At 71.3% G+C, this 43,257-nt stretch carries 45 protein-coding genes and 1 pseudogene (1 of these 46 cut by a window edge); 28 read left to right on the top strand and 18 right to left on the bottom strand.

The features are described 5' to 3' along the window. A protein-coding gene (locus tag ACWV17_RS24230; protein WP_455361367.1) for a MarR family winged helix-turn-helix transcriptional regulator crosses the window boundary here: on the top strand, positions 1-410 show its 3' portion. 109 nt of this gene lie to the left of the window's left edge; the window shows 410 of its 519 coding nt (coding positions 110-519); the start codon falls outside the window, past its left edge; its stop codon occupies positions 408-410. Between the two features lie 19 nt (positions 411-429). On the opposite strand, the gene ACWV17_RS24235 is transcribed toward ACWV17_RS24230, so the two are convergent. Continuing rightward, positions 430-1,629, bottom strand: a complete 1,200-nt coding sequence (locus ACWV17_RS24235) for a PP2C family protein-serine/threonine phosphatase (RefSeq protein WP_455361368.1) — start codon at positions 1,627-1,629, stop codon at positions 430-432. Positions 1,630-1,763: 134 nt separating this feature from the next. Here ACWV17_RS24235 and ACWV17_RS24240 point away from each other — a divergent pair, with 134 nt between their 5' ends. The 4 genes from ACWV17_RS24240 (at position 1,764) to ACWV17_RS24255 (ending at position 5,861) form a co-directional block, all read left to right on the top strand. After that, positions 1,764-3,233, top strand: coding sequence for a diacylglycerol/lipid kinase family protein (locus ACWV17_RS24240; RefSeq protein ID WP_455361369.1), 1,470 nt, complete (start codon positions 1,764-1,766; stop codon positions 3,231-3,233). 151 nt (positions 3,234-3,384) lie between these two features. After that, complete coding sequence (locus ACWV17_RS24245; RefSeq protein ID WP_455361370.1) at positions 3,385-4,878, top strand: APC family permease; 1,494 nt, start codon at positions 3,385-3,387, stop codon at positions 4,876-4,878. A 1-nt stretch (position 4,879) separates the two neighbouring features. Then, positions 4,880-5,296 carry a universal stress protein gene (locus tag ACWV17_RS24250; protein WP_455355735.1) on the top strand — a complete coding sequence of 139 codons (417 nt, stop codon included), beginning with the start codon at positions 4,880-4,882 and terminating at the stop codon, positions 5,294-5,296. A gap of 115 nt (positions 5,297-5,411) precedes the next feature. After that, on the top strand, positions 5,412-5,861 hold the full coding sequence (locus ACWV17_RS24255) for an SRPBCC family protein (RefSeq protein WP_455355736.1): 450 nt from the start codon (positions 5,412-5,414) through the stop codon (positions 5,859-5,861). Between the two features lie 91 nt (positions 5,862-5,952). On the opposite strand, the gene ACWV17_RS24260 is transcribed toward ACWV17_RS24255, so the two are convergent. Next, on the bottom strand, positions 5,953-7,305 hold the full coding sequence (locus ACWV17_RS24260; RefSeq protein ID WP_455361371.1) for a preATP grasp domain-containing protein: 1,353 nt from the start codon (positions 7,303-7,305) through the stop codon (positions 5,953-5,955). Positions 7,306-7,350: 45 nt separating this feature from the next. Between ACWV17_RS24260 and ACWV17_RS24265 the strand changes: the two genes are divergently transcribed. From ACWV17_RS24265 to ACWV17_RS24295, 7 genes are all read left to right on the top strand, one after another. After that, positions 7,351-8,373, top strand: a complete 1,023-nt coding sequence (locus ACWV17_RS24265) for an iron-containing redox enzyme family protein (RefSeq protein ID WP_455361372.1) — start codon at positions 7,351-7,353, stop codon at positions 8,371-8,373. Next, the gene (locus ACWV17_RS24270; protein ID WP_455361373.1) at positions 8,370-9,023 is read left to right on the top strand and encodes a HemK2/MTQ2 family protein methyltransferase; all 654 of its coding nucleotides are present in this window, start codon (positions 8,370-8,372) and stop codon (positions 9,021-9,023) included. The genes ACWV17_RS24265 and ACWV17_RS24270 overlap by 4 nt, the downstream gene beginning before the upstream one ends. After that, positions 9,004-9,201: a CDGSH iron-sulfur domain-containing protein gene (locus ACWV17_RS24275; RefSeq protein ID WP_455361374.1), complete on the top strand. Its 198-nt coding sequence runs from the start codon at positions 9,004-9,006 to the stop codon at positions 9,199-9,201. Before ACWV17_RS24270 ends, ACWV17_RS24275 begins: the two co-directional genes overlap by 20 nt. 56 nt (positions 9,202-9,257) lie before the next feature. After that, the gene (locus tag ACWV17_RS24280; protein ID WP_455361375.1) at positions 9,258-9,614 is read left to right on the top strand and encodes a PRC-barrel domain-containing protein; all 357 of its coding nucleotides are present in this window, start codon (positions 9,258-9,260) and stop codon (positions 9,612-9,614) included. 133 nt (positions 9,615-9,747) lie between these two features. After that, a complete protein-coding gene (locus ACWV17_RS24285) occupies positions 9,748-10,101 on the top strand; it encodes a PRC-barrel domain-containing protein (protein WP_455355742.1) in 354 nt (117 codons plus the stop codon). Positions 10,102-10,191: 90 nt separating this feature from the next. Further along, a complete protein-coding gene (locus ACWV17_RS24290; RefSeq protein WP_455355743.1) occupies positions 10,192-10,656 on the top strand; it encodes a protein-tyrosine phosphatase family protein in 465 nt (154 codons plus the stop codon). Positions 10,657-10,731: 75 nt separating this feature from the next. Next, complete coding sequence (locus ACWV17_RS24295) at positions 10,732-11,787, top strand: LacI family DNA-binding transcriptional regulator (RefSeq protein ID WP_455361376.1); 1,056 nt, start codon at positions 10,732-10,734, stop codon at positions 11,785-11,787. A 22-nt stretch (positions 11,788-11,809) separates the two neighbouring features. On the opposite strand, the gene ACWV17_RS24300 is transcribed toward ACWV17_RS24295, so the two are convergent. The 4 genes from ACWV17_RS24300 to ACWV17_RS24315 all read right to left on the bottom strand — a co-directional run bounded on the left by ACWV17_RS24300 (position 11,810) and on the right by ACWV17_RS24315 (position 16,535). Next, the gene (locus ACWV17_RS24300) at positions 11,810-12,520 is read right to left on the bottom strand and encodes a sulfite exporter TauE/SafE family protein (RefSeq protein ID WP_455361377.1); all 711 of its coding nucleotides are present in this window, start codon (positions 12,518-12,520) and stop codon (positions 11,810-11,812) included. Further along, positions 12,517-13,926, bottom strand: coding sequence for an amidohydrolase family protein (locus ACWV17_RS24305; protein ID WP_455361378.1), 1,410 nt, complete (start codon positions 13,924-13,926; stop codon positions 12,517-12,519). The genes ACWV17_RS24300 and ACWV17_RS24305 overlap by 4 nt, the downstream gene beginning before the upstream one ends. Positions 13,927-14,022: 96 nt before the next feature. After that, positions 14,023-15,402: a uracil-xanthine permease family protein gene (locus ACWV17_RS24310; RefSeq protein ID WP_455361379.1), complete on the bottom strand. Its 1,380-nt coding sequence runs from the start codon at positions 15,400-15,402 to the stop codon at positions 14,023-14,025. Positions 15,403-15,590: 188 nt separating this feature from the next. After that, a complete protein-coding gene (locus ACWV17_RS24315) occupies positions 15,591-16,535 on the bottom strand; it encodes a nucleoside hydrolase (protein ID WP_455355748.1) in 945 nt (314 codons plus the stop codon). Between the two features lie 86 nt (positions 16,536-16,621). Here ACWV17_RS24315 and ACWV17_RS24320 point away from each other — a divergent pair. The 4 genes and pseudogenes from ACWV17_RS24320 to ACWV17_RS24335 all read left to right on the top strand — a co-directional run. Then, positions 16,622-16,804: pseudogene (locus ACWV17_RS24320) on the top strand (ABC transporter permease subunit); the annotation flags it as partial. 184 nt (positions 16,805-16,988) lie between these two features. Next, positions 16,989-17,747: an IclR family transcriptional regulator gene (locus tag ACWV17_RS24325; protein WP_455361380.1), complete on the top strand. Its 759-nt coding sequence runs from the start codon at positions 16,989-16,991 to the stop codon at positions 17,745-17,747. A 117-nt stretch (positions 17,748-17,864) separates the two neighbouring features. Then, complete coding sequence (locus ACWV17_RS24330; RefSeq protein WP_455361381.1) at positions 17,865-18,266, top strand: STAS domain-containing protein; 402 nt, start codon at positions 17,865-17,867, stop codon at positions 18,264-18,266. A 219-nt stretch (positions 18,267-18,485) separates the two neighbouring features. Beyond that, positions 18,486-18,836: a hypothetical protein gene (locus ACWV17_RS24335; protein WP_455361382.1), complete on the top strand. Its 351-nt coding sequence runs from the start codon at positions 18,486-18,488 to the stop codon at positions 18,834-18,836. Between the two features lie 82 nt (positions 18,837-18,918). Here the strand turns inward: ACWV17_RS24335 and ACWV17_RS24340 are convergent, their stop codons facing one another. The 4 genes from ACWV17_RS24340 to ACWV17_RS24355 all read right to left on the bottom strand — a co-directional run bounded on the left by ACWV17_RS24340 (position 18,919) and on the right by ACWV17_RS24355 (position 22,813). Further along, positions 18,919-20,025 carry a YihY/virulence factor BrkB family protein gene (locus ACWV17_RS24340; RefSeq protein ID WP_455361383.1) on the bottom strand — a complete coding sequence of 369 codons (1,107 nt, stop codon included), beginning with the start codon at positions 20,023-20,025 and terminating at the stop codon, positions 18,919-18,921. 81 nt (positions 20,026-20,106) lie between these two features. Next, positions 20,107-20,916: an ABC transporter permease gene (locus tag ACWV17_RS24345; RefSeq protein WP_455361384.1), complete on the bottom strand. Its 810-nt coding sequence runs from the start codon at positions 20,914-20,916 to the stop codon at positions 20,107-20,109. Continuing rightward, positions 20,913-21,914 carry an ATP-binding cassette domain-containing protein gene (locus tag ACWV17_RS24350; protein WP_455355754.1) on the bottom strand — a complete coding sequence of 334 codons (1,002 nt, stop codon included), beginning with the start codon at positions 21,912-21,914 and terminating at the stop codon, positions 20,913-20,915. Before ACWV17_RS24350 ends, ACWV17_RS24345 begins: the two co-directional genes overlap by 4 nt. A 107-nt stretch (positions 21,915-22,021) precedes the next feature. Next, complete coding sequence (locus tag ACWV17_RS24355) at positions 22,022-22,813, bottom strand: SDR family NAD(P)-dependent oxidoreductase (RefSeq protein ID WP_455361385.1); 792 nt, start codon at positions 22,811-22,813, stop codon at positions 22,022-22,024. Positions 22,814-22,916: 103 nt separating this feature from the next. On the opposite strand from ACWV17_RS24355, the gene ACWV17_RS24360 reads away from it, so the two are divergent. Beyond that, entirely contained in the window at positions 22,917-25,157 is a 2,241-nt protein-coding gene (locus ACWV17_RS24360; protein ID WP_455361386.1) for a catalase, read from the top strand. An 82-nt stretch (positions 25,158-25,239) separates the two neighbouring features. On the opposite strand, the gene ACWV17_RS24365 is transcribed toward ACWV17_RS24360, so the two are convergent. The 3 genes from ACWV17_RS24365 to ACWV17_RS24375 form a co-directional block, all read right to left on the bottom strand. Beyond that, positions 25,240-27,885: a SpoIIE family protein phosphatase gene (locus ACWV17_RS24365; protein ID WP_455361387.1), complete on the bottom strand. Its 2,646-nt coding sequence runs from the start codon at positions 27,883-27,885 to the stop codon at positions 25,240-25,242. A 92-nt stretch (positions 27,886-27,977) separates the two neighbouring features. Beyond that, positions 27,978-29,528, bottom strand: coding sequence for an FAD-dependent oxidoreductase (locus ACWV17_RS24370; protein WP_455361388.1), 1,551 nt, complete (start codon positions 29,526-29,528; stop codon positions 27,978-27,980). A gap of 52 nt (positions 29,529-29,580) precedes the next feature. Then, positions 29,581-29,736: a hypothetical protein gene (locus ACWV17_RS24375; protein WP_455355759.1), complete on the bottom strand. Its 156-nt coding sequence runs from the start codon at positions 29,734-29,736 to the stop codon at positions 29,581-29,583. A 190-nt stretch (positions 29,737-29,926) separates the two neighbouring features. Between ACWV17_RS24375 and ACWV17_RS24380 the strand changes: the two genes are divergently transcribed. After that, positions 29,927-30,109, top strand: coding sequence for a hypothetical protein (locus ACWV17_RS24380; protein WP_455361389.1), 183 nt, complete (start codon positions 29,927-29,929; stop codon positions 30,107-30,109). A gap of 27 nt (positions 30,110-30,136) precedes the next feature. On the opposite strand, the gene ACWV17_RS24385 is transcribed toward ACWV17_RS24380, so the two are convergent. Then, entirely contained in the window at positions 30,137-31,321 is a 1,185-nt protein-coding gene (locus ACWV17_RS24385) for a zinc-dependent alcohol dehydrogenase (RefSeq protein WP_455361390.1), read from the bottom strand. A 219-nt stretch (positions 31,322-31,540) separates the two neighbouring features. Between ACWV17_RS24385 and ACWV17_RS24390 the strand changes: the two genes are divergently transcribed. Then, positions 31,541-31,819, top strand: a complete 279-nt coding sequence (locus ACWV17_RS24390; protein WP_455361391.1) for a DUF5133 domain-containing protein — start codon at positions 31,541-31,543, stop codon at positions 31,817-31,819. Here ACWV17_RS24390 and ACWV17_RS24395 read toward each other — a convergent pair. From ACWV17_RS24395 to ACWV17_RS24405, 3 genes are all read right to left on the bottom strand, one after another. Further along, the gene (locus tag ACWV17_RS24395) at positions 31,801-33,603 is read right to left on the bottom strand and encodes a thiamine pyrophosphate-requiring protein (RefSeq protein WP_455361392.1); all 1,803 of its coding nucleotides are present in this window, start codon (positions 33,601-33,603) and stop codon (positions 31,801-31,803) included. The genes ACWV17_RS24390 and ACWV17_RS24395 overlap by 19 nt on opposite strands. A 432-nt stretch (positions 33,604-34,035) precedes the next feature. Beyond that, positions 34,036-34,311 carry an isoamylase early set domain-containing protein gene (locus tag ACWV17_RS24400; RefSeq protein WP_455355765.1) on the bottom strand — a complete coding sequence of 92 codons (276 nt, stop codon included), beginning with the start codon at positions 34,309-34,311 and terminating at the stop codon, positions 34,036-34,038. An 82-nt stretch (positions 34,312-34,393) separates the two neighbouring features. Then, positions 34,394-35,155, bottom strand: coding sequence for a uracil-DNA glycosylase (locus ACWV17_RS24405; RefSeq protein ID WP_455355766.1), 762 nt, complete (start codon positions 35,153-35,155; stop codon positions 34,394-34,396). A 233-nt stretch (positions 35,156-35,388) separates the two neighbouring features. On the opposite strand from ACWV17_RS24405, the gene ACWV17_RS24410 reads away from it, so the two are divergent. From ACWV17_RS24410 to ACWV17_RS24430, 5 genes are all read left to right on the top strand, one after another. Next, on the top strand, positions 35,389-36,237 hold the full coding sequence (locus ACWV17_RS24410; protein WP_455361393.1) for a putative protein N(5)-glutamine methyltransferase: 849 nt from the start codon (positions 35,389-35,391) through the stop codon (positions 36,235-36,237). A 48-nt stretch (positions 36,238-36,285) separates the two neighbouring features. After that, positions 36,286-36,597, top strand: coding sequence for a DUF1490 family protein (locus tag ACWV17_RS24415; RefSeq protein WP_455361394.1), 312 nt, complete (start codon positions 36,286-36,288; stop codon positions 36,595-36,597). 14 nt (positions 36,598-36,611) lie between these two features. After that, on the top strand, positions 36,612-37,526 hold the full coding sequence (locus ACWV17_RS24420) for an HAD-IC family P-type ATPase (protein ID WP_455361395.1): 915 nt from the start codon (positions 36,612-36,614) through the stop codon (positions 37,524-37,526). A 96-nt stretch (positions 37,527-37,622) separates the two neighbouring features. Next, positions 37,623-38,678: a permease gene (locus tag ACWV17_RS24425; RefSeq protein WP_455361396.1), complete on the top strand. Its 1,056-nt coding sequence runs from the start codon at positions 37,623-37,625 to the stop codon at positions 38,676-38,678. Continuing rightward, positions 38,675-39,466 carry a TIGR03943 family putative permease subunit gene (locus ACWV17_RS24430; RefSeq protein WP_455361397.1) on the top strand — a complete coding sequence of 264 codons (792 nt, stop codon included), beginning with the start codon at positions 38,675-38,677 and terminating at the stop codon, positions 39,464-39,466. The genes ACWV17_RS24425 and ACWV17_RS24430 overlap by 4 nt, the downstream gene beginning before the upstream one ends. Here the strand turns inward: ACWV17_RS24430 and ACWV17_RS24435 are convergent. Beyond that, complete coding sequence (locus tag ACWV17_RS24435; RefSeq protein ID WP_455361398.1) at positions 39,436-40,101, bottom strand: DUF6629 family protein; 666 nt, start codon at positions 40,099-40,101, stop codon at positions 39,436-39,438. The genes ACWV17_RS24430 and ACWV17_RS24435 overlap by 31 nt on opposite strands. Before the next feature lie 123 nt (positions 40,102-40,224). Between ACWV17_RS24435 and ACWV17_RS24440 the strand changes: the two genes are divergently transcribed. From ACWV17_RS24440 to ACWV17_RS24455, 4 genes are all read left to right on the top strand, one after another. Beyond that, the gene (locus ACWV17_RS24440) at positions 40,225-40,755 is read left to right on the top strand and encodes an AMIN-like domain-containing (lipo)protein (protein ID WP_455355777.1); all 531 of its coding nucleotides are present in this window, start codon (positions 40,225-40,227) and stop codon (positions 40,753-40,755) included. A gap of 89 nt (positions 40,756-40,844) precedes the next feature. Beyond that, positions 40,845-41,798 carry a non-homologous end joining protein Ku gene (gene ku, locus ACWV17_RS24445; protein ID WP_455355773.1) on the top strand — a complete coding sequence of 318 codons (954 nt, stop codon included), beginning with the start codon at positions 40,845-40,847 and terminating at the stop codon, positions 41,796-41,798. Between the two features lie 118 nt (positions 41,799-41,916). Continuing rightward, positions 41,917-42,474 (top strand): hypothetical protein, encoded by a 558-nt coding sequence (locus ACWV17_RS24450; RefSeq protein WP_455355774.1) that lies wholly within the window; start codon positions 41,917-41,919, stop codon positions 42,472-42,474. 35 nt (positions 42,475-42,509) lie between these two features. Then, on the top strand, positions 42,510-43,127 hold the full coding sequence (locus ACWV17_RS24455) for a hypothetical protein (RefSeq protein WP_455361399.1): 618 nt from the start codon (positions 42,510-42,512) through the stop codon (positions 43,125-43,127). Positions 43,128-43,257 lie beyond the last annotated feature (130 nt).

The raw sequence follows: 43,257 nt of genomic DNA on the forward strand, positions 1-43,257 counted from the left end.
GCCGGGACGCCGTTTCCTCCCATCCGGTGTCGCCTTCGCAACTGCGCGTGCTGTACAGCCTGGACCGCGAGGAGGGCATCAACCTCCGGACGCTGGGGGAGATGCTGGGCTCGGCACCCCCGTCGGTCAGCCGTCTCTGTGACCGGCTCGAAGCGCTGGGTTTCATCGAGCGCGGCCCCAGCCCGGTGAGCCGGCGAGAGCTGGAACTCCGCCTCACCGGTCAGGGGAAGGGCTATCTGCGGGAGTTGCGGGCCCGACGGGAAGAAGTCCTGCTCACATCGATCGCCGCCATGACGCCCACCGCACGCAAGGCGTTGGTGGAGGGGCTCACCGGTTTCCGGAACGCGGTGGACGAGGCGGAGGGCGCCCGTCGGCCCAGACCCGGCAACAGCACGGCGCGGTCCGCCTGACTCCCCCGCCCTGACGCGGCTACTGCCGCGCGGCGCCGTTGCCCTCGCCGTTCCCCTGCCGCCCGTGCCAGTCGAGGCAGAGCACCAGAGCGTCGTCCTCGAGGGGAGCCTCCCCGCGGTACGTGGCGAGTTCCCGCAGCACCGCTCCGGGTACCTGGGTGGGCGGCAGCAACCGGGTGCCGGTCAGGGAGCGGGCCAGGGCACGCTGCCCGTAGCTCTCGCCGCCCGGCGAGAGGGTGCCGTAGACACCGTCGCTGCCGAACAGCAGCCGGTCCCCCGGGAGCACCTCGCGCCGCTCGGTGACATAAGCGGTGTCCCCGAACATCCCGAGCGGCAGCTGGGCATCGAAGGTGACTGCCTCGACCACGCCCTCCCGCAGGCGCCACAGGCGCGGTGACCCGGCGTCGACCGCCTCCACCTCGCCGGTCGTGAGATCGAAGCGCAGCAGCAGCACCGCGACATGCGCGTCACCGCGGTAGTGGGCGTGCACCGCCTGGTCCGCCAGAGAGGCCTGGTCGGCGAGCCCGAGACCCGCCCGCCGCGCGTTGCGCAGGGCGTTGACCGCCAGGTTGGTCAGCAGCGCGGCCTCGACGCCCTCCCCCATACCGTTGCTGACGGTCAGGGTGAGGTGATCGGCGGAGACGGACCAGTCGAAGTTGTCGCCGAAGATCGCGTACGCGGGTTCGAGATGGGCACCGAGGGAGAACTCCGGGCGCGAGCACGAACGGCCGGGCAGCAGCTGCCACTGCATCTCGGCGGCGAGGGTGAGGCGCGCGGCACGGCGCGCCAGCAGGTACAGGTCGGTGTCGCGCTCGGCGACCAGGATCTCGTGCCCGAGGGCCTCGCAGATGTGCTGGATCTCCGGCAGCAGGGCCTGCGCGTAGCGCTCCTCGGGGAGCGTCACGGTGAGCACTCCCATGCGGTCACCACGGATGGTGACCGGCAGGTGGACCTGTACCGCCCCGGCTTCCCCGTCCGGCACCACGTACGGTTCCTGGGACCCGAAAGCGCGGCCCTGCGCGCTGTCGTGGATCGGGACCGGCTCCGTGGAGTACGGGATCTGCTCGACCGCCTGCAGCGACCTCAACCCGTAGTCGGCGAGCCTGAGGTCGACGCGCGTCGCCTCGTACTGCTCGCGCAGGGCCACCGTGACGACGTCGAGCAGCATGTGGGGTGCGGCGGCCCGCAGCGCACGCTCGACGGCAGCGATTCTGTCCACGTGATCCTGACTTCTCCGGCCCGGACGGGTCCCTGGGCACGTGCTCATTTTACGCGGCCCGATCAATAGTTGTCATCCGGCAATGCTGCGGCCGCGGGGGGCTGCGCGGCCCCTGGCGGGGTAGTCGCTGCACCATGAGACGACGGCTTCACCCGCTCGGGCTGCGGGACCGCTTCGAACCGCTCCTCGCCCGGACCGCCGACGGCGGGCTGCTCTGGTACGGCGCGGCCGCGCTGCTCGGTCTGGCCGGCGGACGCACTGCCCGCAGAGCCGCCCTGCGCGGAGCGGGGTCCTTCGCCCTCGCCTCCACGATCACCAGGACGCTCGCCAAGCCGTACACCCCGCCCGAGCGCCCGGTCGTGCACGCGCTGCCAGTCCTTCGGCGCTTCGCCGGGCGGCCGCGGGCGACACCGCACGCCGCCGGGTCGGCGGCCGCGGCCGCGGCCTTCACCGTCGGCGTCGCCCTGGAGTCACCGCGCCACGGAGTCGTCGTCGCGCCGCTCGCCGCGGCCGTCGCCGCCTCCCGCCTCCGGCCCGGCCTGCGCCCTGCGGGCGAGGTGCTGGCGGGGATCGCGGTCGGAGCCTGCGCCGCGGCGCTGACGTCGCGCTGGTGGCCGGTGATCCCGGACGCTCCGGCGGTGGCGGTACGTCCCCGGCTGCCGGCTCCCCCGCTGCCCGGCGGGGCCGGACTCACCCTGGTCGTCAATCCCGGGTCGGGTGCCGCGGTAGGCGCCGGACGCTCCGACGCCACGGCGGAACGGCTGCAGGAGCTGCTGCCCGAAGCGCGGATCACCGAACTCGGCCCGAAGGACGACCTGCCCGCGCTGCTGGAGCGGGCGGCACGCGAGACGGCCGAGCAGGGCGGCGCGCTCGGCGTGTGCGGCGGCGACGGAACCGTCAACGCCGCGGCGGAAGCGGCCGTCCGGCATCGTGTGCCGCTCGCCGTCTTCCCCGGCGGGACGTTCAACCACTTCGCCGCGGACCTCGGGATCGAGACCATGCAGGACGTCGTCCGCGCGGTGACCGGCGGCGACGCGGTCACCGTCGACCTCGGCCGGGCGTCGTCCCCGGACGGCAGCGAGGAGAAGGTCTTCCTGAACACCTTCAGCCTCGGCGTCTACCCCGAACTGGTCCACGCGCGGGAGAAGATGGAGGCGAGGATCGGCAAGTGGCCGGCCCTGGCCGTGGGCCTCGCCCGCGTCCTGTCCAGCAGCCGGCCGATCACCATCGCCGTCAACGGCCGCCCCCGGCGCCTGTGGCTGCTGTTCGCGGGCAACGGGGTCTACCAGCCGGCCGGCTTCGCGCCGACCTACCGGACGCGGCTCGACGACGGGCTGCTCGACATCCGCGCCGTGGACGGCAACACGCCCTGGGCCCGCACCCGGCTGCTGCTGGCCGTACTCACCGGGACGCTGCACAACTCCCGGGTGCTCGTGAGCGCGCAGCTGCGCACGCTGCGCATCGACGCGGTGAAGGGAGACCCCCACTTCGCGTACGACGGTGAGGTCGCCCGGGTCGCCGAAGGGAGCCTGGTACTGGGGAAGACCACTCGCGCGCTGACCGTCTACCGCCCGGCGGGCGGCGAGGACCCGTGGCTCGGCTGACTCCCCCGGCCGGCCTCGTCGACGTACGCCGTGGTCGCGGCCGTCACCCTGGGTAGCTGAAGCACCCGCGGTGTGCTGGACTGGATCCGTTGGGCTGTTCCTGCTGTTCCTATGGATCCACTGGATCCACGCACCACCGAAGCGAGGACACATGGCCGACGATGTCAGGGCTGCCGAATCGCCCCGTGGTCTGAAGCCCGACGCGATCGGTTTCGTCGACGCGCTCGTCATCGGCCTGAACTCCACCTCGCCGGCGTACTCGCTGGCGGCGGTCATCGGCCCGATCGTGGCGCTGGTGGGCATCTACGCCCCGGGGGTGGTGCTGGCGTCGTTCGTGCCGATGCTGCTCATCGCGTCGGCGTTCTTCTACCTCAACCGGGTGGACCAGGACTGCGGGACGACGTTCTCGTGGGTCACCCGGGCCATGGGGCCGTGGACCGGGTGGCTCGGCGGCTGGGCCATCATGATGACCGGCGTGCTGGTGGTCGGGTCGCTGGCCGATGTCGCGGTGACGTTCGGTCTGCTCGGTCTCGGCCTCGACAGCTGGGCCGCGAGCGACTTCGTACGCCAGTCGCTCACCGTGGTGGTCATTCTGCTGATGACGGCCGTGTGCGTCATCGGCACCGAGGCGTCGGCCCGGGTGCAGAACGTCCTCATCCTGGCCCAGGTCGCCTTCCTGCTCGTGTTCGCGGTGGTGGCGATCTACCGGGTCTACGCCGGCACCGGCTCGCTCGACTCCATCAAGCCGTCGATGGACTGGCTCAACCCCTTCGGGGCCGGAGGCGCGGCGCTGACCGGCGGCCTGCTGCTGGGTGTGTTCATGTACTGGGGCTGGGAGTCGGCGGTCAACCTCACCGAAGAGGTCGAGCACTCCGCCACCGCCCCCGGCAAGGCCGGTGTCTGGTCGACGGTCGTGCTGGTGGTGACCTATCTGTCGGTGGGCATCGCGGTGGTGGCCTACGCGGGTACGACCTTCCTGGCCGACAACGCCGACGAGGAGGAGGCGATCTTCGCCCTGCTCGCCGGCGAGGTGATGGGCGGCTGGGCCTGGGTCGTTCTGCTGTCCGTCTCGACGTCCGCGCTGGCCTCCACCCAGACGACCATCATCCCGGCGTCGCGCACGGCGCTGTCCATGGGACGCCGGCGGGCGCTGCCGTCGGTGTTCGCGCGCATCCACCCCCGGTTCCGTACTCCCCACGTGAGTACCTGGGGGGTCGCCGTGGTCGCCATCGCCTGGTACCTCGTCGTCAACCAGATCAGTGCCAACGCCCTCTTCGACTCACTGACGGCGCTGTCGCTGCTCATCGCGTTCTACTACGCGCTCACCGGCGTGGCCTGCGCGGTCTACTACCGCCGCCATCTGACCGAGAGCGTCCGCAACTTCGTCCTCATCGGCGTCGGTCCGCTGGTCGGCGCTGCGCTGCTGACCTGGCTGCTGGTGGAGTCGGTCATCGACATGTCCGATCCCGCGAACTCCTACAGCGGGGACTCCTGGTTCGGGCTCGGCCCGCCGCTCGTCATCGGCATCGGCATCGCCGCCACCGGACTGGTCATCATGTTCGCGCGGCGCCTGACGTCGGCCGCCTTCTGGTCGGAACGCCGCGGTGTCGCCGACCCCGAACTCGTCCACCGCAAGGAGCCCTGAGATGTCGGTCGTCCTGGGATACGACGAGTCCCCGGGCGCGGAGCGCGCCCTGCACGTCGCGGTCGAGGTGTCGGCGGCCTTCGGCGAGCCGCTGGTGCTCGTGTACGGCGCCGCGGCCCCCGGCGGTGCGGGCGAGGAGTACCAGAGCCACCTCGAGGCGATCCGCCAGGCGGGCCGCACCGCGCTCCGCCACGCCGTCGCAGCGGCGGACGAGGCCGGCGTGCCGACGACGGTGGAAATCATCGACGCGAAACCGGCGCAGGCGCTGATCGACGCCGCGTCACGTCACAACGCGCGGGTGATCGTGGTCGGCAGCTGGGGCGAGAGTCCTATGCGGGGTGCGCTGCTGGGCTCGACGCCGCACAAGCTGCTGCACCTGTCCCGTGTTCCGGTGCTCTGCGTTCCGACCGACGACTGAGCCGTCGGCAGACGCTGTACGAAGCAGACGCTGTCCGAAACCGCGCGATGAACGCGCGCAGCGGGGGTACGCGGGCTGAAGTGAAGACGGCTGAACCGACGGAAGGACGCAACTGATGTCGAAGGTGGAAGAGTCCATCGAGGTCCATGTGCCGGTCCGCATCGCCTACAACCAGTGGACTCAGTTCGAGACGTTCCCGGAGTTCATGGACGGCGTGGAGCGCATCGAGCAGCGCACCGACCGGCTCACCCACTGGGTGATCAGCGTGGACGGAGTGAGCCGGGAGTTCGACGCCGAGATCACCGAGCAGATCCCGGACGAGCGGGTCGCCTGGACCACTGTCGACGGGCAGAGCCACCAGGCCGGTGTGGTCACCTTCCACCGCCTGGCCGACGACCGGACCAAGGTGATGCTGCAGATGGACTTCGCCCCCGAGGGGATGCTGGAGACCGCCGGCGACAAGCTCGGCTTCGTCAAGCGCCAGGTCAAGGGCGATCTCGAACGCTTCAAGAAGTTCATCGAGTCCCGTGGCGGCGAGACCGGCGCCTGGCGCGGCCAGGTCTGAGCCGCGTACCCGCATCACACCCGAAGGCCCCGCCGGACATGCCGGCGGGGCCTTCGGGTGTGATGGCCCTCGGGTGTACAGGCCCCCGGGTCTACCGGGTCAGCCGCATCGCTTGCGCGAGCTGTGCTTCCAGCTCCGCCGTCCGCGCCGGCTCGGCCGCGATCACGGCGTACCGCCACGACCGTCCGTCCGCCGGTGCGTCCGCGTACAGCACCACGCCCTCGCCCCGCCCCGGATCCCAGCCCAGGCCGGTCGACCGCAGCAGCTTCTCGACGTCGGCGAAGCCGACTGCGGCACTCGACCGGCGCTTTCCGATCAGCCAGGCGGGGGAGGTCAGCCCCGCTGCCCGGCCGAGGCGGCCGACCATGGCCTCGGGTGTGGTGGTGGCGGTCCGCCGGACGTTGCTCTCCGTCGCGAACAGCGTCCCGTCCGAGGTGAGGACCGCGTCGACGCCGTACGGCCCCGCGTAGCCGCGGCCGTACAGGTGGCGACCGAGCGCCAGGCCCCACCGCTCCAGTTCGGCCACGGTCTCCCCGGCCACGCCGCGCAGCGGCGACACGTAACCGGTGAAGGAACCGTCGGTCGTACGCATCTCGCCGCTGAAGAGCGAGCGGGGCCCCTCCGGCCCCGTCTCCAGCTGGATGCTGACCGAGCGGTCCACATCGAGACACTCCTCCACGACCCAGGCCTCGTCCGCCGCGGCGAACTCGTCGAGTCCGTCCCGCTCCCAGGGGGCGTCCGCCGACCGGGTGCGGGAGCCGAACCACAGCCCGTGGCCGCCCGCGGAACGGTCCGGTTTGACGACCACGCGCGGGTAAACCTCCAGCAGTTCACCGACCGTCCGCGCGAGCCGGTCGCGACGGCACACGCGCCCGGGCGGCAGCCGCATACCGAGTTCGCCGGCCACGGCGCGGAAACCGGCCTTCGTGTTGAGCCGGGACGTCACGTCCAGGGCGCTCTCGTCCGGTCCGCCCGGCCCGTACGGCGCCACCGGCGCGCCCAGCTCCGCGGCGAGGGCCACCGCGGACCGGTCCAGGGCGGTGGGCAGCAGCCGCGCCCCCTCCCGCCGGGCGACGAGGTCGCGCAGCTCGCCGACCAGCCCGGCCCGGCGTACGGCGTCCGCCATGGACGCACCGGGCAGCGAGGGCACGGTCACCACCGTCACCGCGGCGGGCGGTACGTCGAGCAGCTCACCCGCGTACGCCCGGAACTCGGCGCCGAGCGGCACGGGAGTGACCAGCACATCACCGGCCCGCGCCAGCCAGACCTTCCGTGGTGCCTGCGCCGCCCACTGCCCCAGTACGCCCTGGGCACTGAGGTCCACAGCCACCTCGGACATGAAGTTCGCGTACACGATCAGAGGCGCCTCTTGCTCCACGATGCGGCTTCCCTCCCGTTCGCTGGTTCGATTCCGGTCCTCCACCCTGCCTCCCAGGGGGCTCATGTGCACCTCCTGTTGTGAACGCCCCGCGCGGGGTACAGGACGAATATGGCTATTGACCAGCAGGGACCCGCATTGCCACACGAGCGCGGAGAGCTTTCGGCAGCGGTGATCGGCTGTCTCCGGGGAGAGACGGCACTGCCCGACAGCGAGGCGGTGCGCCGGGCCGGGCCCTACGGGGACGATCTCCAGCTCGCTCTGTACGTGTGTTACGAACTGCACTACCGCGGCTTCGCGGGCGTGGACCCCGCACTCGAATGGGACCCGGCGCTGCTGAGCGTGCGGTCCTGGCTCGAAGACCGGTTCCTCACGGCCCTGCGCACCGACGCCACCCGCCACCACACCGTGGACGAGGCGCTGGGCGAACTGCTGCTGGAGCCCGTGCACGGCACCGGCGTCTCGTACTTCCTCCAGGACGAGGGAGAGCTGTGGCAGGTGCGCGAGTACGCGGCGCACCGATCCCTGTACCACCTGAAGGAGGCCGATCCGCACGCGTGGGTGCTCCCCCGGCTGTGGGGGCGCGCCAAGGCCGGGATGGCGGCCGTGGAGTTCGACGAGTTCGGCGGAGGACGGGCGGAGCGGGTACACGCTCAGCTCTTCGCCGACCTCATGACCGACCTGGATCTGGCCACCACCTACGGGGAGTATCTCGACGCGGCGTGCGCCGAAGTGCTGGCCACGGTGAACCTCATGTCCCTGCTGGGGTTGCACCGCCGGCTGCGCGGAGCGCTGGTGGGACACTTCGCCGCCGTCGAGGTGACCTCCTCCCCCGGATCCCGGCGGCTCGCGCTGGCCATGAAGCGCACCGGCGCCGGTCCGGCGGCGGAGTTCTTCTACTCCGAGCACGTCGAAGCCGACGCCGTGCACGAGCAGGTGGTCCGCCACGAGGTGGTCGACGGGCTCCTGGAGGAAGAACCGCACCTCGCGGCCGACATCGCGTTCGGCATCGATGCCACCGGGTACCTCGAGGACCGGCTCGCCGGGCATCTGTTGTCGGCATGGCGCGCCGGCGCATCGTCCCTGCGGGAGCCGCTGATCATCGCGCGGGATCCGGGTACCAGGCCAAGGTGAGGTTCATATCCCTGCCGGGCGTCTACGCCCCGCAAGACGACACCGCCCTGCTGGCCGGCGCTCTGCGCGAGGAACCGCTGCCCGCCGGGGCCCGGGTCCTCGACATCGCCACCGGCACCGGGGCGCTCGCCCTGGCAGCCGCCCGGCTGGGCGCCGACGTGACCGCCGTGGACATCTCCCGCCGGGCGGTACTGACCGCGCGGCTCAACGCCCGGCTGGCCCGCCTGCCGGTGCGCGTGCTGCGCGGCAACCTCCTCGCGCCCGTGGCGGGGCGGACGTACGACCTGATCCTGACCAACCCGCCCTACGTACCCGCGCCGCACGCCGCACTCCCCCGCTGGGGCGCCGCGCGCGCCTGGGACGCCGGGCACGACGGCCGGCTGCTGCTGGACCGCATCTGCCGGGAGGCGCCGCCCCTGCTCGGCCCCGGCGGCATACTGCTGATCGTGCACTCGGCACTGAGCGGGGAAGAGAACACTCTGCGGCAGCTGCGGGCGGCCGGCCTGGACGCCGTGGTCACCGACCGCCGTTACGTCGCCTTCGGACCGGTCCTGCGCGCCCGGCAGCGCTGGCTGCACACCCGGGGCCTGCTCGAAGCCGGCCAGAACAAGGAAGAGCTGGTGGTCATCCGTGCCCGACGCAACCGATGAGCCCCGGCGGATCACCCTCCAGCGAGAGGGCCCGATCCTGGTCGAGGGCCCCGTCGAAATCGTGCTGGAAGACGGCACGACCGCGAGGTCGGACCGTTTCTGCGTCGCGCTGTGCACCTGCCGTCGCAGCCGCCGGTACCCCTGGTGCGACACCAGCCACCGTCAACGAAGCTCATGAGTGACACACCGGCCGAACACCGCCACCCGGTGGGGTGGTTACGAGGAGGAGCAGACGTGATCGGTACTGCGGACATCCGTGAGTGGCGTACCCGCGACGTGGTCGACGCCGAGGGGCGCAAGGTCGGGACGCTGGAGGCGGTGTACGTCAATACCCGTACCGACGAACCGGCCATGGCCACGATCGTGACGGGACTTCCGACACGGCGCCGGCTTGCTTTCGTGCCACTCGTGAAGGCCGTCGTCGGTCCCGACTATGTCAAGGTCGCCTATTCCAGATCACTGGTGAAAGACGCGCCGTCGATGGGTTTGGACGATGTCCTGCCCGCCGAGAACGAGAAAGCGATTTTCGACCACTACGATCTGCCCTATGAGCCGGGCGCCGGTGGTGAACGCGTACTGGCCCGCGGCTGATCGGGAATTCTGTTCCGCAGGTGTGACGGAACTTCTCCGGGGCACACGAGGGCTGACGGCATCGAGAAAAACATTTCGCTCGCCCGTGTGAATTCCTCGAAAAATTCGAAGAACCCAAAGAAGGAGAATTTCCATGACTGAGAACATCTGGGGCTACCAGCCGACGACCGGCCACACCACGGGCAACAGCCTGATCGGTTACAAGGTCGAGGCGACGGACGGATCGATCGGCAAGGTCGACAAGCACTCCGACGACGTGGGTTCCGCGTATCTTGTCGTGGACACGGGCGTATGGATCTTCGGCAAGCACGTTCTCCTGCCGGCCGGCACGGTCACCCGGGTCGACGCGGCGGAGGAGAAGGTGTACGTCGACCGGACCAAGGAAGAGATCAAGAACGCCCCCGAGTTCGACAAGGACAAGCACATCGGTGATGCCGGATACCACGACCAGATCGGCGGCTACTACAGCGGCGGCCACCGCGCCTGACGTACAGGACCAGGGGCGAGGCCCGGCCGGCTCTCCGGCCGGGCTTCGCCGCGTGCCGGGACGCCTCACCGGAGCGGCGGTGGGACGGGCGTGAACGGGACCTGGGACCCCACCGCCCCCGGCGTCCTGCGGCTTCCGTCGGGGCGGCTGGTGCGGGGACGGGCGCTGCGCCGGCCGCTTCCGGCCGGTCCACGGCCCGACTACGCCGTGTACCTGCTGGGCAGACGGCCTCCCGAAGTGCCGTGGGAAGCCCGGTGGCTGCGGTGGCCGGACTTCCGGCTGCCCAGCAGCCCTGCCGAAGCCCGGGAGGTCCTGACCGGGGCATGGGCGCGTGCCGGCGTCGCGCGGGTCGAGGTCGCCTGCGGCGGAGGTCGTGGCCGCACCGGCACCGCGCTGGCCTGTCTCGCCGTACTCGACGGAGTACCGGCCGACGAGGCGGTGGACTTCGTCCGCCGGCACTACGATCCGCGCGCCGTCGAAACCCCCTGGCAGAAGCGGTTCGTCCGCCGCTTCGGCGGGTTCGGCCATCCGGCCTCCGCGCCCGGCGGCGGGTGAGGGAAACTGTGACCAGGCGCGCGGTGACGGAAGTCCGCGCGACGAAGTGAGTGTCAGCGAGGAGCCTGCGCGCAGATGTCCAGCACCGGCCGTCCCGGGTCCCGGCCTCCGACGATCTCCGATGTCGCCCAGGCCGCGTCGGTGTCGAGGACGACCGTCTCGCACGCCCTCAACGGGATCGGCAAAGTCGATCCCCGGACCCGTGAGCGCATCAAGGCGATCGCCGCCGAGCTGGGCTACCGGCCGAACCTCCGCGCCCAACGGCTGCGCCGCGGGCAGGCCAAGGCGATCGCGCTGGCCTCCTCGATGCCGTTCGCGGTGGCCGGCGGGCCGTCACGGCTCGGGTTCTACATGGAAGTTGCCGCCGCTGCCGCCGAGCGGGCGCTCGTGCACGAGTTCGCGCTCGTGCTCGTGCCGCCGGTGAAGTCCGGCTCGGGGCTGGAGTCGGTGGACATCGACGGCGCGATCGTGGTGGAGCCCGACGAGAACGACGCGGCCGTGGCCCAACTCGTGGCGCGTGGGCTGCCGTACGTCACCCTGGGCCGGCAGGTGGCCGGGCCGGAGGCGGCGCCGTACGTGGATCTGCGCGGAGACCTGGTCGCCGGGCTGCTGCTGGAGCATCTGCGCGAACAGGGCGCGCGCCGTCCGGCGCTCCTCACCGGCTCCGGGACCCGGCACTCCGCGGTGGACGCGCGCGCCGCGTACGAAACGGCCGCCGCGGCACACGGCTGGGACCCGGTCACCGTCACCGCGCCCGAAGACGGCGGCGAACAGGCCGGATACGAGGCGTGCGCCGCGCTGCTCGCCGCACATCCGCAGACCGACGCCGTCTGCGCGCTGGTCGACGCCTTCGCCGTCGGGGCGGTCCGCGCGATCACCGACAGCGGCCGGACGATTCCCGGCGACGTCATGGTCGTCACCCGGTACGACGGGCTGCGCGCCAGGACCTGCGCACCGCCGCTGACGGCCGTCGACCTGCGCCTGGACCAGGCCGCGGCCGACGCGGTGGAACTGCTGCTCGGGCGGCTGCGCGGGGAGGACACCGCTGCCGTCGTCCCCGCGCCCGAACCCCGCCTGGTACCAAGGGCGTCGTCCCGCAGAGTCCCTTCCCCGGGTCGGCGCACCGGCTGAATCAGCGTGTTCCGCGCGGTCCTTACGTACCGATGATCAGAACCACCCCGGAGACGGCGGCGAAGGCCAGGACGAAGAGCCGCATCCGCCGGGCGTCGATCCGGTGGTGCACCAGCCGGCTCAGCCACGCGCCGAGCGCCAGGGCGGGCAGCAGCAGTGCCGCCCAGACCAGTTGCCCCGGCTCCCCCTGACCGGTGGCGAAGAGCAGCCCGAGCGAGGCGACCTCGCCGACGAGGAAGCACAGCGCGACCGTGGAACGCAGTTCGGCCGGCGGGCGGTGCTGGTAGACCAGCGCCAGGGGCGGCCCCCCGACGCCGGTCGCCGTCTCGGTGAGACCCGTGACGACTCCGGCGCCGAGGTAGGCCGCCCGCCCCGGCGTGAACTTCGGCGCCGCCAGGCTCACCAGCGCCGCGAGCAGCGTCGCTCCGCCGACGAACAGACCGAGGTCGCGGTCGGGGATCGCCCACAGCAGGAGCAGCCCGCCCGGTGTCGCCGCGAGCCGCGCCGCCGAGATCCAGCCGGCCCCGCGCAGGTCCAGCGAAGCCCGCTCGCGCCACGCGACATGAGCGTTGAGCGGGATCATCGCGGCGAGCACGACCACCGGCACCAGCTCGGGCCGCAGGAATCCGGCCACCGGCGCGACGATCAGCGCGAAGCCCAGGCCGCTGGCGCCCTGGACGAACGCGGCGACGGCCACGGCGAGACCGAGCAGCGCCGCGATCTCGACGGTCACAGCGCCCCGCTCTGCGCCCGGTGCCGGACCGATGTGGGATGGACGCGGGTGATGGGTGCGCGGGCCACCACCTCGCGGCCGAGGGCGGCGGCCCGTTCGACGAAGGCCGGCCCGTCCCAGTCGGTGGGCCAGCCCTCCCACAACCGCAGCCGTCCGGCGACGAACACGGCGGTGATCTGGTCGCGGTTGGCCAGCCGTACGAGTTCCCACGGCAGGTCCCAGGACGGGCGCATCTCGGGGCCGGTGACGTCGACGAGCAGGAAGTCGGCCGCGGCGCCGGGGGCGATCACGCCCGTACGGCCGCCGAGGCCCACGGCGTCCGCGCCCCAGCGGGTGGCGTGCTCCAGCCAGGTCCAGCCCGCGCCGCAGGAGGAGTCGCCCACGGCCAGGCCGTGGACCAGGCGTTGGGCGAACTCCGCCGCCTCGACCAGCCGGAACGCGTCACCGCGCGTGCCGTCGGTGCCCAGCCCGAACCGGATGCCCCGTTCGGCCATGGTGGTGGCCGGGGCCACGGCGTTGCCCTTCCAGGCGCTGGCGACCGGGTTGTAGCTGATGGCCGCACCGCTGCCGGCCAGGAGGGTCAGTTCGGCGGGGGTGAGCAGGGTGGCGTGGGCGGCGAGGAGCTGGGGTCCCAGGGCGCCGACCGCGTGCAGGTACTCCAGGGGGCGTACGCCGTGGCGTACCAGGGACCGTTCCACGGCGGCGAGATGCTCGTTGACGTGGATCTGTACCACCGCGCCGGCCTCGGCGGCCAGCCGGGCGGTGTCGTGCAGGGTACGGGCGGTCGCGGCCTCGGGCACCGAGATCGCGAGCGAGGCATGGACCAGGCCGTCGCCTTCGTAGCGGGCGAGGTGCTTCTCGGCGGCGGCCAGGGTCTGAGGGGTGTCGGCGGGTCCGCCCGTACCGTCGATGTCCGCCGCGTCGTTGCAGACCAGTCCGAGTACGCAGCGGATGCCCACCTCGCGGGTGGCCGTCGCCAGCACGTCCACGTCCACGGACGCGCGCGTGCCCGCGTCGGCGACGGTCGTGAATCCGCCGCGCAGCGACTCCAGGGCCGCCAGCTTGGCCGAGACGTAGGCGGATTCCTCGTCGAGCGCGTTCTCCAGGGGCACCCAGACCCGGCGGAAGATCTCCGACGGCTCACCGAAGGCGAGGGAGGAACCGAAGCTCTGGGTGAGGTGGTGGTGGGCGTCCACGAAGCCGGGCATCAGGACGTGTCCGGCGAGGCGTACCGGGGTCAGGTGGGGGTGGTCCCGGGTCAGTTCGTCCACCGGGCCGACGGCGAGGAAGGTTCCGGCGGACACGACGACGGCGTGCTCGTGGGCGGGGCCTTCGGGGGTCAGCACCGCATCGGGTACCAGGAGGAGCGCGTCGGCGCGCAGTTGGTCGGGGGTCGGCCGGCTCATGGGTCTCATTTCTTGCTCGGACTTACTGGACGTGCTCGGGCGTGCTCGGGCGTATTCGGGTTCGCTCGGATTGCCCGGGTGTGGGGTGGACGCGGCTCAGGGGGCCGGGGTGGCGGCCGGCACCTGCGCCGGGGCTTCGCTCGCGCCGGGTGTGCCGCGCCGCCGCAGCCGGGGCCGTACGTGGTGGAAGAGGACGTTGAGGACCGCGGCGACGAACGCCCCGACCGCCACCCCGCTCTCCAGCAGGATGCGGAGGTTGGGCGGGAAGCCCCCGTACACACCGGGGATGAGGATCGGCAGCAGGCCGAGGGCGATCGCGACGGCGCAGATGAACGTGTTGGAGTGGTCGTCGAGGTTGCCCCGGCGGCCCAGCATCTGCACGCCGAGCACGGTGATCACGGCGAACACCACCATGGCGGTGCCGCCGACGACGGCCGACGGGATGACGCTGATCGCGCGGGTGATGGGCGCGAGGAAGCCGATGAGGATGAGCACGACTCCGGCCGCGGCGGTCACGTACCGGCTGCGCACGCCGGTGACGCGGACGATGCCGATGTTCTCGCCGCTGGTGACCATCAGCGGCAGGCCGACGAAGCCGCCGAGGAGGGAGGTGAAGGCGTCACCTCGGATGGTCTTGGGGACGTCGGTGCGCTGGTCGATCTCCTTGCCGACGGCCTCGGCGTTGATGACGGTCTGGCCGGTGGCCTCGGCCATGGAGGCGAGGCTGTACAGCATCAGCGGGAGGGCGGCCAGCAGGTTGAACTGGGGAGAGCCGAACGGCAGCAGCTGCGGTACGTTCAGCAGCCCGCCCTCGGTGACCGCGCCGAACTCCGTGCTGCCGATGAGGAAGGCCAGTACGGTCCCCGCGATCAGGCCGAGCATGACGGCGAGTTGGCGCAGTACGCCGCTGAACAGCCAGTAGAAGGCGACCGTGAAACCGATCGTCGCCATGCCGAGGAGGAGGTTGGTGGTGTCACCGAAGCCGGGCGTGCCCGGCCGTCCGGTGACGAGCACCGCGCCGACCTTCACCAGATTGACGCCGACGATCACGATCATCGTGCCGATGACCAGGGCGGGGAAGAACTTCAGCAGCCGGGAGAACACCGGCAGGACGACGAAGTAGAAGGCGGCGGTGAGCAGCACCGCGCCGGTCGCCGTGGGCAGGCCGTGCTGCTCGGCGATCGCCAGGAACAGGATGAGCGGGGCGCCGCCGGGCAGCATGACGAACGGCAGCTTGGGTCCGAACTTCCAGGGGCCGAGCGACTGGATCAGGGAGCCCACCCCGGAGAGCAGGAAGGCCGCCGAGAGCAGGTTGACGGTGAGATCCGCGTCGAGTCCGAGGGTGGCGCTCATCAGGAAGATGGCCGAGATGGGGGTCGCGGCCATGACGAGCACGTGCTGAATGCCGAAGAGGATCAGCCGGCCGTAGGGGCGGGATTCGTCCACGGGGTGGGGTGGGGCTGCGGGGCTGGACACGTTCGAGCTCCGTTCGGCTCACTTCCGGCTTCGGACGGGTCACCGGCTACGGGTTTCTGGGGGACGTGAGATAACTGCCAAATCGATTTGGCCAAATCGATTTGGCCGCCAGTATGCGAGCAGCCTCGCGCAGGCGTCAAGGGATGTGCGGGGGCGGTTGCCGTCCGGTCGGCCCGGGCCGCGCCGGGTCAGCCCGTACGCCGGCCGAGGGCTTCGACCGCGCCGATCACCCGGTCCCAGTACCGTTCGCGGTCCAGTGCCACAGCGACCCGCGCGTTGACGGGCCGGCCGAGATACCCGTGCAGGTCCACCACCGTCGCGCCGCGGGTGAAGTGCCCGTGCAGTTCGACCACCACGTTCGCGTCGACGCAGCGCACGATCTCCGGGTCGATGACCCGGGCCACCGCAACCGGGTCGTGCAGCGGCGGGGACTCGAAGCCCCAGAGCCGCCGATAGGTGGACCCGAAGAAGGTCATCAACTGAGCACAGGTACGGCCGAGTTCGGTGCCGAGGCCGTCGAGGCGGGCCAGCACGTCGTGGGTGGCGAGCGCCTGATGGGTGACGTTGAGGCCGCACATGGTGACCGGCACACCGCTGCGGAAGACAATGTCCGCGGCTTCCGGGTCGGCATGGATGTTGAACTCGGCCGCCGGTGTCCGGTTCCCGCGTTCGGTGGAGCCGCCCATGAGCACGATCTCGTGGATACGGGCGGCACTGTCGGGATACCGGGTCAGCAGGAGGGCGATATTGGTCAGCGGGGCGGTCGGGACGAGGGTGACGGGCTCCGGATGGCCGGTCAGGATCCGGTACATCAGGTCCACCGCATGCCCGGGCACCACGTCCACCGTCGGCTCCCCGAACCGCGGCCCGTCCATGCCGGAGTCCCCGTGCACGTCGCCCGCGACATCCAGGGGCTGGACGAGCGGCTGTCCGCATCCGGCCGCGAGGGGAACGCCGGTGATTCCGGCGACGGTACAGACCCTGCGCGCGTTCAGGGTGGTCTTCTCGACCGTCTGATTGCCGGCGACCGTGGTGATCGCGAGCAGCTCGACGGAGGGATCTCCGGCGGCGAGCATGATCGCCAAGGCGTCGTCGTGCCCGGGATCGCAGTCGATGATGATCGGGACAGGCACGGTGCTCCTCGGCGTCCGGACGGGAACGTCCCCAGTGTGACGCTGCGGGGGCCGGGCCGCGCCCCGGACGCCTCACCGCCGGAGGGCTGCCGACGGAGGTCGAGGAGGGCGCACGCCCGGACGGCGCGAACCCGTTAACGATCTACTGGCGGATCGCGCTGCCGCCGGCCCGGCCCGGACTGCTCGCACTGGGCATCCTCACGTTCCTGTGGTCGTGGAACGACCTGATGTGGCCGATGGTGGTCAACACCGACCCGAAGCAGATGCCCCTGTCCGCGGGGCTTGCTTCGTTGCAAGGCGCCCACCTGACCGACTATCCGGTGCTGATGGCGGGTTCACAGCCGGTAAACGGACCGCGTCCGCGCCGGAACAGCGGGCACATTCCCCAGCGGCGGCGGCGACGAGCGGGCCGGCAGGGTTGCCCAGGAGGCGCGCCGAGCCCAGGCTGGAGGCATGGGCGGTCAGGACGGTCCCACACTCATCACCTCCGTGCAGCGAGCCTTCCGGCTGATCGAGGCAATCGGCTCCCACGCGGGCGGCGCGCCGGCCAAACAGCTGGCCCGCGAGACCGGCCTGGCCCTGGCCACCACGTACCACCTGCTGCGCACCCTGACGCACGACGGCTATGTGCAGAAACTGGACGACGGCGCCTTCGTCCTCGGCGAGAAGCTCGGCGCACTGCACGGCGGCAGCCGGGACCAGGCACTCCTCAACCGCGTCCGCCCGGCACTGGCGGCCCTGCGCGACGAACTGTCCGCGGCCGCCTACCTCACGTTCTACGAGGACGGGGAGATCCGTGTCGCAGAGATCGTGGACGGACCCCGTGCCCCTCGCGTCGACCTCTGGGTCGGGTTCGAGGACGCGGCGCACGCGACGGCGCTCGGCAAGTGCGTGCTGCGCGCGCTGGACGACGCCGGCCGGGCCGACTACCTCTCCCGGCACACGCTCAACGACCTCACCCCCCGGACCATCACCCATCAGTCCGAGCTTCTCAAGCGGCTCGACTCCACCCCCGACGTCCCGGTCGTCACGGACCTGGAGGAGTACAGCCTCGGCACGGTCTGCGTCGCGGTCCCGGTCCTGCGGTCGAACACGCTCGGTTCGCTCGGCATCTCCCTGCGCGCCGACCGCTCCGCCGGCATGGAGAGCGCCATTGCGCACCTGCTGGCCAGCGCGCAACGGGTGACCCGGGGCCTCTCGCTCACCATCTGAAATCCCCGCCCTTGTGGCACACCCGCAGGAGCCCGTTACCTAGACAAAGCGGACAAGCCACGCAGCGGAGTGCGGGTGGGTCCGGGACGGCACGACGGGAGAGAGGGAAGACCGAGGGTGCGTACACAGGTACTCGGGCAACACGCGTCCGTGGGCGCGTACACGGACAACGGCTGGACCGTCCTCGAACCGGCCGGCGAGGTGGACATCTGCTTCTCGCCCCGGATCCGCGCGGCGGTCATCGGCCTGCTGCGCGACGGCCACCGCCACTTCGTCCTCGACCTGCGCCTCGCCTCCTTCCTGGATTCCACCGGCCTCGGCATGATCGTCGCCGTCACCAAACGGATCAGGGACCACAAGGGCTCGCTGCGCATCGCCTGTGCCGACGAGTGGCTCCTCAAGGTGTTCAGGATGGGCGGCCTCCGCCACGTCTACGCCTTCCACGGCTCGGCCGAGGAAGCGATCAGCGACACACCCACCCACAACGGTCTCGCGCACTGGCCTCACCTCCGGCACTGACCGGGACCCCCGGCGGCGAGACACACAGACGATGTGCCATCGACCGCGAACACATCGCGTCGGGCAGGTCCCGTGCCCCACGGCCGGCGCGACCACGGAACGGCGCGGCGGGCGCTGAACGCGCCGGTGCGGTGCTGCGTATCAGTGGGCGCACGACCGTACCCGTGGTGCGCGGCGCTTCCTGCCATGGCCCTGTCCCGAGACCTTGAGGATCAGCCCATGAACGACCCCGTCAGCCTTCCCCTCCAAGCCCTCCCCGACGGGGAGGCCGAACTGCGTCTGGTGCTCCGGCTCGCCTGGGACGATGTCGCCGCGCTCGGCCAGGAAGCCGGCCGGCTCGCCGCGCAGATGCAGCGCCCGGTGACCCTCGACGAAGCCGCCAGTCACCGCTTGCGTACGCGGTCGGCCGCGCACGCGAAGCCCGCGCCGGATCGTGGCCAGCCGTTCGCCGCGCCCTCCACCGTGTCCACCCTCACCGCCCGCACCCCCGGTGAGCACGCGCGCCAGGCGATAGAGAAGATCAACCGGACCGCCGGCACCGACCACGGCTCGGCCCAGACCTCGGCCTGATCACCCCGGTCCGGCCCCCCGGGGCCGACAGGCTGATCGCCGTCGGCCCCGGGGGCCGCTGTCCGGGGCTGTCTCCCGAACCTCAGACGTCGCCCATGCGCCTGCGGTCACCATCGGTCCACTTGCGGGTGTCACGGGGCTCGACGTAGGGCTCTTCCTCCCTGGGGTGGCCGCCGATGATCGCGCGCTCCCGCGTCATCTCCGCGTCGAACTCCAGGCCAAGAACGATCGCGAGGTTCGTGATCCACAACCAGACCAGGAAGATGATCACTCCGGCCAGGGTGCCGTAGGTCTTGTTGTACGAGCCGAAGTTCGCCACGTACAGCGCGAAGCCGCCCGAGGCGATCAGCCAGATCACCAGGGCGAGAAAGCTGCCCGAGGTGACCCACTTGAAGCCGCGGCCCTTCGCGTTCGGCGACGCCCAGTAGAGGATCGCGATCATGATCGTGACCAGCAGGATCAGCACCGGCCACTTGGCGATCGCCCAGACCGTCATCGCGGTGCCACCGATGCCCAGGGCCGTGCCGGCCTGCTGGGCGAGGGCGCCGGTGAACACCACGATCAGCGCACTCACGCAGGCCAGGATCATCAGCACCAGGGTGACCACGACACGCAACGGGGTGATCTTCCATACCGGGCGCCCCTCGGGGATGTCGTAGATGGCGTTGGACGTGCGGATGAACGCGGCCACATACCCCGAAGCCGACCACAGCGCGCCGAGCAGGCCCACGATCAGCAGCACCGACCCCGTACCACTGCTGGACTGCAACTGCTCGACCGCGCCGGTGATGACGTCCCGCGCCGAACCGGGGGTGAGCTGCTTGAGGTTGTCCAGGATCGTCCGGGTCGCCGACTCGCCCGCGATGCCGAGCAGCGACACCAGCACCAGTAGCGCGGGGAACAGGGCCAGCACCCCGTAGTAGGTCAGCGCAGCCGCCCGGTCGGCGAGCTCGTCGTCCTTGAACTCCGTGACCGTGCGCCGCAGTACCGCCCACCACGATTTCCCGGGCATCTCGGTGGGCGTGTCCGGGGCGGCCGACTCCACCCGCGGGTCCGGACCCGCCCGGTCGCCGTGCTCCGGCCTCCCGTCCTGCCCGCCGTCCGGCCCAGGGGCGACGCGCTCGTGCCCCTCCGGCTCCGCCTCCGGGTGCCCCACATCCTGACGTCTGGTTCGCCATTTCGATGCCATGCCCCTGCGGGTAACCGCAAAACGGTCCGGTGAACCTGCTCCCGCTGCCCCGTACGAGCGTGCTCCCCCTGTCAGGCCCTGTCAGGCCCGGGACCGGTACGCCCGCATCGCCAGGGGTATGAACACCACCGCGATGCCCACCGCCCAGGCCAGGGACCACAGGACCGGCCGGCCGGCGCCGGTGCCGAGCAGCAGGCCGCGGAAGGCGTCCGACAGATGCGTGACGGGGTTGACGTCGACCCACGCCTGCAGCCAACCCGGCATGGTGTCGACCCGGACGAACGCGCTGCTGGTGAACGTGAGCGGGAAGATCAGCGTGAACGCGAAGACCTGCACCTTCTCCGCGTCGCCGGCCAGCATTCCGATGAGCACCGCGGTCCACGACACCGCTGCCGCGAACGTCAGCAGCAGCACGAGCGCGGCGAGCAAACCGCCGAGCCCACCGGTGATCCGGAACCCCAGCAGCGTGCCGAGCGCGATCATCAGGAGCATCGCCCAGAGCTGCTTGGCCAGGTCGGCGGTGATCCGCCCGAACAGGGGTGCCGACCGGGCGATGGGCAGACTTCGCAAGCGGTCGAAGACACCCTTGGTCAGGTCGGTGTTCAGGGCCATGGCGGTGTACATGCTCATGAAGAGCGTGTTCTGGACGATGATCCCGGCCAGCGCGTACTGGAGGTAGTCCTTGGGTGAGCCCGCCATCTGGCCACCGAAGACGTAGGTGAACAGGAACACGAACATGATCGGCGTAATGCTGTAGTCGACCAGTTCGAGCGGGTTGTGCTTGACCGACACCAGGCTGCGCCACGCCATCGTGGCGGTCTGCCGCAGCGCGGGCAGCGGCCGCACCCTGCCGCTGTGCCCCATCGTGTCGGTGATCGTCACGGTGGTCATGACCGGCTCACCACCGTCTCGTACCGCTCCTCGCCGCCCTCGCCGGCATCGGCCTCGGTCCGCTCCGGTTCCGCCCGGTGACCGGTCAGCACCAGGAACACCTCGTCGAGCGAGGAGCGCCGCAGCGTCAGCTCGGCGACCGGAATGCCGGCCTGGTCCAGCCGGCGCACCACCGCCGGCATCAGGGCGGGATCGTTGACGGGTGCCGTGATCTCGCCGCCCTCGATCTTGGCCTGCGGCCCGGCTTCCTCGATCAGCAGCGCCTGCACCCTGGCGAGGTCGGCCGCGTGTACCGGCCGCAGTTGCAGAACTTGGCCCCCGACCTGTGATTTCAGCTGGTCCGGCGTTCCTTCCGCGATCACCCGGCCCTTGTCGATCACCACGATGTCGTGGGCGAGCCGGTCGGCCTCGTCCAGATACTGCGTGGTCAGCAGAGCCGTCACGCCCTCCGCGACCAGGCCGCGCAGCATGTCCCACACCTCACCGCGACTGTGCGGGTCCAGTCCGGTGGTCGGTTCGTCGAGGAAGAGGATCTGCGGCCGCCCGACCAGGCTCGCCGCCAGGTCCAGGCGCCGCCGCATGCCTCCCGAGTATGTCTTCGTCGCTCGTCCCGCCGCGTCACTGAGCTGGAAGCGGTCCAGCAGCTCCGCCGCCCGGACACGCGCCTGCGAGCGCGGCATGCCCAGCAGCCGGCCGATCATCAGCAGATTCTCGGTGCCCGTCAGGTTCTCGTCGACCGCCGCGTACTGCCCGGTCAGACCGATCATGGAGCGCACCAGGCCCGCCTCGCGTACGACGTCGTGCCCGCCGACCTCCGCCCGCCCGCCGTCCGGCGCGAGGAGCGTCGCGAAGATGCGGACCGCCGTCGTCTTGCCCGCGCCGTTGGGCCCGAGCAGGCCGAGCACCGTGCCGGCCGGGACGGTGAGATCCACCCCGGCCAGCGCCTGGGTCTCCTTGAACTGTTTGGCCAGACCTTCCGCCTGGATCGCGTAACTCATGGGATCCCCTCGGGTCCACGGATGCCGGAGTGCGGTCACTTCCCTCAACTGTGACGTACGCCACTGACAATCCGCGCGCCCCCGGATCTCCCGGGACGGGGGACTCCTTACCTGCCTGAGCCGGGTTCCGCCATGCGCCGGTGCGCGGCCGCTTTCAGCCTGTCGGGCAGAACCTTGTTGGCGACGCCCTGCGCCTTGGTCTTCAGCGACCCGGCGACGACCTTGCCCCGTCCGCTCATCAGTGCGTCGAACCCGTCCTTGGCGACCCTGGCCGGATCGTCCTTCGGCTGCCGGCCGACCTTGGTGTCGTCCATGCCCGCCCGGCGGAAGAAGTTCGTCTCGGTCGGGCCCGGCATGAGCGAGGTGACCGTCACTCCGGTGTCCTTGAGCTCGTTCTGCAGCGCCTCGGCGAAGGACTGCAGGAAGGACTTCGAGGCGTTGTACACCGCCTGGAAGGAGCCCGGCATCGTCGAAGCGATGGAGGACGTGATGAGGACCCTGCCGTCTCCCGCCGCGACCATGTCCGGAAGCAGGCGTTTGGCCAGATGCACCGTCGAGGTGATGTTCAGGTCGATGATTCTGGCCTCGTCCGACAGATCGGTGTCGAGGAACGCCCCGCCCCGGCCGACTCCGGCATTGAGGGCGGCGGCGCTGACCGGCCGGCGGGTCACCGCGATCGAGGCGTAGAGCTGCTCCACACCGTCGTACGTGGCGAGGTCGGCGCGTACGACCTGGACGTCGGCGCCGGCGGCCCGCAGCTCCTCGGCCGCCTGCTCCACACCGGGGTCCTCGGCGCTGACCACAAGATCGAATCCGTTGTCGGCGAATTGCTTGGCGAGTTCGAACCCGATACCGCTGGAGGCACCGGTGACGACTGCCAGAGGCTTGATGAGGTTCATGCCGGGCGGCTACCCAGCGCGGTTTGATCTATTTCATGCGGGTTACTGGTGGACAGACGGCTTCCGCCTCGCGCATCCGCTCGTCCCCGTCCCAGGAGGAATCGTGGAGAAGTCCCGCCCCGTCGATGAGCAAGCAGTGATCCCCGGGCGCCCCGCCGGCGAAGCGCCCTCCCGCCCGGAACCCACGGTCCCCCGGGAACCGCTGCCGCCCAAGGCCGACCAGAGCGGTCCCGAGGCCGTCTCCCCGACCGGGAAGCCCACCGGCGCTCCCCCGGCGTCCCGGAGCCAGGGCGGTGCGTACCTGACGACCGCTCAGGGAACGCGGCTGTACGACACGGACCACTCGCTCAAGGCGGGCCCGCGCGGACCGGTGCTCCTGCAGGACCACCACCTGCGGGAGAAGATCATGCACTTCGACCACGAGCGCATTCCGGAGCGCGTGGTCCATGCCCGGGGCGCGGCAGCACACGGGGTGTTCCTGGGATACGGGACCGCCGGCTCGGTCACCAGGGCGGCGTTCCTCGGACGGGACGTGGAGACACCCGTCTTCGTCCGTTTCTCCACGGTGCTGGGCTCGCGGGGATCGGCCGACACGGTGCGGGACACGCGCGGATTCGCGACCAAGTTCTACACGGACGAGGGCACGTTCGACCTGGTGGGAAACAACATCCCGGTCTTCTTCATCCAGGACGCCATCAAGTTCCCGGACGTCGTCCACGCCGCGAAACCGCACCCCGACCGTGAGATCCCGCAGGCCCAGAGCGCGCACGACACGTTCTGGGACTTCGTCTCGCTGCACACCGAGGCCACGTTCCACACGATGTGGAACATGTCCGACCGCGGCATTCCGCGCTCGTACCGGATGATGGAGGGCTTCGGCATCCACACCTTCCGCCTGGTCGACGAGGAGGGCGGGACGACGCTGGTGAAGTTCCACTGGAAGCCCAAGGCCGGTGTGCACTCGCTGTTGTGGGAGGAGGCCCAGCTGATCGGCGGCCTCGATCCGGACTTCCACCGCCGGGACCTCGCCGATGCGATCGAGGCGGGTGCGTTCCCCGAGTGGGAGCTCGGCATCCAGGCCTTCCCGGACACCCCCGACCAGACGTTCGAAGGCATCGACCTGCTGGATCCGACGAAGATCGTGCCGGAGGAGCTGGCACCGGTCCAGCCGATCGGCCTGATGACGCTGAACAGGAATCCGGAGAACTACTTCGCGCAGACCGAGCAGGTCGCCTTCCATCCCGGACACCTCGTGCCCGGCATCGACATCACCGACGACCCCTTGCTCGCCGGCCGGCTTTTCTCCTACCTCGACACCCAGATCTCCCGCCTCGGCGGCCCGAACTTCGGCCAGATCCCCATCAACCGGCCGCAGGCCCCCACCAACGACATGCTGCGCGACGGCATGCACCAGACCGCCGTCCACGTCGGCGTCGCGCCCTACCGCCCCAACTCGCTGGACGGGGGCTGCCCGTTCCTCGCGGGCGCCGACATGGGCGCGTACGTCGAGGTGCCCGTGACCACGCCCGAGGCGAGCAAGGTCCGTGACGCCCCGGCGTCATTCGCCGACCACACGAGCCAGCCCCGGCTGTTCTGGCTGAGTCTTACGCCGGTCGAGCGCGAACATCTCATCGCCGCCTACACCTTCGAGCTCGGCAAGTGCTACGAGAACGCCGTCAAGGAACGCATGCTGGGGGTGCTCGCCGGGATCGACACCGACCTCTGCTCGCGGGTGGCGGAAGGCCTCGGTCTGGCCGCGCCCGGGCCCGGGAAGCCGTTCCCGTTCGCCGAGCCGAGCCCGGCGCTCTCGCAGGTGGGCCAGACGTGGCCGACCACCGGGCGGATCGTCGGCGTCGTCGTGGACGAGAGCTGCGATGTCGCCGGAGTACGCGCGGTACGGCAGGCGGTGTTCGACGGCGGCATGGTGCCGCTGCTGATCGCCCCCACCGGCGGCGTACTGGACGGGGACGGCGCCGAGCCGCTGCCCGTCCAGCGCACGTTCGCCACGGCACGGTCGGTGGAGTTCGACGCGCTGCTGCTGGCCTGCGCGCCGGCGCCGGGTGCGGATGCGTACGGGGCGCGGGACGCGAAGGCCGCTCATGCCGGCCCGGGCGGGCCGGGCACCTCGGACGTGGACCCGCGGGTGACCCTCATGGTCGGCGAGGCGTTCCGCCACGCGAAGCCGCTCGGCCACTGGGGCGACGGCGCACGCGTGCTGTCGGCGGCGGGATGCCCGGCCGACGCGCCCGGTGTGGTCGGCGGCGAACCGCAGAACGTACTGGAGGAGGTCACCGGCCTGCTCGCGGAGCACCGGGTCTGGGCGCGGTTCCCGGCCTCCGTCTGATCCGAGGAGCCCGCCCCCGCTACCGCGCTACCGCGCTACCGAGAGGAGAAGCCATGTCCGACGAGGCACGCGGCGACGACGTCTACCAGCCCGAGAGGGAGATGGGGAGGAATTGCTCGGTCCAGATGATCTTCCCTCTGGGGGTGTAGCGGGTGCCCCAGCGCTCTGTGCACTGGGCCACCAGGAAGAGGCCGCGGCCGCCTTCGTCGGTGAACGCGGCGCGACGCAGGTGGGGTGCGGAGATGCTGCCGTCGGAGACCTCGCAGATGAGCGAGCTGTCGCGTAGCAGACGGACCTGGATGGGCCCGGTGCCGTGGCGGATGGCGTTGGTCACCAGCTCGCTGAGCACCAGTTCGGTGGTGAAAGCGATTTCCTGCAGGCCCCAGTCGTTCAGTTGCCGGACGGCGGCCTTGCGCACGTCGGCGACCGCATTGGGGAGGACGGGCACGTCCCAGCTCGCGATCTGCTCGGCGGCCATGACGCGGGTACGGGCGACCAGCAGGGCGATGTCGTCGTCGTTGTCGGTGGGCAGGAGAGCGCTGAGGGCCGCGTCGCACGTGTGTTGGGGAGGGCGGTCGGGGTGGGCGAGCGCAAGGCGAAGGAGTTCGACTCCGGTGTCGATGTCGCGGCTGCGGGATTCGATGAGCCCGTCGGTGTAGAGGGCGAGTTGGCTGCCCTCGGTGATGTCGAGCACCAGGGTCTCGAAGGGGAGCCCGCCCACCCCCAGCGGTGGCCCGGCAGGGACCTCGAGGAACGCGACGGAGCCGTCGGGGTGGATGAGGGCGGGCGGGGGGTGGCCCGCGCGGGCCAGGGAACAGCTCCGGGAGACCGGGTCGTACACGGCGTACAGGCAGGTGGCGCCCACGATCTCGTCACCGCCGCCGGCTGAGGCCGCGTCATGGTCGATGCGGCTGACGAGGTCGTCGAGGTGGGTCAGGAGTTCGTCGGGGGGCAGGTCGAGCGCGGAGAAGTTGTGCACGGCGGTCCGCAGACGGCCCATGGTGGCGGCGGCATGCAGGCCGTGGCCCACGACGTCGCCGACGACGAGGGCGACACGTGCGCTGGACAGCGGGATCACGTCGAACCAGTCGCCGCCCACTCCGGCTCGTGCAGGCAGGTAACGGTGGGCGACCTCCACGGCCACCTGCTCGGGTGTCCCACGCGGCAGCAGGCTGCGCTGCAGTGTCACGGCGGTGGTGTGCTCGCGCGTGTAGCGGCGGGCGTTGTCGATGCAGACCGCCGCACGGGCGGCCAGTTCCTCGGCGACGGCCAGGTCGTCGGTCTCGAACGGCTCGGACCGGGTCGAGCGTGAGAAGGTCGCGACTCCAAGGGTGACACCACGGGCGCGTAGAGGGACGGCGATGAGCGAAGTTTCGCCGCCTTCCGGGCCCGGGCCGCCGGGCTGGGCGGGCCCTGCCGTGGGGCCGTGCACACCGGGTGCGAGGACTGCTTGTCCGGAGTCGAAGGCCCGGGCCTGTGGCGTCGACGGCCCGTGTCCGATGAGCTCGCCCACGGGGCGTAGCGGGCCGTCCGCTCCCATGCCGGCGGCCGCGACCCGGCGCAGGCGCGCGCTGCCGTTGGAGGGCTCCTCTCCGGCCAGCACGGACTCCACAAGATCGACGATGCCGGTGTCGGCGAACCGTGGAACCGTCGCCTCCGTCAGTTCCTCGGCGGTCGTGGTCACATCCAGAGTGCTGCCGATCCGCGCAGTGGCCTCGTTCAACAGCCTCAGCCGTCCGCGGGCCACGTCGGCCTTGCCGGTCAGCGCCCGCAGTTCGGTGGTGTCACGGAGGGTGGCGACGCTCCCGTACCGACGACCACGCCCCTGCGTGGGGCGGAGGTTGACGGCCAGCACCCGTTCTCCGGCGAGGTGGATCTCATCGGTTGCCGACCGCCCGGAGGCGAGGAGGTCGGCGAGGGGCGCTTCCAGCCCGAGGTCGATGACGGGACGGCCCTGTATGTCGTCCGGCAGGCCGAGCAACCGCTGCGCCTCGTCATTGGCGAGCAGCAGCCTGCGCTCGCCGTCGATGATGAGGACGCCTTCACGCACGGAATGCAGAACGGCGTCGTGGTGCTCATACAGGCGGGTGATCTCCTGTGGCCCCAGGCCACGGGTCTGGCGCCCCAGCCGTCTGCTGATGAGCGCGACCCCGCCGGTGGCGAGGAGCAACGCGCCACCGGCAGAGGCGTACAGGAGCGGAAGCTGCGCCACGCCCTTCGACTCGATCCCCGCCGCGACGACGCCGATGACCGATCCGTCACGCCCCGTGACAGGTGCCAGACCCTGAATGGTCTCACTGAAAGGCCCGTCGCCGGACTGCGTGTAGGTCTCACCGCCGAGCGCCCGGTCGATACTGCCCGGGTAGGGCTGTCCGATCTGTGCCGGGTCGGGGTGGGTGTACAGAGTGCCCTGTGGGCTCATTACAGCGATGAATTCCGCGTCGGACAGCGAGGTGGCCTCCTCGGCGCGCGGCTGAAGGGACGCCGAGGGGTCGTCCCCGCCGAGTGCGGACACGGTTGCGGGGGAACTCGCGAAGGTCCGGGACACGGCCAGCGCCTGCTCACGGGCGTGCTCCTGACTGTGCTCGATCGCGCTCCACACAAAGGAGCCCACCGCGGCCGCGAAGAGCAGCGACACGACCGCCACCAGCAAGACGAACACCTGTGTGGCGACGCTGCGCAAGCCCAGCGCCGCTCGCCAGCCCCGTGCGTCCGGTACGCGGCCCATTTATCACGCTTACCACGTATCACCGGGGTTCGCCATCGTTCCCAGATCGCCGCCGGCGACACCGAGCCGGCAGCGACCGACGTTGACCGGTGTCAGGACGGGCCTTCGGGGGCCTCCTCCACGTCGCGCTTGTCCAGGGGGCGGTTGGCCGGGCCCTGGATGACGTCGCCGTCGATGCTGAAGCGCGAGCCGTGGCAGGGGCACTCCCAGGTGCGCTCGGCGTTGTTGAAGGCCACCAGGCAGCCGAGATGAGTGCAGCGCGCGGTCAGCGCGTGCGCCGTGCCGTTCTCGTCGCGGTACACCGCGCAGCGCTCCCCGGCGACCCGCACCACGGCGCCCGTACCCGGCGCGACGTCCGCGGCCGACGCGGGGTCCGGTGTCCGCAGCCGGTCCCCGACGAAGTGCTTGCCCACGTCGGCCTGGTGCTTGAGGAACCCCGCCGCCTCGCGCAGCAGCGCGCTCTTCAGCCGCCGCGGATCGTACAGCTCCGCCCACGGCGATTCGCCGCCCTCGATGAGTGTGGCGAGCAGCCTTCCCGCCATCACCCCGCCGCTCATGCCCCAGCCGCCGAAGCCGGTCGCGACATACGCGTGGTCCCCGCCCGGGTGCATCCGGCCCACCAGCGGCACGGTGTCGGTCGGGTCGTTGTCCTGCGCCGCCCAGCGATGGGTGAGGGTGACGCCGGGGAAGCGGTCCTGGGCCCAGGCCGCGAGTCGTGCGAAGCGTTCGGACGTGTCCCCCGTGCCGGGCGTGAAGGATTCGCCGGTGACGATCAGCAGCCGGCGGCCCTCCCCGTACGGAGCGGTGCGTACCGAACGCGTGTTGTTCTCCTGGGTGATGTACATGCCGGCCGGGTCATGGTCGGCGTCGACGGGCCCGGCGACCACCAGTTCGCGGCGCGGCGAGAGCCGGGTGAAGAGCATCGCCCGGTCGAAGAGCGGATAGTGCGTGGCGACGACGACGCTCCGGGCGGTGACGGTCAGGCCGGCGGCTGTCCGCACCCGGCAGGGCTCACCCTCCTTCAGCTGGGTGACCCGGGTCCGTTCGTGGATCACGCCGCCGCGCGCCTCGATGTCGTCGGCGAGCGCGAGCAGGTACTTGCGGGGATGGAACTGCGCCTGGTCCTCGACGCGTACCGCGCCCGCGACGGCGAACGGCAGCCCGGTCTCGCTGACGAACGAGGCGTCCAGTCCCGCTTCGGCGGCCGCTTCCGCCTCCGCGCGCAGCCCGCCGGCCCGGGCCGGATCCTCGCAATACGTGAAGGCGGGCGCCCGCTCCAGCTCGCAGTCGATGCCGAGTTCGGCCACGACGCCGGCGACGTGATCGACCGCCTCGCGCTGGGACCGCGCGTACAGCCGGGCGCCCTCCGGGCCACGGGTCCGGCGCAGCCGGTCGTAGATCAGCGTGTGCAGCGCGGAGAGCTTGGCGGTGGTGTAGCCCGAGACACCCGCCGCGACCCGGCCGGCCTCCAGCACCGCCACGCTGCGCCCGGTACGGGACAGCTCCCAGGCAGTGCTGAGGCCGGCGATGCCCGCGCCGACCACGACGACGTCGACCTCGATGTCCTCGGAGAGCGGGGCGCGCGGGGGTGCCTGCGCCGTTTCCATCCAGTGCGACTCGTACACGCCGGGAAGGGTCGTCATGCAGGGCAGGTGTCCACAAAGGGCCGTCCGATGCGTTCTCCGGCGAAGTTTCTCAGTCCTCGCCCCGGACGATGTTCCACTCGGGGCTGTTCTCCTGCGGCTCCCCGGCGTCCCGTCCCTTTTCGGCGATGGCGGGGCGGCAGGTGCGTATGCGCTGTTCGCGGGGGGCCTGTCTGGTTGACGGTTCGGTGTCGGTCCGCGGGTCCACGGCTGACATCTCCTCTGGTCGTATGCGTCCTGGTGGAACGCATGGGTCTCGGGTACCCCCTGGCACGCCGCTCATACGGCCGACACCGCCCAGGTGGTGAAAAATGCGCAAACCGGGCACATGTCTCACGTCATCGGCGTCGACCCTCGACGCCGAGCAGTGGACGCACGCCCGGTCCGGAGGGAGACACATGAGCGAGCAGACACCGTCCCAAGCCGAGGGCGAGCGGGACGACGACGACCGCCCGATGCCGCCGAGGACCACCCCGTCCCAGGCCGAGGGCGAACGGGACGACGACGAGGACGCGGACGAGGCCACGGACCACACGGGCCACGCGGAAGACGGCACCGGCGACGGACCGGCCTCCGCGTGACCCGTATGTCGGAAACCCCCAAGGCGCTCAGGGCTTGAGCAGCGTCTTGATCATGCCGTCCCCCTTGGCCTGGAACTGGGCGTAGGCCTTCGGCGCGTCCTCCAGCGGCAAGCTGTGGGTCGCGAATCCCTCCACGCCCAGCGGGTCGCCGTCCCCCAGCAGCGGCAGGATGTCGTCCACCCAGCGCTTGACGTTCGCCTGCCCCATGCGGAGCTGGATCTGCTTGTCGAACAGGGTCAGCATGGGCAGCGGGTCGGTCATCCCCCCGTACACGCCCGCGAGGGAGATCGTGCCGCCCCGCCGGACCACGTCGATCGCCGTGTGGAACGCCGACAGCCGGTCGACACCGGCGTGTTCCATCAGCCGCTCGGCGACGGCGTCCGGCAGCAGTCCCGTCATCCACTGCGCGGTCTTCGCGATCGGCGCACCGTGGGCTTCCATTCCCACCGCGTCGATCACGGCGTCCGTGCCGCGTCCGTCGGTCAGATCGCGGATGGCGTCGCCCAGTTGCTTGCCGTGGTCGCGCAGGTCCATCGCCTTGATCCCGTGTGTGCTCGCCCGCGCCAGCCGTTCCGTCACCAGGTCAACGCCGATGACCAGGCCCGCACCCCGGTGCAGCGCGATCCGGGCCGCCATCTCACCGATCGGCCCGAGTCCGAGCACCGTCACCGATCCGCCGGGCGGGATGTCCGCGTACTCGACGGCCTGCCAGGCGGTGGGCAGGACGTCGGACAGGTAGACGAAGCGTTCGTCGGGCGGGCCGTCCGGCACCTTGATCGGCAGGTGGTCGCCGAACGGCACCCGCAGGTACTCCGCCTGCCCGCCGGGCACATGGCCGTACAGCTTGGTGTAGCCGAACAGGGAGGCACCCATGCCCCGTTCGCGCACCTGGGTGGTCTCGCACTGGGAGTGCAGACCCTGGGTGCACATGAAGCAGGTCCCGCACGAGACGTTGAACGGGATGACGACCCGGTCGCCGGGGGTCAGCGTGGACACCCCCTCGCCCACCTCCTGGACCACGCCCATCGGCTCGTGGCCCAGGATGTCGCCGGGCTCCAGGTACGGGCCCAGCACCTCGTACAGATGCAGGTCGGAGCCGCAGATGCCGGACGACGTGATGCCGACGATCACATCCGTGGGGTCCTTCAGCTGCGGGTCCGGCACGGTGTCCACCCGGACGTCCCGCCGGCCGTGCCATGTCAGTGCGCGCATGATGTGCCTCCGTTACGCATCGCCTTTCGGAGCGCGTTCGGCGCCGTCCTCGCGGGTGCCCGGGAGGCATGCGCCGAAACGAGGCCTCGGCAAGGCGGTGCGGCCGTACGTGGCGCGGTGCGGCCGGGCTTCCACCCGCTCCGGTGGAGAACTTCCCCCAGGTGGCGGAGAATGGGCAGCCGAAGCAGGCAGGAACCCCCTCACACGAGGAGGAGTTACATGCTGTTGCCGGACCACGACCTGATAGGCAGTCTCCTCATCCGGTATCGCGAGCTGGAACGCCGCATGCTCGCCGATCCGACGCACAGCGAGAATCGCGACCGTTTCGAGGACGCGGCCTACACGCTGTGCGTACTCCTGGGCCAACGCACCGCACGTGAGGCGGCCCTCGAGGCGGAGAAATACGTCAGGCAGCAGCAACGCGCCCGCACCGGGCGGGCCGAGAGCCCGGAACCTCCCAGGAGTTCCGGGCCGCCGCCTCATCCGTCGTTGCGGTGACGGCCTCCGGGGAGCAGGTCCTGCACCTTGGCCTTCAGTCCCTGGCGGAGCATGCCTCCCCGGTCGCTGTCGCCCTTGAGGACCGCCGCGGTGGCGGCCTCGATCTGGTCGAGATCCGCGTGCGGAGGAATCGGCGGCACGGCCGGATCGGTACGGAAGTCGATGACGAACGGACGGTCGGCGCCCAGCGCGCGATGCCAGGCGGTCTCGACGTCGCCGGGCCGCTCGACCCGTACCCCGTCGAGACCGATGGAACGCGCGAAGTCGGCGTAGGGAACGTCCGGGATCTCCTGCGAGGGCAGGAACTGCGGTGCCCCCGCCAGCGCGCGCATCTCCCAGGTGACCTGGTTCAGGTCCCTGTTGTTGAGGACGGCGACGATCAGCCGCGGATCATCCCATTCCCGCCAGTACTTGGCCGCGGTGATCATCTCGGCGAGGCCGTTCATCTGCATCGCCCCGTCGCCGACCAGCGCGATCGCCGGCCGGTCCGGGTGGGCGAACTTGGCCCCGATCGCGTACGGGACGCCCGGCCCCATGGTGGCCAGCGTGCCGGACAGTGAGCCGCGCATCGAGCCGCGCAGCCGCAGATGACGGGCGTACCAGTTGGCGGCGGAACCGGAGTCCGCGGAGAGCATCACGTTGCCGGGCAGCAGGCCGTCCAGCGCGTGCACGACGTACTCCGGATTGACCGGGTCGGCGTCCACGGCGGCGCGCCGCTCCATCACCTCCCACCAGCGGGCGGTGTCCTTCTCGACCTTCTTGCGCCACGAGCCGTGCTTCTTCCGCTTGAGCAGCGGCAGAAGCCGTTTGAGTGTCTCCTGCGCGTCCCCGACGAGATTGACCTCGAACGGATAGCGCAGTCCGATCATGAACGGGTCGATGTCGATCTGCACCGCGCGCGCCTGGTCGAACTCCGGCAGGAACTGCGAGTACGGGAAGCTGGATCCCACCACGAGCAGGGTGTCGCAGTCCCGCATCATCTCGTACGAGGCACGGGTGCCCAGCAGCCCGATCGAACCCGTCACGTACGGCAGGTCGTCCGGCAGCGCGTCCTTGCCCAGCAGCGCCTTCGCGACACCCGCGGCCAGCACGTCGGCGAGTTCCTCGACCTCCGGCCGTGCGCCGCGGGCGCCCTGCCCGATGAGCACGGCGACCTTCTCGCCCTCGTTGAGCAGTTCGGCGGCCCGGGCGATCTCGGCGTCCGCCGGAACCGGCGCGTAGGAGACCCGGCCCAGGCTGGAGGGCACCATCTTGAACGCGTGCTGCGGCGGCGTGTAGTCCAGTTCCTGGACGTCGGCCGGGATGATGACGGCGGTCACGGTCCGTCGCGCGTATGCCGTGCGCAGGGCGCGGTCGAGGACGTTCGGGAGCTGCTCGGGGGTGGTGACCATCTCGCAGAAGTCGGACGCCACGTCCTTGTACAGGCTCAGCAGGTCGACCTCCTGCTGATAGGAGCCGCCCATGGCGCTCCTGTTGGTCTGCCCCACGATCGCGACGACGGGGACGTGGTCGAGCTTCGCGTCGTACAGCCCGTTCAGCAGGTGGATCGCACCGGGACCGGAGGTCGCGGCGCACACGCCCACCTTGCCGGAGAACTTCGCGTAGCCCACCGCCTGGAACGCGGACATCTCCTCGTGCCGCGACTGGACGAACTTGGGCCTGTTCTCGGCCCGTCCCCAGGCGGCGAGCAGCCCGTTGATTCCGTCGCCCGCGTACGCGAACACATGGTCGACCTCCCACTCCCGCAGCCGCTGGAGAACGAAGTCGGACACCTTGATCGACACGTGAAGTCCCTCTCTGCTTCCGCCGGTACCCGGGCCCTACGCCCGGCTCCGGTGCCGGGACGCGCAGGCGCACGCCCCGGCTCGTGACTGCCGTGACCGGCGCGCGCGTTGCGCGCGCCGACGGGCCGCCGGATTGAGCCGCTCGGCCACCGCGGCGGCGCCGGTGAGGCCGACGGCATAGGCCTGACGGCCCACCTCCGTGCCCAGCCGCACGACGCGGCGCCACAGCCTCCGGCTCACGGGCTCCGCGCGTCCGCGCGCCTCGGACGAACCGGTCGCCGCCGGTGGGGAGGGGGATATGCCCGGCCGGCTGCCTGTGCGTTCCATCGGACGATCCTCACTCTCGGTGGACGGCGGTGGGCGGCGGCGGTCGGCGGCGGTGCGGACGCACTCCCCGCCCGGGTACCCGCGACGCGATGCCGAAACCCGGGATCAGGTGTGCACGACGCTGTTGTGACCGTCCTGCTCGTCGGCGTGGTCGTCGTTGAACCAGTAGTCGCCATGGGCGAGGTAGCGGAAGCCGTAGCGCTGCTCGCTGGGGAGCTCGAGGGTGACGGAGCGCGTGCCGTCGGTCTGCTCGACGAAGGGGTGCGCGCCGGGCTGCCAGTCGTTGAAATCGCCCACGACGCTGACGTGGCCACAGTCCCGGTCGGCGGGGATCACGAAGGTGATCTCGGTGTGCTTCTTGCCCCGATTACGCTCCAGCATGGCGGAACCTCTCTTCGAAGGGTTTGGCCCAGGATGGCCACCCTTCGCCCTCCCGGCGCGTCCTGTTGGGCCGACAGTGCGGTCAGTCGCCCGTACAGCCGAAGCTCCGGAGTCCCGCCGTGCGGGCCGCCGCGGTGAGGACTTCGGTGAGCATGGCGGGGGTGAGGCGTCCGGTGAACGTGTTGCGCTGGCTGACGTGGTAGCACCCGAACAGATGCAGATCCGGGCCGCCGTCGGTGGCCGCCAGGGTGACGTGCGCCCCGTGCGCGAACGCCGGCCGGGGCCGCGGCACGGTCCAGCCGGCGGCTGCCAGGGCGGGCAGCGCCGCCTGCCAGCCGAAGGCCCCCAGCACCACGACTGACCGTACGGTGGGGCGCAGCAGCTGCAGTTCCCGCACCAGCCAGGGCCGGCAGGTGTCCCGCTCGCCCGGTGTCGGCTTGTTGGCGGGCGGCGCGCAGTGCACGGGCGCGGTGACGCGTACGCCCCGCAGCCGCAGGCCGTCCTCCCGGTCCGTCGCCTCCGGTTGGCTGGCCAGACCCACTGCGTACAGGGCCGCGTACAGCACATCGCCCGACCGGTCGCCGGTGAACATCCGGCCGGTGCGGTTGCCGCCGTGCGCGGCCGGTGCCAGGCCGACCACCAGCATGGCGGCGTCCGCCGGACCGAAGCCCGGCACCGGCCGGGCCCAGTAGTCCCAGCCCCGGTAGGCCAGACGCCCCTCGCGGCCGGTCAGCTCCCGCCAGGCCACCAGCCGGGGGCAGGCGGAGCAGTGCGTCACGCGCTCGTCCAGGTCGGGAACGGAGCGGGCGCCGGGCGCTTCGCGTGCGGGGAACTCCGCGGTCATCGGGGGTCTCGTTCGGTGGGGAGGCTCTCGTCCTGTGTCTCCCGACGCTACCCCTGGGCGAGGGGTTCGCCGCTTCGAGGCGAACGGGTAGTGTTGCGGGCTCCAGCAGTGAACGTCCGAGGAGGTGAGACCCATTACCGCTGTGTCAGGCCGGGTGCTCTCATCTCACGGTCGTGCGGTCGCCTCGGCGTAGGTGACCGGGAGGGCACCCTTCGGCATCCCGAAAGGTCCCCATGTCGCTTTCCCCGTCACCGCTCCACCCGTCCGTCATCGTCACCAGACTCCGTGCCGCCGGCTGTGTCTTCGCCGAGGACGAGGCGCGGTTGCTCATCTCCACCGCTCGCACACCGGCCGACCTCTCCGCCATGGTGGAGAGGCGAGTTGTCGGTCTGCCGCTCGAACACGTCCTCGGCTGGGCGGAGTTCTGCGGGCTGCGGATGGCCGTCGAGCCCGGCGTCTTCGTCCCCCGGCGCCGCACGGAGTTCCTGGTCCGCCAGGCCGCCGCTCTGGCCCGCCGCACCGCCGGGCACACCGGCCGGACCGCGCGGGAGGCGGTGGTCGTGGACCTGTGCTGCGGCTCGGGCGCGGTGGGCGCCGCGCTCCTCGCGGCCCTGGACCGGGCCGAGTTGCACGCCGTCGACATCGACTCCGCCGCCGTACGGTGCGCCCGCCGCAACGTCACCGCGCCCCGCGGCCGGGTGTACGAGGGCGACCTCTACCAGCCGCTGCCCGGCACGCTCCGGGGCCGCGTCGATGTGCTGGTCGCCAACGCGCCGTACGTACCCACCGGGGCGATCGGGCTGCTGCCGCCCGAGGCGCGCGACCACGAGCCCCGGGTGGCGCTGGACGGCGGCGCGGACGGTCTCGACGTACAGCGGCGGGTGGCCGAAGCGGCGCTCGGGTGGCTGGCGCCGGGCGGGCACCTGCTGATCGAGACCAGCGAGCGCCAGGCGCCGCGGACCCTGGAGCACGTCGCCCGCAGCGGGCTGATCCCGCACCTGGCCACGTGCGAGGAACTGAACGCCACCGTCGTCATCGGAACCAGGCCGGGGCGAGAGTTGGCGGCCGGGCGCGCAGATTGAAAGGGAGAGCTCCGCACGATCCGCCGGGAGCGGGCGGAAGGAGTGGTTATGCATCCGGTTGCACTGCTCGGAGCCGCGGCCGGCCGTCTCGCGCACTACGCCGTCTCGGGTGTGGTGGGCGGCCTGATCGTCCAGGGAGCCGCCAAGAAGCTGCCCGCGATGAAGCCGGCCGCCCGTAAGGCGCTCGTCGGCAGCGTGGCCGGCGGGATCGTGGCCGGCCGTTGGGTCGCCTCGGCGGCCGAGGAGGCCCGGCTCAAGGCGGGTGACGTGGTCGCCGAGGCGCGTGGCACGCTGGGTGAGGAGGCGCCGTCCCCGTCCGTGGTCGGTGTCGAGGGCCACGAACACGACCACGAGCACTGACCATGTCCGGCGCCGTGCCCGATGACAGGCCGGATGCCACGTCCGGGGTGGTCGTACAGTCCGTTGCCGCGGGCCGGGTACGGCTGACCGTGCCCTGGCTCCGGGCCCGGCCCGGCTGCGCCGGGCTGGTCGACGAGCGGCTGATCGACGTACCGGGCTTCTGTGCGCTGCGGATCTTCCCGCGTACCGGAAGCGTGCTCATCTGGGTGGCGCCGGATCTGCTGGACGCCGGCCGGCTGGTGGCCGCGCTGGAGGAGGCGCCGCCGGCCTCGCTCCCGGCGAGGCCCAGCCGGTCCACCCCCGACTCCTCCACCGGAGAGATCTCCCGGCTCGTCGTCGGCGGTGCGGTGCTGGCCGTGGTGGCCCTGCGGCGGCTGGTGTTCCGCCGCCGGCCGTGGGGGGACTCACCGGAGACCGCGCAGACCGTCGCCGACACCCTCGGCATCACCGAGGTCCACGCCCACGCCCTGCCCGATGCCAAGCTCCAGCTGATCCGCGACCTGCGGGCCGAGGGGCATCTCGTCGCCATGGTCGGCGACGGCACGAACGACGCCCCCGCGCTGGCGCTGGCGGACGTCGGCATCGCGATGGGAGCGCACTCCTCGCACGTCGCGCTGGAGACGGCCGACATCGCGCTGGCGGGCAACGACCTCCAACAGGTCGCCGCCGTGGTCGAACTCAGCCGCCACACCTTGCGGGTCGTACGGCAGAACTACGGCCTGGCCATCGGCGTCAACCTGCTCGGCCTGCTGGCCGGGGCCGGCGGCTCCCTCAATCCGGTCTTCGCGGCACTGCTGCGCAACACCAGCAGCATCGCGGTCGTCGGGAACTCGGCACGGCTCGTCCATCACACGCCGCGCCTGCCGCAGCCCGGCGGGGCGGGCCCGGCCCGGTACGCCGCGCCGCTCGAGGACCGCCGCGTGCGCTGACGGCCCGCCGGCCCCGGCGGGCGGGTGGCCCTGCGAGCCCGGCGTCCCAAACCTCCGGTTATCGTGAGGACTTCTCAACAGACGACCGGAGCTGAAGTGAAGAACCCGGAAGGCCTGGTGGAGCCCGCCCGGGTCGAAACCGCTCGGCCGTCGGCCGGCGACACCCCTGACCGTGCCGTACGCGATCGTCCCGGCCGCGCGTCCCTGGTTGCCGCGGGCGCGTTCTCGGTGCTCCTGCTCGGCACGCTCGCCTGGGCGACAGGAGCCGGCGACCGGCTGTCGCACCCCGGTTTCCTGGCGTGGCAGACGATCTGTGTGGCCATCACCGTCCAGGCGCTGCCCTTCCTGCTGCTCGGCACCCTGATCTCCGGTGCCGTCAACGCGTTTGTCCCGGCTCATGTGTTCAGCAAGGCCCTGCCGCGCAACCCGGCTCTCGCGGTGCCGGTGGCGAGTGCGGCGGGGATCGTGCTGCCCGGCTGTGAGTGCGCGTCGGTGCCGGTCGCGGGCAGTCTGATCCGGCGGGGCGTCACCCCCGCCGCCGCTTTCGCGTTCCTGCTTTCCGCCCCCGCGATCAACCCGATCGTCCTCGCCTCCACCGCCGTCGCCTTTCCCGGCAGCCCGGAGATGGTCGCCGCCCGGCTCCTCGCGTCGCTCGCCACCTCCGCCGCCATGGGCTGGCTGTGGCTGAAGCTCGGGCGGGCGGAGTGGCTGCGGATGCCGGCCCGGCACACCGGCCACCAGGCCGGGCGCAGCCGGTGGGAGGAGTTCCGGCTCGGCTTCCAGCACGACTTCCTGCACGCGGGCGGGTTCCTGGTGGTCGGTGCCATGGCCGCGGCCACCTTCAATGTCACCGTGCCGCGCTCTGTGCTGGAGACCTTCTCCGGCTCGCCCTGGCTGTCGGTGCTCTTCCTGGCCGCCCTGGCCATCGTGCTCGCCATCTGCTCGGAGGCGGACGCGTTCGTCGCCGCGTCGCTGACCGGCTTCTCGCCCACGGCCCGCCTGGCGTTCATGGTGGTCGGCCCGATGGTCGACCTCAAGCTGATCGCCCTGCAGGCAGGCACCTTCGGCCGTTCCTTCGCCCTGCGCTTCTCGACGGCGACCGCCGTGGTGGCCGTCGCGTTCAGCGCCCTGACCGGGTGGTGGCTGCTGTGAGACGCCACGTCCAGAGCGTGCTGCTGCTGCTGATCGGGGCCGGCGTCCTGCGCGTCTCGCTGTTCAGCGACATCGCGCTGCGTTACGTGAAGGAAGGGCTTCAGCCCTTCCTGGTCGCCGCGGGGTTCGTGCTGGCCGGGCTGGGACTGGTCGCCGCGTGGCGGGACGGCGTCCCGTTCGCCCGCATGGACCACCTCGAAGACGAGGACGAGGACGAGGAGAGTGATGCCGGCGGCGGCTCGTCGCACGCGTCCCCGGGACACGGCCACGGACACGATCACAGCCACGGCCCCCGCGTCGCCTGGCTGTTGCTCCCACCGGCGCTCGCGCTGCTGTTCTTCGCGCCTCCGGCCCTGGGCGCGTACACGGCGGCACGCGACAACGCCAAGGTCGTCGAGGAGTACGACCGCTTCGAGCCGCTGCCGGCCCGGGGCCCCGCCCCGCTGTCGCTGACGGAGTTCATCGCCCGGGCCCAACAGGACGAGAAGCAGAGCCTGAAGGGCCGCACCGTGGTGATGGAAGGGTTCGTCACCCCCGGCAGGAACGGCACCTGGGACCTGACCCGGCTCCTGGTCTCCTGCTGCGCCGCGGACTCGCAGTCCCTGACGATCAGGGCGTACGGAGCGCCGCCCCCGGACGCCGACACCTGGGTACGGGTGACCGGCACCTGGCACCCGGGCGGCACACTCGGCACCGCCTCCGCCGCCCTCGCCCTCGACGTCACCTCGCTCCAGCGGATCCCGCAGCCCGCGGTCCCCTACCGCGACTCGGCTCCGGCAGTCGGCTGAAACGGCCCGGCCTGCCCGCCGGCCGAGGCGTTTCGCCGGCGTACCCAGCCGAACACGACGACGGACGCCACCGCGGCGAACGCGCACCAGGTCGAGACGAACTCCAGCCGCCACAGCAGTGCGCAGACCACCGCCCCCGCTCCGACCAGGGCTCCGAGCAGCCGCAGCAGCGGATCACCGCCGAGCAGCAGGGAGCCGACGGTGGCGAGCAGGTAGCCCGCGAGGAGCAGCGGCGCGGCCGGCAGGTCCAGGACGTAGCCGAGGGTGTGTCCGCGCACCTCGGCCGTCACGGGCCGGGTGGCGAGGCAGTACGTGAGGGCGGCGGCCGTGACGAGACCCGCGGCCACGCCCGCCCGCAGCCGGGGCCGGGCCCGCGGCGGTGCGGCGAGCAGTACGCCCAGGGGAACCCACAGGGCCAGCACGGGCAGGGCGATCACGGCCCAGGCCAGGGTGGCCGGGCCCGTACCGCCGCCGGAGCGCCAGACGACCGACTCGATGATCTGGTGGGCGCCCAGGAGCAGCGGCAGTGCGGCGAGCGGCAGGTCACGTGCCCGGCGTACGGGCACGACACACGCGAGGCCGATCGCGCAGATTCCGGCGCCCGCGACGAGATCGGCGGTAGCGCTCCAGCACATGCCCCACCCCGGTTCCGAAAAGATTGTGGCGATTGCGCGCGTATCGCGTGCAACCGTACGTCGTGTGCGGATGTCTCCCCTGGTGACACCACTGTCCCCGTACCAGGAGAAATGGGGGACTTCATGTATCACCGTCAGCGCCTCGCGGCTGTCGCCGCCGGCATCCTTCTCACCGCCGGGGTCGGCGCCACGCTTCCCGCATCCGCTTCCACGCAGTCCCGGACAGCGCAGCAGGCCCCCTCAACCGCTCTCGTCGTCAACGCCCGCTGGGGCGGCCACTCCACCTTCGACCGGGTGGTCATCGATGTCCGGGGCACGATGCCCCCGGTCAGCGTGAAGCCCGTCAAGGAACTGCGCTACGACGGCTCCGGGAAGAAGGTCCCGCTCGCCGGGAAGTACTTCCTGGAGATCAAGCTCTCCCCCGCCGCAGCGCACAACGAGGCCGGCAAGCCGGTCTACAAGGGCCCCCGGCTGGTGAAGATCTACCTGCCCAAACTCAAGGGCCTCGCCCTGACCGGCGACTTCGAGGGAGTGGTCACCTTCGGAGCCGCGTTCCAGACCAAGCCGGTGTACAAGACCTACAAGCTCCACTCACCGGAACGCTTCGTGCTCGACATCAGGCACACCCCGCCGGCCGGCTGCTCCGCCCGCTGACGACCGCCCGGACACTCCGGTCCCCCTGTCGCGTCCCAGCCGCGACCTGCTTAGGCTGGTGCTCCGCCAGGGGGGCCTGGAGGTCCGCGATGCCACGCCCCGTGTGGAAGGGGGCCATCAGCTTCGGCCTGGTGACCATCCCCATCTCCGTACAGCCCGCCACCGAGAACAAGTCGATCGCGTTGCGGCAGTACCACCTGGAGGACATGGGCCGGATCCGCACCCGGAAGGTGTGCGAGACCGAGGGCAGGGCCGTGCCGAACGAGGAGATTGGCCGCGGGTACGAGCTGTCGACCGGCGACACGATCCAGATCACGGACGAAGAGCTGGACTCCATGCCGCTGCCCACGGCGAAGGCCATCGAGATCATCGGGTTCGTGCCGGCCGAGTCCATCGACCCGGTCCGCATCGGGGCCAGCTACTACCTCGCCGCCGACGGTGCGGTAGCGGCCAAGCCGTACACGCTGCTGCGGAAGGCGCTGGAGAGGTCCAGCAAGGTCGCGGTCGCCAAGTTCGCCTGGCACAACCGTGAGCGCCTGGGGCTGTTGCGGATCAAGGGAAAGGCACTGGTCCTGCACGCCATGCACTGGCCGGACGAGATCCGCGATCCGTCCGCGGTCGCCACGCCGGATCCGATGGACGTGCCGGACGAGGAACTGTACGCCGCCGAGGAGCTGATGAACGCGTACGGCAAGGTCAGGGTGAGCGAGCTGCACGACGAGTACCGGGCCGCCCTGGAGCGGGTCATCGAGGCCAAGGCCGCCGGGAAGCAGCCCCCGCGGCCCGAGGAGGCGGCCGAGCCCGCCGGTCAGGTCGTCGACCTCATGGCAGCGTTGCAGCAGTCTGTCCAGTCGGCGCGCGCGTCCCGCGGAGAGGACGCAACCGTGCACGACATGCCGGCCCGGAAGAGGGCCGCGAAAAAGGCCCCCGCCAAGGAGGCCGGCGCACAGCAGGCCCCGGCGCGGAAGAGCGCGGCGAAGAAGACCGCCGCCAAGAAGACGCCCGCGAAGAAGGCAGCCGGCCGCAAGCCGAAGAGCGCGTAGGGCCTGTCCGGCCCTGATCCGCCGGACAGGCCCTAGGGCTTTATGCCCTAGTTTGCTGGTGGATGCCGGGGGCAGAGGCGCAGTACGGGGACTGACGTGACGCCCCGTGGAGGATTCGATGTCTACCACACTCATCGCCATCATCGTCGCCGTCGCGGTTGTGTTGGTCATCATCGGCGTGGCGCTCTGGATGCAGTCGCGCCGGCGGCGTCTGCGGGATCACTTCGGACCCGAGTACGACCGCACGCTCGAGGACGAGGGCAGCCGGCGGGCCGCCGAGCGCGAGCTGCGCGCCCGCGAGGAACGCCACGACAAGCTCGACATCAGGGAACTGCCGGCCGAGACCCGGCATCAGTACGCCGATGAATGGAGCAGCGTCCAGGAACGCTTCGTGGACCGGCCCGGTGCGGCCGTCGCCGATGCGGACCAGCTGGTGACCAGGCTCATGCGGGAGCGCGGCTATCCGACCGACGGATACCAGCAGCAACTGCAGGATCTCTCGGTGGAGCACGGCCGCACGCTGGAGCACTACCGCGCGGCCCACGAGGTCAACGCGCGCAGCAGCGACGGACGCGCGACCACCGAGGAGCTGCGCGGAGCGATGGTGCACTACCGCGCGCTGTTCGAGGAACTTCTCAGCAACCAGGGCGGCCGGCCGGGGGCCGACGGCACATGAGCCGGACGAGGTGAGACGAGATGCGACGAGATGACATGCGAGAGCCTGGCGACAGCGGTCTGCCCGGCGAGGGAGGCCTGACCACGGAGAACCTCGCCCACCCGCAGGAGGGTGCCGACGAGGGCCGCGACCTGGACGAGGGCCGCGAGATGCGCGACGAGGACACCGCCGTGCAGGGCGAACCAGGCTCCGCCGAGGGGCAGTCGGCCGTCTTCCCGGGAGAGGCGACGGGTGAGTGGGGGCAGCAGGACGAGCCGGGCCCCCCGGACACCGCCGGCCAGGAACGCGCCGCCGAAGCCCGGGCGGAAGAGGCCCAGGAGGCCGAACAGCAGGCAGGCACGGGCGCGGGCGCCGCAGCGGCGCGGGACGAACAGGGAGACCAGGACCAGCCACTCCTCAGCCCCGAGGACGCGGAGGGTTACCGGAGCAGCTGGGGCGACATACAGGGCAGGTTCGTCGACGACCCGCGGGACGCGGTGCGCTCGGCCGACGCGCTGGTCGCCGAGGTGATGCAGACGCTCGCCCAGTCGTTCTCGTCCCACAAGCAGGGCCTCGAAGGCCAGTGGGACCGCGGCGAGGAAGTCCCGACCGAGGATCTGCGGCTCGCGCTGCAGCGCTACCGTTCGTTCTTCAACCGGCTGCTGAGCACCTGAGCCTCGCCCGGCGCCCCACCGCCGATCCTGGTAGGAAAGGGGCATCGGGCACGAGGGCCTGTCCGGCGGATCAGGGCCGGATAGGACGCGGCGTCTGGTGCACTGCGCTTCGCTCCGTCTCCGCTCTTTT

It is taken from the genome of Streptomyces mabaensis (genome assembly GCF_053763515.1).

Bases quoted from the DNA above. Each gene is read 5' to 3' on its own strand.
- ACWV17_RS24240 (WP_455361369.1), top strand. From the start codon at position 1,764: ATGAGACGACGGCTTCACCCGCTCGGGCTGCGGGACCGCTTCGAACCG.
- ACWV17_RS24245 (WP_455361370.1), top strand. From the start codon at position 3,385: ATGGCCGACGATGTCAGGGCTGCCGAATCGCCCCGTGGTCTGAAGCCC.
- ACWV17_RS24250 (WP_455355735.1), top strand. From the start codon at position 4,880: ATGTCGGTCGTCCTGGGATACGACGAGTCCCCGGGCGCGGAGCGCGCC.
- ACWV17_RS24255 (WP_455355736.1), top strand. From the start codon at position 5,412: ATGTCGAAGGTGGAAGAGTCCATCGAGGTCCATGTGCCGGTCCGCATC.
- ACWV17_RS24260 (WP_455361371.1), bottom strand. From the start codon at position 7,305: ATGAGCCCCCTGGGAGGCAGGGTGGAGGACCGGAATCGAACCAGCGAA.
- ACWV17_RS24265 (WP_455361372.1), top strand. From the start codon at position 7,351: ATGGCTATTGACCAGCAGGGACCCGCATTGCCACACGAGCGCGGAGAG.
- ACWV17_RS24285 (WP_455355742.1), top strand. From the start codon at position 9,748: ATGACTGAGAACATCTGGGGCTACCAGCCGACGACCGGCCACACCACG.
- ACWV17_RS24295 (WP_455361376.1), top strand. From the start codon at position 10,732: ATGTCCAGCACCGGCCGTCCCGGGTCCCGGCCTCCGACGATCTCCGAT.
- ACWV17_RS24305 (WP_455361378.1), bottom strand. From the start codon at position 13,926: ATGAGCCGGCCGACCCCCGACCAACTGCGCGCCGACGCGCTCCTCCTG.
- ACWV17_RS24325 (WP_455361380.1), top strand. From the start codon at position 16,989: ATGGGCGGTCAGGACGGTCCCACACTCATCACCTCCGTGCAGCGAGCC.
- ACWV17_RS24335 (WP_455361382.1), top strand. From the start codon at position 18,486: ATGAACGACCCCGTCAGCCTTCCCCTCCAAGCCCTCCCCGACGGGGAG.
- ACWV17_RS24340 (WP_455361383.1), bottom strand. From the start codon at position 20,025: ATGGCATCGAAATGGCGAACCAGACGTCAGGATGTGGGGCACCCGGAG.
- ACWV17_RS24345 (WP_455361384.1), bottom strand. From the start codon at position 20,916: ATGACCACCGTGACGATCACCGACACGATGGGGCACAGCGGCAGGGTG.
- ACWV17_RS24350 (WP_455355754.1), bottom strand. From the start codon at position 21,914: ATGAGTTACGCGATCCAGGCGGAAGGTCTGGCCAAACAGTTCAAGGAG.
- ACWV17_RS24355 (WP_455361385.1), bottom strand. From the start codon at position 22,813: ATGAACCTCATCAAGCCTCTGGCAGTCGTCACCGGTGCCTCCAGCGGT.
- ACWV17_RS24365 (WP_455361387.1), bottom strand. From the start codon at position 27,885: ATGGGCCGCGTACCGGACGCACGGGGCTGGCGAGCGGCGCTGGGCTTG.
- ACWV17_RS24370 (WP_455361388.1), bottom strand. From the start codon at position 29,528: ATGACGACCCTTCCCGGCGTGTACGAGTCGCACTGGATGGAAACGGCG.
- ACWV17_RS24380 (WP_455361389.1), top strand. From the start codon at position 29,927: ATGAGCGAGCAGACACCGTCCCAAGCCGAGGGCGAGCGGGACGACGAC.
- ACWV17_RS24385 (WP_455361390.1), bottom strand. From the start codon at position 31,321: ATGCGCGCACTGACATGGCACGGCCGGCGGGACGTCCGGGTGGACACC.
- ACWV17_RS24390 (WP_455361391.1), top strand. From the start codon at position 31,541: ATGCTGTTGCCGGACCACGACCTGATAGGCAGTCTCCTCATCCGGTAT.
- ACWV17_RS24400 (WP_455355765.1), bottom strand. From the start codon at position 34,311: ATGCTGGAGCGTAATCGGGGCAAGAAGCACACCGAGATCACCTTCGTG.
- ACWV17_RS24405 (WP_455355766.1), bottom strand. From the start codon at position 35,155: ATGACCGCGGAGTTCCCCGCACGCGAAGCGCCCGGCGCCCGCTCCGTT.
- ACWV17_RS24410 (WP_455361393.1), top strand. From the start codon at position 35,389: ATGTCGCTTTCCCCGTCACCGCTCCACCCGTCCGTCATCGTCACCAGA.
- ACWV17_RS24415 (WP_455361394.1), top strand. From the start codon at position 36,286: ATGCATCCGGTTGCACTGCTCGGAGCCGCGGCCGGCCGTCTCGCGCAC.
- ACWV17_RS24435 (WP_455361398.1), bottom strand. From the start codon at position 40,101: ATGTGCTGGAGCGCTACCGCCGATCTCGTCGCGGGCGCCGGAATCTGC.
- ACWV17_RS24440 (WP_455355777.1), top strand. From the start codon at position 40,225: ATGTATCACCGTCAGCGCCTCGCGGCTGTCGCCGCCGGCATCCTTCTC.
- ku (WP_455355773.1), top strand. From the start codon at position 40,845: ATGCCACGCCCCGTGTGGAAGGGGGCCATCAGCTTCGGCCTGGTGACC.
- ACWV17_RS24450 (WP_455355774.1), top strand. From the start codon at position 41,917: ATGTCTACCACACTCATCGCCATCATCGTCGCCGTCGCGGTTGTGTTG.
- ACWV17_RS24455 (WP_455361399.1), top strand. From the start codon at position 42,510: ATGCGAGAGCCTGGCGACAGCGGTCTGCCCGGCGAGGGAGGCCTGACC.